This window comes from Pseudoxanthomonas sp. SE1, from assembly GCF_029542205.1.
GTDB lineage: Bacteria > Pseudomonadota > Gammaproteobacteria > Xanthomonadales > Xanthomonadaceae > Pseudoxanthomonas_A.
In genome coordinates this window covers 2,019,007-2,076,677 of sequence record NZ_CP113783.1, presented here as the reverse complement: position 1 = coordinate 2,076,677, position 57,671 = coordinate 2,019,007, and the positions used below count along the sequence as shown (strand labels likewise).

Genomic DNA, 57,671 nt, shown 5'->3' with positions numbered 1-57,671 from the left:
TGCGCCAGGATGCCGGCGACCAGCGCGCCGCCGACGCTGAGCCCGATCTTCAGGCCGCACAACATGGCGGAGAAGATGATGGCGGTGGCGCGACGATGGTTCTTCCACTCGGAATAGTCGGCAACGTCCGCGATCATCGCCCACAGCAGCGGGATGGTGATGCCGTAGCAGAAGCCATGCAGCATGAAGGCGCCGAATGCCAGCTCCACCGCGGTGGGAGGAAACACGTAGAACGCAAGCAGGAACAACGTCGACACGAACAGCGCCCCGCCGAACACATCGCGCTTGCCGAAGCGATCGGCCAGCCGGCGCGAGAATCCGATGCCCAGAATCATGCAGAGGATGCCGCTGCCGTTGAACAGGCTGAAGGCCGAGGTGGCCGGATCCTCGGGCCACTGGAACCCGGCCAGGCCCACCCCGGTCAGCGCGGCATTGAGACCGGCGATGAAGCCGTTGAATCCCGAGGCATCGAGGAACGACGCCAGCGCCGCCTCACTCATGTAGTACTGGAAGTAATAGATGTACGTGCCGCCCTTCAGGGCGAGGTTCATGAACACCAGCACCGTCAGCAGCAGCATCACCTGCCAGGGCCGGTTGCGTACCAGGTCCGCCAGGTCCTGCAGCACACCGCCGGATTGCTCCTTAGTCGGCACGATGCGTTCGCGCGTGGTGGCGAAGGTGATCAGGAAGAACACCGTGCCCACCACGGCGAATAGGGTCATCACCCGCTCGAAGCCCTGCACGCGGTCGCCGTCGCCCAGGATCAGCACCAGCGGCATCAGCAGCACCTGGATGATGAACTGCGCGATCATCACCGCCACGAAGCGATACGCCGACAGGCTGTTGCGCTGGGCCATGCTGCCGGTCAGCACGCCGCTGAGCGCGGAGTACGGCAGGTTGTTCGCCGCATAGACCAACACCAGCAGGCTGTAGGTCAGCAACGCATAGGCGACCTTGCCCCGCTCACTGAAGTCCGGCGTACTGAAAGCCAGCAACGACAACACGCCGAACGGGATCGCTGTCCACAGGATCCACGGCCTGAACCGGCCCCATCGTGTCGCCGTGCGGTCGGCGAGGATGCCGATCAGCGGCGTGAACACGAACGCACCCAGCAGGCCCACCACGAAAATGATGGTCGCCGCCGTCGCCGGTGGGAGCCGGTACACGTCGGTATAGAAGAACGCCAGATAGGTGATGAGCGTCTGGAAGATCAGGTTCGCCGCCAGATCACCCAGGCTGTAGCCCAGCTTTTCCCGGACCGACAAGGGTTGTTCAAGGTTGGACATGCGGTTCTTCCGAAGGTGTTCGATGGCGTGCGCGCGTGGCGTCGCGGGCACGATGGGAAAAGGATGTCATCGGCCGGCCGCCTTCACGTCGAACTGTCCACTGGCGCGCAGGTCGGCACTGGACGCACCCACGCGCACCTCGTAACGCCCGGGTGCCACGGCATAGGCCTTGCGGCTGTCGTCGTAGCGCCGCAATGCGGCATCGGCCGCGAGCACGAACGACACCGTGCGCCGCTCCCCTGGCTTCAGGTGGATGCGCTGGAAACCGCGCAGTTCCTGCTGCGCAGCGCCCGGCATGGCCTGCAGCGGACGCACGTACAGCTGCACGACCTCCTCGCCGGCGCGGGTGCCGGTGTTGGCCACCTGCACCTGCACCGTCATGCTCCCATCGGGCGCCACGACGCGCTTGTCCAGCTGCAGGTCGCTGTAGTCGAACCGCGTGTAGGACAGGCCGTGTCCGAACGGGTACAGCGGCGTGCCGCGGAAGTACCGGTACGTGCGGCCTTCCATCGCATAGTCGTCGAACGCGGGCATCACCTCGTCCGCCTTGTAGAACGTCACGGGCAGGCGACCGGCGGGATTGATGTCGCCGAACAGGGCATCCGCGACGGCGGTTCCGCCGCGCTGCCCCGGATACCAGCTCATCAGGATCGCGGGCAGATTCGCCTGCGACCAATCCACGGCCAGCGCGGAACCGCCCGTCAGCACCAGCACCACCGGCTTGCCGGTGGCGTGCAGCGCTTCCAGCAGTGCACGTTGCGGCGACGGCAGGCGCATGTCGGTGCGATCGCCTCCGGCGAAACCGGGATAGTTGACCGTCATCTCCTCGCCTTCCACATCGCCGGTCAGGCCGCCGACGAACACCACCACATCCGCATTGCGCGCGACATCGAGCGCTTCCTCAAACGGCGGCTTCGCACCCGGCATGCGCCAGGCCAGCCGCACGCCGGCATCGCGTTCGCCGTCGTAGTACTCCAGGCGCAGCTCGTAGGCGCGCCCGGCCTGCAGGTCGAGCTCCACACCCTCACTGCGCAGGCGGTCGCTCGCAGCCCAACGGTCGAGCACGCGCTTGCCATCCACGTACAGGCGGAAGCCGTCGTCCGCAGCCGCTTCGATCCGGTAGCGGCCCGATACCGGCGGCAGCAGCTGGCCGCTCCAGCGGATGCTGAAGCCATCGTTCGGGATGCCCTGCCCCGGCGCCGCTTCGCCGCGGGCCAGCAGGTTGTCGGTGGGCGAACCGCGATCCCAGCGGAAGCCGATCTGCGCATCGGTGCGCACCAGTGCCGGCGTGCCGGACAGATCCGGCGTGCGGAAGTACTCGCCGCGCAGGCCGCGTTCGGGGGAACCGGCCGCAGGCCGCAGGAAAGCGGCTTCGATCAGCGGCGTTGCGGCCGGATCGTCGCGCCCTTCCACCAGGTCCACGCCGCGCGCGTACGTCACCTCGATGCCTTTCGCCGCGTCGCGGATGCCCTGCAGCACCGTCACCGGCGCAGCCGGCGTGCCGTAGTAGTTGCCGAGCAGCGCCATGGTGTCGTCGGCGGTCGGGCCGATCACTGCGATGCGCTTCAGCGTGCGCGGCAGTGGCAGGGTGCCGTCGTTCTTCAGCAGCACCAGCGACGCCTGTGCCGCTTTCAGTGCCAGCGCATCGTGCGCTGGCGCCTGGTTGACTGCGTACGGAATGCGCGCCCAGCGCACGCGCTCCGGCGGGTCGAACATGCCCAGCCGCATGCGCGCCGCGAACAGCCGCGTCACCGCATCGTCGATCTCGGCTTCGCTGATCAGTCCCTGGCGCACCGCAGCGGGCAGCGTGGCGTATTCCTCGCCGCACTCCAGCTCGGTGCCATTCTTGACGGCCAGCGCTGCGGCTTCCTCGCGCGTGGCCACGATCTTGTGGTTCTTCCAGATGTCGACGATGGCCCAGCAGTCGGATACCACGTACCCCTTGAATCCCCAATCGCGACGCAGGACGTCGCGCAGCAGGAAACGGCTGGCGCTGGCCGATTCGCCGTAGACGCGGTTGTAGGCGCCCATCACCGCGTCCACGTCGCCTTCCTTCACCAGTGTCTCGAAGGCAGGCAGGTAGGTGTCATGCAGATCGCGCTGGCTCGGGCGCGCATCGAAGTGATGGCGGTCGGCCTCGGGGCCGCTGTGGACGGCGAAGTGCTTGGCGGTGGCATCCAGCTTGCGGTAGGTCGGGTCGTCGCCCTGCAGGCCGCGTACGAACGCCACCCCCATGCGCGCGGTCAGGTACGGATCCTCGCCGTAGGTTTCTTGGCCGCGACCCCAGCGCGGGTCGCGGAAGATGTTGATGTTCGGCGACCAGAAGGTGAGTCCCTGATAGCGGCCATGCGAGCCGTCGCGCACGAACTGGTGATGCTTGGCGCGCGCCTCGTCGCTGATGGTGGTGGCCACTTCGCCCATCAGCGGCACATCGAACGTCGCGGCCAGACCGATGGCCTGCGGGAACACCGTCGCCTGGCCCGCCCGCGCCACGCCATGCAGCGCTTCGTTCCACCAGTCGTAGGCGGGAACGCCCAGGCGTTCGATGGCAGGCGCGGCGTTCTGCATCTGCGCCGCTTTTTCTTCCAGCGTCATCTGCGAGACCAGCGCCGCGGCCCGCGCCTCGAAACTGCGCGAGGTATCCAGCCACGGCTTCGCATCGGCCGCCTGTGCAGACGGCGACGTCCATGCAGCGACGCACAGCGCCAGCGCGCACAGGCCGGGCGCGACGCGCCGGGCGATGGAAAAGCAAGGCATCGTCATCATCATTCGCTCCTCGGAGCGCGCTCGTCGCGCGCGAAAGGTCCCAGCAGGGCGCCGACGAAGCCGCCGGCACGATCGGTACTCAGCACGGTGCCATCGACCTGGCTGGCCAGTGTTTGCCATCCGCGTCCATCGCCCGCGTCATAGGCGAAACCGTAGTCGCCCTCGTCGCCTTCGATCTTCAGACGGAGTGCGTCGGTGGCGTCGACCTCGCGCGTGGCCAGCGTGCGGGTGGTGCCGCTGCCGTCGCGCCCTTCCAGGAACACCGCGACGCGGTCGCCCGGCAGACGGCGCACACCGAGGAAGTACCAGTACGCTTCGCTCTGGAAAGCGGCCAGTCCCGCGGCCACGCCCTCTGCCGGCGTGCTCATCGCGGTGCTTGCCTCGAAGCGCAGATGCTGCTGGCGGCGACCGAGGAATGCCGGGTTGCGCAGCGTTTCCAGGCCTTCCGGCAGCGGATGCACGGCGAGCGCGCCGGGGCGTACGGCCAGGTCTGCCCACGCCCTCTTGGGTACACGCACGCGCAACCATTCATGCGCCAGTGTCGTGCCATCGAACTCGTCGCGATGCACGAAATTGCCGGTGAAGGGCGCCTGCGTCGCATCCCCGCGCATCCATGCAGGCGCGGCGGCGATGTAGGGGATGGTCTGCCCCGCCGGCAGGATCACCGGCCAGCCATCGCGCCACTGCACCGGCAGCAGATAGGTTTCGCGCCCGGTGTTGTAATGGCGCTGCTGGTAGTTGCGGCTGGCCAGGAACACCGCCCACCACGTCCCGTCCGGGCCTTCGACCAGATCGGCATGCCCGGCATTGGTGATCGGCAGGCGCCGATCCGCCGGCAGGTCGCGCTGGGTCAGGATCGGATTGCCTGCATACGGCGCATACGGTCCCCAGACATCGCGGCTGCGCAGCACCACCTGCGAATGCTGCGGCCCGGTGCCGCCCTCGGCATCGGACAGGTAGTACCAGCCGTCGCGCTTGTAGATGTGCGGCCCCTCGATCCAGATCGGATTCTTCTCGGGTTCCACACCGCCATCGATCAGCACCTTGCGCGGGCCGATGGGCTGGAAGCGCGCGATGTCGATCTGCTGCATCCAGATGGCGCGATGGCCGTCGTAGCGCGCGGGTCCGGGCGGCTCGTCGTTGTTGAGCAGGTAGACCTTGCCATCGGTATCGAAGAACAGCGACGGATCGATGCCGCCGATGGTCGGCAGCCAGTGCGGATCCGACCAGGGCCCGGCGGGATCGCGCGCGGTGGCGATGAAGTTGCCGCCGCTGTCGGTAGCGGTTGTGACCACGTAGAAGAGGCCGTCATGGAATTCGATGGTCGGCGCGAAGATGCCGCGCGACACGCTCAGTCCATCGAAGTCGAGCTGCGAGGGCCGGTCGATGACGTTGCCGATCTGCTTCCAGTGCACCAGGTCCGTGCTCTCGAACACGGGGATGCCCGGGAAGAAGGTGAAGCTGGAATTGACCAGGTAGAACTTGCCGTTCGCGCTGACGATGCTGGGGTCGGCATGGAAACCGGCCAGGATGGGGTTGCGGTAGTGGCCGGCCGGCAGCGGCGGTTCGAATGCCGCATCGCGACCGGTGTATTCGAACCAGTCGAAGTAGACCGGCGGCGCCTGCTCCTTTGACTGGGCGTTGCCGGTGACCGTCAGCAACAGGAGCGCGGCGGCCAGGACGGTTCGCGCGGGGTTGCGGGTTGAACCCCGCCCATCGACGTGTCGGCGATCGTTCTGTTGGCGACGCAGGGAGAACAGCTTCATCGGGGCACCTCGACAGCAGGGACGGGAAGTTCGAAGGGACCTGCCGGCAAGCCGGCGGTGTCGCGCAGCGTGCATACCGGGCCATCCGCCCAGCAGTAGCGCACGTACATGGCATGGGCCGCACGCGGGCTGCGCAGCACGACGTATCGCCCCTCGAGGGCGGCATCCGCGTAGTCGCAGCGCTTGCCTGCATCGCAAAGTTCGAAGCCGATGGGGCCGTTCGCGCCGGTCGTCACCAGCGCACCGGTGACATCGTCGAACGCGACCCGCACGCCGTCCGTCATGCGCGCTGCCTCGCGTGCAGTCGGGCCGGACGGGGCGAGCCCGCGCTCACCGTAGACGACATGGCGTGCCACGCGCGCCAGGCGGCGACCGAGTTCCTGCTTGTTCGGCGGGTGGATGTCGTAGGCGTCACCGATGTCGATGGCGACCACCAGCCCGGCGTGCGGGTCTTCGGCGACAACCCGTCGCTGCGCCTCGCGCACCTGCGCCCAACCGCTTTCCACCGGTGCGGACGGTGGCATGCCATAGCCGGCCAGTTGCACCACCATCCACGGCACCTGCGCGCCGAAGCGCTGCCGCCAGTCCTCACGCAGCAGGCGCAGCCGCGCGGCATAGGCCGTGGCGTCGCCGGTATTGGACTCACCCTGGTACCACAGCATGCCGCGCAGACCGGCATGGCCGAGCGGCGCGATCATCCCGTTGTACAACGTCGACAGGCCCGCTGCCGCCTGCCACGGCGCACGCGGCGGCTCCCCGGCGCCGGGCTCGGGCCGGTAGCGCCAGCGGCTGTCCAGCACCACGCGGGTGCCATCGTCGAATGTCAGCGCGTGTGCACTGGCCGGGCCGGCGAGCCCGCCATCGCGATAGGTGTCCAGCACATTGACCACCACCGTGTTGATGCCCGCCTTCAACAGTCCGGACGGCAGCGGATAGCGACGCGGCTCACCGGCGCCGTAGCGGCTGCCCACGGCGGTCCCGTTCACCCAGGTCATGTCGGTCTCGTCGGCGGGCCCGAGTTCCAGCGTTGCGCCACGTGCCGCCTGCGCCGCCGTCAACGTCACCTGCGTGCGATACCACACCATGCCGTTGTAGTCGTCTAGCGCGGGCACGCCCCAACGCTCCCATGCACCCAGCGTTGCGGGCGCCGTGCGCCAGCCGGTGTCGGCGGCGCCTGCATGCCAGAGCGCGTCACCCGGCGTGGCGCCTTCGCGCGTGGTCCACCAGCGCTCCCAATGATGTCCCCATCGCGCAAGCGCGGCGGGTGTATCCGTGGCGTAAAGCGCAAGCACGTCGAGCGTTTCATCGCTTCCCCCACCGGCACGCAGTGCTGTGGCGCTGGTCCAGGCTTCGATCCGCGAACCGCCCCAGGCCGCCTGGATCAGGCCCATCGGCACGTCGACCGTCTTCTGCAGTTCCCGCGCGAAGTAGAAGCAGGCCGCGGAGAAATCCCGCACGGACGCCGGCGACGCCACCTGCCAGCGGGGATCGCCCTGGAAACGGGACTGTGGCGCGACGGCGCTTGCCTGCGGCACCGTGAACAACCGGATCCGCGGATGCGCCGAGGATGCGATCTCCGAACTCGCATCCAGTGCGCGCCAGACCGGCAACTCCATGTTCGACTGCCCGGCGCAAAGCCAGACGTCGCCCAGGTACACATCGCGCACCGTCTGCACGGCCGCGCCGGCATTCACCACCAGATCGTAGGGTCCGCCCGCGGCGCGTGCCCGCAGCGTCGCTTCCCAGGTGCCATCGGCAGCAGCACGCGCACGCGCCTTCGTGCCGGCCAGTACCACGCTGACCGCTTCACCTGGCGTGGCATGACCCCAGATCCGGATGGCGGCGTCGCGCTGCAGCACCATGTGATCCTGGAACAGCGCATGCAGCAGCCTGCCTTCGGTTTCTCCGGCATGGGCGACGGGTGCACCCATCACCAGCATCGCAACCGCCAGCACAAACCCGGTGATGCAAGGCGCCTTCATCGGCCGTCCCCCGGGGCATACGGGAACTGCAGTGCTTCGTAGTACGCCAGCGGATGCGGCGGCGGCGCCTGGCCTTCCGGCAGCGGGCGGCGCGCGAATGTCTGGAAGTACGCGATGCTGGCGTCGCGCCACCACTGTGCTTCCTTCTGCTGGATGCCCAGGAAGGCCGCGACCTGCGCATGCCGCGACGCATCGACATGCGATGCCAGGCCGCCCCAGGTGGACCGCATGCCGCGTACGTAGTCCACACCGCGCGAGTAACGCATCACCAGTTCGTCCCACAGCGGCCGACCCGACGCCATCGGGTGATCCCAGGGCACGTGGTGGAACCACAGAAGGAACTTTTCCGGCACGCGCCCGACATCGCCGAACTGCCGCGCCACCGGCGGAAAATACTGCGCCACCGCGTTGCTCCCGGTCGCCGAGCGATCAAAGCCGATGCCGTCCCGGTCGGCCCGGTGGTAGTACACCGATGTCCAGTCCGCCCGCGGTCCGCCCTGCACCCAGGGTCCGGGGCCGTAGTGATGGCCGCGCGCCATCAGGTGATGCAGGCCCAGCGGCGTCATGTAGTCCACGGCTGCCTCGCGCGACCCCATCATCATCTCCACGACGGGTGTCACCAGGCGGTCGTCGCCGGAGAAGGTCATGCGCACCCATTCCTCCGCGATGTCGCGCGAAGACAGCGACGGATTCCAGGCAAGCCGGCCGTACACGTACCAGTTGGCCTGGTCGAAGTGCGACCCGCTCCAGTTGCGGTCCGCGCCGATGTTCGCCACACCGGCCATGCCGGTGAGCGCGTGCCCCTCCAGCGTGCCGTCGATGACTTTCCTGACCGTGGAGCCCGTGCCGCGCGCATGCGTATCCGCGGCGAGCATTTCTTCGTACATCGGCCCCAGATAGACCAGATGCGTCGCGAACCCCAGGTACTCCTTGGTGATCTGCAATTCCAGCATCAACGGCGTACGCGGCATGGCACCGAACAAGGGATGGAACGGCTCGCGCGGCTGGAAATCGACGGCACCGTTCTTCACCTGGACCAGGACGTTGTCGCGGAACCTGCCGTCATGAGGGACGAATTCCGTATACGCCTGCTTGGCCCGATCATCGGGTTCTTCGTGCGAGTAGACGAACGCGCGCCACATCACCGTGCCGCCGTGGGGTGCCAGTGCGTCGGCGAGCATGTTCGCCCCGTCCACGTGGGATCTTCCGTAGTCCTGTGGACCCGGCTGGCCTTCGGAGTTCGCCTTCACCAGAAAGCCGCCGAAGTCCGGAATGAGGCGGTAGATTTCGTCGGCCTTTTCCTTCCACCAGCGCCGCACCGCCGGGTCCAGCGGGTCGGCCGTCTGCAGTCCGCCTATCTCCATCGGCGCACTGAAACGGGCGCTCAGATGGACGCGGATGCCGTACGGACGGAACACGGACGCCAGCGCCCGGGTCTTCTCCAGGTACATGGGCGTCAGGCTCAGTGCATTGGCGTTGACGTTGTTGAGCACCGTGCCGTTGATGCCCAGCGATGCGTTGGCACGCGCGTAGTCGGTGTAACGCGGATCCAGGTAGTCCGGCAACGTATGCCAGTCCCAGATCGACGCACCCGCATAGCCGCGCTCCACGTACCCGTCGAGATTGTCCCAATGGTTCAGCACGCGCAGCTTCACCCGCGGCGATTCGCGCACATCCAATGCACCAACCGCCTGCCCTGTCTGCAGCAGGCGAAGGAAGTGGAAGCTGCCGTAGAGCACGCCGACATCCGTGTTGGCCGCGATCACGGTGGCAGCATGCCCACCCACGCGCACGCTGCGGATCAGGTAGCCCTCATTGCCCAGCGGGCGCGTGTCCAATCGCAGGCCGGCGACAAGGGGGGAAGAAGCGACCGTGCCCGCCACCACCGCGCCATCGCGCGTGACTGCCGCCACGACATCCGGCGCCTGCCCGGTCACACCGGCAAGGCCACGCAGCAGCTCCGCATGCGCGGCGGCCAACGTGGCCGACGGCACCGGCATCACCAGCTGCGTGGTACGCGACCGGTAATGCTCCACCGTTGCCGGCGCAGCGGGTGCATAGCGCAGCCACAGGTCGTAGCCGTCCTCCGCCCGCGCACCGGTCGCTTGCGCGCACATCAGAAAGCCCAGCACCACCGTGTGGAGGCCGCGCAGGAAGGCACGCCCCTCGTCGCCCCGCCGCGTTGGCGATACCATGAGGCACGACAGCAAAACTGGCCAATGCGCGGATTTCATGGCCGTCACCGCGTTGGTTGCCGTCGCGCAGAGCGGCCATGGGTCGACCGCCTTCCGTCCCCTGAAAGGAACGCGTTTTGGAAAAACCGACGAGAGCCGTGCGACGCAAGAGCCGCGGCATCACCATCGACGAAGTGGCCGCACTCGCGGGCGTTTCCCCGATGACCGTGTCGCGCGTGATCAACGGCAAGACCAAGGTCAAGGACGCGACGCGCGAACGCGTCATGCGGGCCGTCCGCAAGCTCGACTACACGCCCAACCTGGCGGCCAGCTCGCTGGCGGCCGCCCAGCACACCCGCATCGCCCTGATCTATACCAATCCCAGCGGCGCCTACCTGCGCGAACTGCTGCTTGGCCTGCTGCGCGTCGCCTCGCGGACGACCATCCAGCTGGTGAGCGAATACTGGGAAGACGTGGATGCCGAGTCCGAGCGCAAGGCGGCGCGCGAACTGGCCAAGCGCGTCGATGGCGTCATCCTGCCGCCGCCCCTGTGCGAATCCCGCGCGGCGGTCAGCGAACTGGTGCGCGCCGGCGTGCCGGTGGTCGCCATCGCGTCGGGACGATTCAGCGACGAGATCTCCTGCGTGCGCATCGACGACTTCCGCGCGGGCAAGGAAATGGCCGAACACCTCATCGAGCACGGCCATACCCACATCGGATTCATCAAGGGCCGGTCCGACCTCAGCGCCAGTGCGCGACGCTTCGAAGGCTTCCAGGCGGCCCTGCATGAAGCCGGCCTGGCGCTGGAACCCGGCCTGGTGCAGCCCGGCGACTACACGTATCGCGCGGGGCTGAAGGCCGCGGAGAAGCTGCTGTCGCTGCGCCGGATGCCCAGCGCCATCATCGCCAGCAACGACGACATGGCCGCGGCCGTCATCTCGGTGGCACACCGGCGCGGGCTGGATGTGCCACGCGACCTGTCGGTGGTGGGCTTCGATGACACGTCGGCCGCCACGACGGTGTGGCCGGAACTGACCACCATCCACCAGCCCATCGCGTCGATGGCCAACGACGCCATCGATGTCCTGCTGCGCAGCATCCGCCGCCAGGACGGCACGACCCGCGTGCTCGCCGACCACGTCGCGGCACACCGTCTGGTCGTGCGCGACTCGGTCTCGGTACCGCCCAAAGCCAAGCGTCGCTGAATCTCCACGAAGCCGCAGCGCGGATCGCGCGATCGGACAACCGGGGTAGCGTGCCGCGGCAGGCATGCTCCGCTCCTAGCCTTCCATCTGCTCGAGTTCCCTGCCCTTCGTTTCGTGGACGAACCTCAGCACGAAGAAGACGGAGATGATGGCGGCCAGCGTGTACAGACCATAGGTGGCGGCCAGCCCGATGCCAGCCAGCAGCATGGGGAAGGTCATCGTGACCAGGAAGTTCGCGCTCCACTGGAACAGGCCCGCCACCGCCAGTCCCGAACCGCGGATCTGGTTGGGGAACATCTCGCCCAGCATCACCCACATCACCGGGCCCCAGGACAGGTTGAAGAACACCACGTACAGGTTCGCGGCCACCAGCGCCAGCACCCCCATGCTGCCGGACAACTGCAGCTTGCCAGCCGCATCCAGCGAACCACTGGCGAATGCCACCACCACCGCAGCCAGCGAAACCGCCATGCCAACCGAGCCTGTCCACAGCAGCGGCTTGCGGCCGATCCGGTCGATCAGCAGCACGGTGACGATGCAGGCGCCGATGCTCAGTGCGCCGGACAGCACGTTGATCAGCAACGCGTCGTTCTCGGAGAAGCCCACGGCCTGCCACAGCACCGCGCCGTAGTAGAACACCACGTTGATGCCGACCAACTGCTGGAACGTGGCCAGGCCGATGCCGACCCACACGATGGGACGCACCTTGCGCGTCGTCTTGCTGATGAGATCCGACAGGCGTGGGCGATGGTGGTCCGACGCCAGGCTGCCCTGGATTTCCGTGAGCTTCCGCCGTCCTTCGTCGCTGCCATAGAGCTTCTGCAGTACCGCCAGCGCTTCCTCGTGCCTGCCCTTCACCACCAGATAGCGCGGACTCTCGGGAATGAACAGCAGCGCCACCAGGAACAACCCCGCCGGCAGGATTTCCACCCAGAACATCCAACGCCAGGCTTCGTAGCCCAGCCAGTACGGCGTCACCGATCCGCCGGCCACCTTGGCCAGCAGATAGTTGCTGAGGAAGGCGGCGAACAGCCCGCCGATGATCGCGATCTGCTGCACCGTGGCCAGCCGCCCGCGATAGCGTGCCGAGGAGACTTCGCTGATGTAGGCCGGCGACATCACGCTGGCCGCACCCACGGCGAACCCGCCCAACACGCGATAGATCACGAACTCCAGCGACCCGGTGGCGATGCCCGAGCCCCACGCAGAGACGATGAAGAACACCGCCGACACGATCAGCACGTTGCGCCGACCGTACGAATCCGCCAGACGGCCAGCGAAGAAGGCGCCGATCGCGCAACCCAGCAGCATCGAAGCAACGTTGAATCCCGTGCCGACCGAATCCGAATCGAAAGCGGCCTGCAACCCGTCGACGGTGCCATTGATCACGCCGCTGTCGAAGCCGAACAGGAAGCCACCAATGGTGGCCACACAGCTGATCAGGATGATGAAGCGGGTGTTCTCCCCACTGGCGACATTGCCGCCTTCAAGCGTGGTGCTGTTCATTCGTTGCGCCCCTCCAGGCTTCGAATCGCTCTGCCGCCAATGCCGCCGCCCGAACCCCGCGGGCGGAAGCCGTCATCACGCACTCAGCGCAGCAGATACTGGTTGAGCAGGTTCTCGTACCGCTCCTGCTTGCCGCTGGTCTGCTTCGGTTCGCCCTGCGTAGCCGCCAGCGCGGCCAGATCGGCCAGCCCCAGCGTGCCATTCTCGAAGTCCTTGCCCTTGCCGCTGTCGAAGCTGGCATAGCGTTCCTTGCGCCACTGCTCCCACGGCGACTCGGTCAGCAGCGCATGCGCCACTTCCAGCCCGCGCGCGAACGCATCCATGCCGCCGATGTGGGCGATGAACAGGTCTTCCAGGTCGGTCGATTCGCGGCGCACCTTGGCATCGAAGTTCAGACCGCCCTCCAGCCCACCCTGGCGCAGCACCACCAGCATCGCGCCCACGGTGTCGTACAGATCGGTGGGGAACTGGTCGGTATCCCAGCCGTTCTGCGCGTTGCCGCGGTTGGCATCGATGCTGCCCAGCAGGCCATGGTCGCTGGCCACCTGCAGGTCGTGCTCGAACGTGTGGCCCGAGAGCGTGGCGTGGTTGGCTTCGATGTTCAGCTTGAAGTCCTTCGCCAGCCCATGCTCCTTCAGGAAACCGGCCACCGTGGCGCTGTCGAAGTCGTACTGGTGCTTCATCGGCTCCATCGGCTTGGGCTCGATCAGGAAGTTGCCCTTCAACCCGATGCTGCGCCCGTAGTCGCGCGCCATGGTCAGGAAACGGGCGAAGTGCTCCACCTCGCGCTTCATCTGCGTGTTGACCAGCGAGGCGTAGCCTTCGCGGCCGCCCCAGAACACGTAGTGCTCGCCACCCAGTTCCACCGTGGCTTCCAGCGCCGCCTTCACCTGCACCGCCGCGCGGGCGACGACGGCGAAATCCGGATTGGTCGAGGCGCCGTTCATGTAGCGCGGATGCGAGAACAGGTTGGCCGTGCCCCAGAGCAGCTTCATACCCGTCGCGTTCTGGCGCTCTTTCGCCAAGGCAACCATGTGTTTCAGGTTCTTCTCGTACTCTCCGATGTCGTCCGCATCCGGCGCCAGGTCGATGTCGTGGAAGCACCAGTACGGCACGCCCAGCTTGGTGAAGAACTCGAACGCGGCATCGACCTTGGCCTCGGCCGTGGCCATCGGTGTGCCGGCCTCCCACGGGAAGTGGCGCGTGCCCGGGCCGAAGGGATCATGGCCGGCGTTGCAGAAGGTGTGCCAGTAGCAGACGGCGAAGCGCAGGTGCTCCTGCATGGTCTTGCCACCGACCTTCTTCTGCGCGTCGTAGACCTTGAACGCCAGCGGGTTGTCCGAGCCGCGGCCTTCGAAGGGAATGCGGCCGATGCCGGGGAAGTATTCCTTGGCGCCGATGAAGGGCTGGGTGTTCATGCTGCGGTGATCCTGTGGTTGTGCGAGGTGTCGCGGGGGGGACGTCAGCCGCGTTGCAGCGGGGTGACGGCATCGAGGTGCTGGAGGAAGCGGGTGTAGGCCGTCGCATAGGCCTGCGCGCGGGACGCATCGGGCGTGGCGGACAAGGCCGCATCGAAGGCGATGTGCTCGTGCGTGATGTCGGCAATGGACGCGCCCTCGCCTTCTGCACGACCCAGCGCCCACAGCGCCTGCAGGGCCGCACCGAAGGCCGCACCCTCGGACTGCACGGGCACCTCCACCGGCAGGCCGAACACATCGGCCACCATCTGCCGCCACGCCGCGCTGTTGCTGCCGCCGCCGGTCAGCACGATGCGATCGAAGCACATGCCCGCGCGCACGAAGGCATCGAAGCCGTACTTCAGGCTGTAGGTCGCCCCTTCCATCGCGGCGCGGTAGACGTGCGCGGCGGTCAGGTTGTTCGTGTCCATCCCGGCCAGCACGCCCTTGCCCCGCGGCAGGTCCGGCGTGCGCTCACCGTTGAGGAAGGGCAGCATCACCAGCCCGTCCGCGCCGGGCGGCGTGGCATGCAGGTGCGCATCGCCCTCGCGCGTGCTGAAGCCGAAGGCCTTGGCCACCTGTTCGGTTGCCACCGTGCAGTTCATCGTGCAGATCAGCGGCAGCCAGCCGCCGGTGGAGGAGCAGAACGCGGCCCAGGCGCCATCGGGATCGACCACGGGCGTGTCCGAATAGGCGAACAGCGTGCCCGAGGTGCCCAGGCTCATCGCCAGCCGGCCCTCTTCCACGCAGCCGGTGCCGATGGCCGCCATCATGTTGTCGCCGCCCCCGACGGCGACCTTCGCCGTCGCCGGAAGGCCCAGTCGCGCGGCTGCGGTGGGATTGATGTCGAACAGCGCATCCGGGGCCGCGATCGGCGGCAGGCACTCAGCGAGATCGCGCTCCGCATCCGTCGCATGCAGCAGCTCGGCCGACCAGGTGCGCGTGCGGACATCGAGCCAGCCGGTGCCGGAGGCATCGCCGTACTCGCAGAAGCGCTGGCCGGTCAGCACGAAGTTGAGGTAGTCGTGCGGCAGCAGGATGGTCGCCAGCCGTGCGTAGGCATCGGGACGATGCGTCTTCGTCCACGGCAGCTTCGAGGCGGTGTAACCGGCCAGGATCGGATTGCCCGCAAGCGCAATCGTCGCTGTCGAACCGCCCACGGCATCCATGATCTGCGCGCACTCGGCGGTCGTGCTGGTGTCGCACCACAGTTTGGCCGGGGCCAGCACATTGCCTTCCGCATCGAGCGGCACGAAGCCGTGCTGCTGGCCCGATACCGACAACGCCACGATGCGCGCACGCACGGCCGGATCAATGCGGTCGAAGCAGGCCTGCATCGCGGCCACCCAGTCGGCGGGGTGCTGCTCGCGGCGGCCGTCGTCGCCGCCCATCAAGTCGAGCGGCGCGCTGGCCGTGGCCACGAGGGCGCGCGCGGCAGCGTCGTAGACCACCACCTTCAGGCTTTGCGTGCCTGCATCGATTCCGGCAGTAAAAGCCATCGACCACGACCTCCAACACACGAAAAGTTAGCGCTACCATTTTGTCCGGTAAAAAAAGGGAACCGCTCAACCGCTCCCTCTTCCCGCACGGCAACGTCGCCCTCTGCCGTGACGGCGACACTGTAACCAGCACCTGCCAAAAAAGCGTGCTGCACCGCAGAATCCCATGCAGAACAACGATTTGGACCCGAGGCAGCAGCCTCGCTCAGGTCACCACATCGATGAACGCGTTGATCGACAGCCGCCCCTGCATCGGGTCCGACGGCAGCACCCGGTCGTTGCCGATCCTGCCCGAGTGCAGCGCGTTCCTCCGGTACACGATGAGCCGGTTGAACACGCCCTCCACGCTGGCGACCCGCTCGAACAACGGCGTGTCCCCGTCGATGTAGCCAACCCTTGGCATGGCGTCCTTATCACTTTCCTGCGCCAGTCGCTCGAAGTACGCCGCATGGCGGCTTTCGTCGACATACTCGAACCCGGTATGGCGATGCCGGTAGAAATCCGTACCGCCCCACGCGCCGCGGAACAGGTAGTGCACTGTCGCAAGACCTCCGCTGCTCACCGAATCGATGTGCGGCACGCGCTGCAGGAAGTGCAACGTGGCCGGCGGCTGCGTGACCAGCGAGAAATGACACATCGGAAACACGAAGCGACCCGGCGCCAGATCGAAGCACTCGCGCAGCAGCGGGTTGAGCGTCGCCTCCAGGAACGATTGGTAGGAAACCGGCGCGGGCGCGCGGATGCCGGGAAACATCGACGACTGCTTCACGTAGTGCCGCGTGGCCGCTTTCCGCAGCATCCGCTCCGGATCGGCCAGCAGGTTGTCGATGACCAGCAGTGGCGCGCCCTCGCGCCCGACCAGCTGGCGGGTTATCCGGATATCCGGATGGCGGGCCAACAGCATCGCCGTCCCTGCGTCCGGCTAGCGCGGCACGGGCCGGTTTCCCCACACCTCGGGGCCGGCCTTGCAGTAGCGGTCGATGAAGGCTTGCTGCGATGGCATGCCGGCGACCGCACGCTCGATGGGCTGGCGGATGGAATCCAGCAGTTTGCGCAGGTCGTCGTCCGCGAGCGCGCGCGCCAACGGATGCGGCGGCCCCGGCTGGATGCCCTGCCCCAGCAGTACGTGGGTCCACGAATCGACCCGGAACAGTTCGTCAGGATCCTGCCAGGCATGCGCGCGCTCGCGCCATGCGCGCAGGCGGATTTCCAGCGAGTCCGGCAGCGGCATCTCACGGCACGCCTTCCACATCGGCTCGTCGCGCTGCGTGGCGTGGTAATGGAGGATGATGAAGTCGCGCACGTGCTCCATCTCCGCGCGGCTCACCTCGTTGTACAGCTCGACCAGCGACGAGGCGATGCCGTCGAACGGGAACAGCTGGACCAGCCGCACCACCGCGCTGATGGCCAGGTGGATGCTGGTCGATTCGAGCGGCTCGATGAAACCGCTGGCCAGGCCCAGTGCGACCACGTTCTTGTTCCATGCCTTCAACCGGCGTCCGGTACGGAACGGCACCAGCCAGGGATCGCGGATCGCCGGCGCGCCGGCATCGCGCAGCAGCTTGGCGCGCGCCTCGTCGTCGGACATGTGGCGACTGGAGAACACGAGGCCACACCCCACGCGATGCTGCAGCGGGATATGCCAACGCCAGCCGGCCTCGTGCGCGATGGCGCGGGTGTATGGCACGGGCGGCCCGACGGACTCGGTCTGCACGGCGACCGCCCGGTCGCTGGGCAGCCATGCGTTCCAGTCTTCGTAGCCGGTACCCAGCGTCTGCTCGATCAGCAGTCCCCGGAACCCAGTGCAATCGATGAACAGATCGCCTTCGATGACCTGCCCGTCTTCCAGCACCAGCGCCTGCACTCCACCATCGTGCGCGTGCTGCCGCACCTCGCGGATCTTGCCCTCCACGCGCCGGAGCCCGTAGCCCTCGGCGATGCGGCGCAGGAATTTCGCGTAGAGGCCGGCATCGAAGTGGTACGCGTAGTTGACCTGCGGTTGGGTCTGCAGCGAGAACTGGTCGCCTCGCGAGGCCAGCGTCTCAAGGCAGAAGTCGCCGAGGTCCGACGGCATGTCACGACGCAGGCTGTCCAGCCAGAAATGGTGGAACGCCGCCGCCCACGTGCCTTGTCCGGTGATGCCGAAGGGATGGATGTAGCGCTCGCCTGGACGGCGCCAGTTCTCGAACGAGATCGAGAGCTTGAACGTGCCGGCCACTGCACGCAGGAACTCCTGCTCGTCGATCTGCAGGAAGCGATGGAACGTGCGGATGGGCGGTACCGTGGATTCTCCCACGCCTACAGTGCCGATCTGCTCGGATTCCACCAGGGTGATGTCCAGCCGGTCGCGGAACTGGTGCGACAGTGCGCAGGCGGCCAGCCAGCCTGCGGTACCGCCACCGGCGATGACCACCTTGCGGATCTGACCTTCCGGCATGTTGGGAGAGTCCACTGTGGTTGCTCCAGGTGTCAGCGATTGAGGCGACCGATCAGCATGGCGCGGATACGCCGCGCCTGCGTCTCGTCGATGGGTCCCAGCATGTCGCGCGCCTGCGCAGGCAGGTGTTCCCCTGCCTGCCCGGCGGGACCGAACACGTAGTACGCGAAGACCTTCGCCCACGCCTGCTTCTCGCGTTCCGGGAGGTCGCGCAGCGTCCACAGCGCATGGTGCAGCGCCGGCAAGGGTGAAGACAGGAACGCCGGCGAACGGCGCCACCAGTAGTTCACCAGCACGTTGAAGGGCCCGAGGCTGCGCACGTGGTGCCACCACATGCTGGGGATGAAGATGGCGTCGCCGGGTTCCAGCAACGCGGTCTGCGCGGCGGCCAGCGCCCGACTGAATCGCGGATGGCGCTCAGGGTCGGGATGATCGAAATCGACCACGCTGACGACCTGGCCGCCGGGCGTGGGCTCGAACGGGCCCGGGTAGAGATTCTCGATCTGCTCGGGCGGGAACAGGGTGAACTGCCTCCGCCCCACCGCACAGCAGGCAAGGTTGTCGGGTGCGTCGAAATGGCAGGACGCCACCACCCGGTTGCCTATCCAGATGCCGGGTGGCGCATCGATCCCGTATCCAGCCAACCCCAGATCGTTGTCCTGCGTGAAACCCGGAAGCGCGCGATCGACCAGCAGCGATGCCACGTAGTAGGTCGGTGGTCGCGCATCCTCCAGATGTCGGCCGATCTCGTCCAGCACCTGCGCGAGCAGGCCGCGCCGGACTTCGACGTTGAGCCGCGTGAAGTCCTCGTTGTAGAAGGGACGCCCTGCGATGTCCGGGCCACCGAACGAATACTGCACGGGGACACCGGCATCGAAGCCGCGCAGATAGTCCATCGCCTCGCGCGTGGACCGCAACCCCGCCTGCACCAGCCCCCACGCGCGCGCGATGCCCTTCAGCACCACGGGCTGGCCTTCGGCCATCAATGCGTCCAGCGGCAGCGCATCGGCGCTGAGGTTCTCCAGCGTGCGCATCGCCGTGCCGTCGGCCATGGCGTCAGTTCTTGCCGGCTGGAACGGCGGCATCCTGCGCGCGCAGGCGACGCTGCTTTTCGGCCATCAGGCGACGCACGTTGTGCAGCGATGCCAGCATCAGGTACGCACCTTCCAGATAGCCCGCACGGTTCAGTTCCAGCAGCGCTTGCCCGTCCAGCATGGCCAGGCGTTCCCGGTCGATGCCGTGCAGCCCATTGACGGACACACGATGCCGCTCGTCCAGCTGTACGTCGAGGTTGACGGGCTGTATCAGGCCTTTTTCTTCCAGCGCGGCGAACATCGCCGCGCCGTAGGCGCTGCCGTCGCGGATCCCGCGCAGGACGTTGGCGACGTGTTCGAGATAGGGTGTGTTGCCACCCTGCGGCAGGAAGACCGGCTCGCCCGCGGCGAAGTTGACGCGGGGATGGTCAAGGTCCACGTGCATCACCGCTTCCTGCATGAGTTCGCCATCGATGCGCTGTTCCTGGAAACCGATCAGGAACGGCCCCCTGGCGGCGGCACCCGGGAGATAGGACGCATTCCACCGGCCATCCTGCAGGAACAGGTTCTCGCGCTGCTCGAAGCCCAGCAGCACGACGGATTGCCACTCACCCGTACCCGGGTCTTTCCGCAGGAAGATCGGATATTCCCGCTGCAGTTCCGCGAATTCGCTCGGGAACGCCGGCACCATGCCCACGTCATCGCCGTACTCGGGGCCGAAGCCGGTGGCGATACGCATGTCCCGGTGTGAAACGTTGTTGAGGAGTTCGTAGCGGGCCATCTTCTCGCTCGGTTCGGTCGGGAGCTATCCCACAATACAGCGCTGGCGGAACTTCTTCGAGACACCCTCCGGGGTTGCGCGCCTCGATAAAAGGGACCGCTGCTCACGCAGCGGTCCCGCTCGGCGACATCCGGAGAGGGCGGCTATCGCCAAGGTCAGAACTTGTAGCGGACGCCCACCATGTAGCGCGGACTCTGGTCGGCCAGCTTGACGATCATCTGGTCGGTACGTGCGCGCCAGCGCACGTCCTCGCCGGTCAGGTTGATCGCCTCCAACCCGAACGACCAGTGGTCGTTGAGCGTGTAGTTCACGCTCAGGTCCCACTGTTCGTACTCTTCCACGTAGTAGGGATTGCGGCTCGCGCCCTGGTTGGCGAGGATCAGGTACTCGTCGCGCCAGTTCCACGCCAGACGCACCGACCAACCATGTTTTTCGTACATGAACATGGCGTTGGCCGTATCGCTGAGACCGGTCAGCGCGAACTGGTCGATGGCCGGATCGCCGCCATCGTCGTAGCCCACGTCACCCCGCACGACGGTGTAGTTGGCCAGGATGCCGAAGCCACTGTCGCCGAAGAAGTACTGGCCACCGAGTTCCCAGCCATGCAGCTTGGACTGGTTCTGGTTGATTGGCCGATTGACGTTGAACATGTACAGCGGATCGTCGGCTTCGCCATACAGGTTGTAGGCGGCTTCGGTCGCCAGCGTCTGCGCACCGGTACCGTCGAACGCGGCCAACCCGGCCGGATCATTGCGCAGCAGCGCAAGGGCGGTGAACAGCGACGTGTCGTTGGCGGAACACGCGGCCGCGTTGGCGGCCCCCACCTGGGTCACGCACGCGGCACTGGTGAGGAAGTCCAGTGCGGCCTGCGCATCCGGGCCCGAGGTGGGATCCCTCAAACCGTACAGGGATTCCTGGCCGACGGTATTGCCGATGAAGTTGTCGACCGACTTGTTCCAGTAGGTCAGCGACACGTAGCTCGCATCGGCGAAGTACCACTCCAGCGCCAGGTCGAGGTTGTCCGATTCCAGCGGCTTCAGGCTCGGATTCTGCGCGTTCCCGCTTGCGCGGACGGAGGGATCGAGCAGCACCGAACCGAAGGGCTGCTGCGCGCCGGGGCCGGCGTACAGGTTGCCGTAGGGGGCACGCGCGATGCTCTTGCCGAATGACGCCCGCCCCTTCAGTTCATCGGTGAAATCGATGCTGAAGTCCAGGTTCGGCAGGATGTAGCTGTAGCTGGCCTTCTCGCTGAAGGGCTGCTGTTCGTCGGACAGCACGATGCGGAAGTCGTTGTTGGCCTGCCACTCGATGGCCTCGGGAATGGCGATCACGGAGGTCGACACGACGTCCGTCGTCTCGTACCTCACGCCAAGCCGGGTATTGGTACGCATGCCACCCAACTCGCCCTCCAGTTCCACCTGGAAGTACGCCGAATGGGTCTTCTCCTCCACCCGGTTGTCGGCCGCGCGTTGCGGACTCACGCCCAACCCCACGCCATACTGGTCCGCCGCCCACTGCGCGAGCTCGGCCGCGTTGCCGCGCCACGCCGGCCAGCTGGTGGCGTTGTAATCATCGAACAGTCCGACGAGGTTGACCGGTCGGAGAAGGTCCACCAGTCCAGCCGCCGTGTCCGAATCCACGTTGGCCACGCCCCAGTCGCCCAGCGTGGAATATGCTTCCGCCGCCTGGATGCGATGCGTCGTGGACTTGTTCGTGTCCACGCCGAACTGGAACCGGCCCTGGTCGAAGCTCCACTCGCCGTCGATGCGCGCCTGCTTGATCTCGCTGACCTGGGTCTGCGCATTGACGCGAAGCACCTGCGAGCCGATCTCGCCCTCCACGAATCCGGGATTGACCACGCCGTTGGTCCCGGCGATCGCGTCGTCGGTGGTCGGGTACCAGGTCTGCGTGCCGATCGGCAGGCCGTTGTTGAACACCAGCTCCTGCACCCACGAGCCGCCGCAATGCGGGCCGGTGGTGCAATTGTTGGTGCCGGCGATGCTCATGAAGATCGAGCCGCCGCCGGTGAGCGGGTCGTTGGGCCGGCTTTCGTTCTTCGAATTGTGGGCATCGAAGCTCAGGCGGAACCTGTCGCTGACATCCCATGTCGCATTCAGGCCCAGCGACCCGAGCTTGTACTTCTGCATGCTGCGTTGCTGTTCGAGGCCGAAATCCTTGGTGCCGGCGATCTCGCGGATGTAGATGGGCGTGGCGACGGCCCCGCTGGTGTCGAACTCGATGTCCGTGTAGTTGCTGTTCTGCAGCCACATCGCCTGTTCGCCGCGATTCTCGGTGATCTCGTTGGTCGAATAGGTGTAGTCCAGCGTCAGGGTCAGGCTGTCGGTCGGCGCGAACTGCACCACGGCCTGGCCATTCACGCGCTCGCGCTCGAAGTCGGAGAACGCATAGCGCAGATCATTGGGGCGTGCGTACAGATCGCCGATGGCCGGCGCATTGACCACCGTCGGATCGCCCGGCATCGTCCCGGTCCACGGCTGCACGTTCCAGTAGTTCTCGGTCGCCTGCACCGAGCCACCCTTGCGCTTCTGGTGGCTCGCACTCAGGCTCACGCCGAACGTCTTGTCCGGGTTGGTGTAGCTGAAAATGCCCGACAGTTCCGGCGTGAAGTCGTTGTCGAACGGCTGGCTCTGGTCGGAAACCACCTTGGCGCCGGCGCTGGCCACCACGCCGTCGTAGTTGAACGGTCGTGCGGTCAGGATGTTGATGGTGGCGCCGATGCCGCCACTGGGCACCTGCGCCTGGCTGGTCTTGTAGACCTCGATGCCGTTGATCGCTTCGGCCGCGAGCTGCGCGAAGTTGAATGCGCGCGTGCCGCCGTCCACGCCACCGATGGCGACCTGTCCGGAAGCACCGAACGCGTCCGCACCCGGCATCTGCCGGCCGTTGAGCGTGACCATGTTGAACTGGGGACCGAAGCCGCGCGCCGTGACCTGCGCGCCTTCGCCATCGCGACGCTCGATCGAGATGCCGGTGATGCGCTGCAGGGATTCAGCGAGGTTCGTGTCCGGGAATTTGCCGATGTCTTCCGCACTGATCGCATCCACGACGCCTGCGGAATCGCGCTTGATGTCCATCGCCTGGCTGAGGCTGTTGCGCAGGCCCGTGACCACGACGGTGTCCAGCGTTGTCGCGTCGGGCGCGGTCTGCTCTTGTGCCTGTTGGGCGGCTTGCGCCTGCGTTTCCTGCCCGAAGGCGGGGTTGATGACCAGTACGCCACCCACGAAGGTGAACATGGCCGTTGACTTGAACCTCGCCAACTTGCGACTCATCAGCATGTCCTCAGGTCTGGAATTGAAGGGCCAACGGCAACGCGGAATTCATGTGCCCGCGCTTCCGCAACGGCTTGGGCCTCGCTCGGTGCGCGGCATCGGAACCTGCACTCTTTCATGTGGTCTCCCCTCTCTCGTTCGATCAATGGATGTGTCGCCCTCCCCAAGGGCCCCTCGCGGGCGCAGACCCGCGCTTCCTGCCGGGCGCGGTGGCTGCGCCCGTTACTGCATTGCCGTTGGAAACGCCCTTCCAGGCGTGTTCCAGAGTCGCAAGGCGACAAAGCGTTCAATCGACTTCCAGGACAGGATCGATGGCGGATCGAGCAAATGTGGTAGCGCTACCATCGAGTTCGGCGCAGACTAATCACGCGCCCCCGTGCTTGTCACCATGCACCGCAGCAATCCCGGACGCGCCACGGTGCGCGTTACGCGATGCGGGCATTGCGGCGAGTCGGTGGAAGCGATTTCATCTGCGATCGAGGGGCGCTGCCATGTAATCGCGATTCCGGCGCAGCGTGTTGGCTGGCACATCGCAGGTGCTTTGTTTGCCCCTGCATGCGACGCTCGGCGCGCATGCGGTAGCCACACAGCCCGGCCGTTGGGGATCGGAGGAGACAGGACGGAATGGATAAAGCCAGCAGGTCGTTCCGGCGAAAAGGCGGCGCGATCACGATAGACGAGGTCGCGGCCCGCGCAGGTGTTTCGCCGATGACGGTATCGCGCGTGATCAATGGGCATGGCGGGGTACGCGACGCTACCCGCGAGCGCGTCATGCTGACAGTGCGCGAACTCGGGTACAGGCCCAATCTGGCGGCGAGTTCGCTTGCCGCGGCACAGCACACGTGCATTGCACTTATCTACACCAATCCAAGCTCAAGCTACCTGCGCGAACTGCTGGTGGGTGCCCTGCGCGGTTCGGCGCGTGCGGCGGCACAATTGGTCATCGCGACCTGGGACACGCTGGATGCGGACAGCCAGCGCAGCGCGGCGCGCGAGCTGACGAAGAGCGTGGCGGGCGTGATCCTGCCACCACCGTTATGCGAGTCCAAGGCGATTGTCATGGAATTCATCCACGCCGGCGTGCCCGTTGTCTCGATCGCCTCGGGCCGCTTCAGCGAAATGATCTCCTGCGTCCGCATCGACGACCATCGTGCCAGCCACGACATCACGGCACATCTGATCACCCACGGACATGTGCGGATCGGCTATATCAAGGGCGATCCAAACCAGACCGCCAGCGCCCATCGCCTCCAGGGATACCGGGATGCCCTGGCAGAGGCCGGCCTCGCATACGACGAAACGCTCGTCCAGCCAGGCTACTTCACCTACCGCTCGGGCCTGGATGCGGCAGAGAACCTGCTGGCGTTGCCCCAGCCGCCTACCGCGATTTTCGCCAGCAATGACGACATGGCCTCAGCCGTGGTCTCGGTCGCGCATCGCCGCGGCCTCGACGTGCCGCGGGACCTGTCTGTTGTCGGCTTCGACGATACGTCAGCGGCCACCATGGTCTGGCCGGAGCTCACCACCGTCCACCAGCCGATCGCGTCCATGGCTGATGCCGCGATCGACATCCTGCAGCGGGAAATCCGGCGTCCACACGCGTCCGCGCGGGACATCGTCAACCATGTTGTCCCGCACAAGCTGGTGACACGCGCCTCGGTCGCGGTCAAACGGCCGGGCAGGTCCAAACGCCGGTAGCGCGAGCGTCCGCCCAGGATGGATGCCGGAACCCTGCACCGCCAGCACGGGCGACTGCTCGCGAAGCGGGACGGCATGCACCGACCGACCACGGCCGACGCACACGCACCGTTCGCGCTCGTTCAACAGGCTTTGGCTCGTCCCGACGGAAAACTTCCTTGAATCACGCCTTTGGAAGTTCAGGTTGGCGGCAGTTGGCTCAAGCTGGCTCAAGCCGCCACGGATGGCTGTAGACCACGTGCCTGCTGCCACGAAGAAAGCCCACCAATGTCAGGCCGCACCTTCCTGCCAGATCCACCGCCAACGCAGTGGGCGCCGACATCGCCGCCAACAGCGGCATTCCCGCGACCGCAGCCTTCGCCGCCATCTCGTAACTCGCACGGCTGGTGATCAGTGCGAAGCCCGATCCTGTATCGGTGCCTTCGCGTTGCATCACGCCGATCAGCTTGTCTAGCGCGTTGTGGCGTCCGACATCCTCTCGCACCAGCATCACCTTCCCGTCCGCCCCCGCCCATGCCGCCGCGTGTATCGCGCCGGTAGCCGCATTCAGTGGCTGCCGCTGTTCGAGTTCGAACAATGCGGCATGCAAGGCGGACGAGGCGATGGGGCCTCCATGCCCGACGGACGCTGGCTGCCTGATGACGTCTTCCAGACTCCGGTTGCCGCAGATGCCACATCCACTTCGCCCCGGCAGCCAGCGTTGATGCCCCGTGGCACGCGCAGGCAAAGGATGGCGCGTGCGAAGGTCGAGCTGGATGCCTTCCAGCAATGTCTGCGCGGCTATCGACACAAGATCGTCGGCGGCAAGGCCCAGCTCGGTCAGCGCAAATCCATACGCGAAGTCGTCCAGGTCGCGCGGCGACACCATCATCACCGCCAACGGTTCGCCGTTGCAGTGGACCGCCAGGGGGACTTCCTCCGCCAGCTGGTCCTGCCGGACCGTCGACACGCCACCGGCAACATCGACGATCTCGCGCTCCGCCAATCCATCGATGCGTTCAGCCGGCATGGGGGTCCGGATCGCACAGCTTCCGCACGACGACGGGAATCGACTTGTAGGCCGGCGTCCCCGACTGCGGATCGTGGCTGTCCAGCGGCACCAGCCGGTTGCCTTCCGGGTAGTACATGGCGGCCGAACCGCGCGGCAGGTCGTACTCGACCGCGATGAAGCCTGAGACCGTGCGCGTCGCGGCGCCCTCGCCATGCATCCGCGATGCCACCTCGATCCTGTCGCCCTGCTCCAGCCCACGCGATCGCATGTCCTCGCGATTCAGGAACACCACATCGCGCCGGCCACTGATGCCCCGGTAGCGATCGTCGAGACCGTAGATCGTGGTGTTGTATTGATCGTGGGAACGGATCGTCGTCAGCGTCAGCAGTTCGCGCCGGTCGATGCCCGGATCTTCGTCGAGGCCGGGGGCGACCAGGAAGCGCGCCTTCCTGCCGGGGCCCCAGTCGCGCTCGGATGCACCGATGTACAGGCGGAATCCGCCCGGCTCGCGCACGCGGCGGTTGAAATCCCTGAAGATGGGGAGCACCGCTTCGATATCGTCGCGGATGCGGTCGTAGTCGCCGACCAGTCCGTCCCAGTCCACCCTGGTCTGCGGCAACGTGGCCTTGGCGATGCCGGCGACGATGGCCGGTTCGGAGAGCAGATGTTCCGACGCCGGCGTCAGGCCGCCCTGCGAGGCATGCACCATCGACATCGAGTCCTCCACCGTCACCGACTGCAGCCCGCTGGCCTGCACATCGCGTTCGGTGCGGCCGAGACAGGGCAGCAGGAAGGCCTGCTTTGCCGGAATGAGGTGCGAGCGGTTCAACTTGGTGGCGATGTGCACGGCCAGGTCGAGGTTGCGCATCGCGGGGATCGTCGTGTCCGGATCGGGCATGGCCACAGCGAGGTTGCCGCCCATGCAGACGAGCGCCCGCGAACGGCCGTCGCGAATGGCCCGCACCGCTTCCACCGCATCGTGTCCGTGTGTGAGCGGGAACTCGAAGCCGTAGGTCCGCTTGATCGCATCGACCAGCGCCTGCGTCGGCTTCTCGGTGATGCCCACCGTGCGGTCGCCCTGCACGTTGGAGTGGCCGCGGATCGGCGCGATGCCGGCGCCAGGCTTGCCGATGTTCCCGCGCAGCAGCATCAGGTTGGCCATCTGCTGCACGTTCTGGGTACCGCGCCGATGCTGGGTCATGCCCATGCCGTAGCAGAGGATCACGCGCTCGGCCTTGGCATAGAGGCGCGCGGCGTCGGCGATGTCATCGCGCGACAGGCCGGAGTGTTCGACGATCTCGTCCCACGTCGTGCGCGCCAGGTCCTCGCGCAAGGCATCCAGCCCCTCGGTGTGCCCAGCGATGAAGGCATGGTCGAGTACACCCTGCCCGCCTGCAGCAAGATCCGTGGCATCGGCGTCCAGCAGCCACTTCATCATGCCTTTCAGCAACGCCAGGTCACCGCCGATCCTGACCTGGTAGTAGGTCTGCGCAATCGGCGTGGCGGTGTTGGTCAACATCTCCGCCGGATGCTGTGGCGAGGTGAACCGCTCCAGCCCGCGTTCGCGCAGCGGATTCACCGCCACGATGGGCACGCCACGTTTCGAGACCTCGCGCAGCGTGGACAGCATGCGCGGATGGTTGGTACCCGGATTGTGGCCGAAACTGAAAAGCGCATCGCACAGCGCGAAGTCGTCCAGCGTGACCGTCCCCTTGCCCACGCCGATGGATGCGGGCAAACCGACGCTGGTCGCCTCGTGGCACATGTTGGCCAATCTTACCCAACGCCCAGAAATGTAAAGTTAGCAATTTCCGCGGGGAAAATGGCCGTTCACTGATCGAAAAGCTCACCTTCCAGGTTCGATTCGACGACACCCCACAGCTGCGGGTTTCCGACGATGGACGCAATCGCTGAGAGGTCCACGTCCACCTCCGAATCGCTGAAGTCAAACGCACCAAACAGGTTGACGTTCTGCCAGGCCACTGGCGATACCTTCGTCAATCGTGCGATCGCCTCCGCGTTTCCGGCAGCGAGCATGGTTTCGTAGATGATCGACAGCAGCGCGGTGTTGTAGTAGATCACAGCGTTCGCGATGAGACGCGCGCAGTCGTTCCAGATCTTCTGTTGCTCTTCGGTGGTGACCCGGAACTTGCCATTGTTGACGTAGGCGATCACCCGCCGCAACCGGTGGTAAGCCTCGCCACGGTTGAGCGCACGCTGCACGCACTGGCGCAGTTCGACGTCGTCAATATAGTCCAGGATATAGAGCGATCGAAGGATCCCCTCCATTTCCCAGAGAGCCTCCTTGGTTTTGTTCTGGAGCTCGTAGCTGCTCAGTTTACGAACGATCGTCGCCTGCGTCACATGCTTCTGGCCGAGCGAGGCCATGATGCGCTGAATGTTCGGCCATTCGGAGACAATGAGCGCCTCCCTCACCTTGCGGGACGGCTTGATGAGCATGTCCCCATAGTCGCGGGGTGCCCGGAAGCCAACGAGCATCCGATCGGTTTTCGAACGAACATCCTTATAGCGAGGCGCGAAGCGGTAGCCGTAGGTATCGAGCGCAAAGAAGTTGATCTGATTGGTCCCGTGCGTGTCGGTGGAATGTTGCTCCGGACGAACCTCGCTGGTGTTGTTGAAGAGCAAGTCGAAGACGTAGTGGCTTTCATGCTCATGGGCTCCGATCACCGTGCCCGCAATTGGGATGTGGTTAGCCACTGCCGTCACCACGCTGATGCCTTTCTTCAGCCCAAAGTACTTCGGCGAATGCCGTGCCTTGTAGGTGTCTACCTGTGTCTCAAAGCGCTGGCCGTCGCTCGACGAGTGCAGGCGCTCCTGTATGTGGAACAGCTTGAAGGCCGGCAGTTTGGCGGTGGCGTTAGCGATGGCGTCGTTGGCCGCGCGCAGCGTTTCCTGGCGAATGAAATTGCGAGCCGTCGTGGACAGGCCGGAGTACTTCATATCGGCGACTTCGGCCATCTTCAACAGGCCCATATTCGTTCCGAGCGCGACGATGGCGGCATCGAGCTGCGGTGCGTCGAGCGGCTGCTTGGCGAAGCGTTCAAGCACATGGGTAAAGTGCTGGCGAAACCCTGTCTGGGCGGCGACGAATTTCAGCAGCTCGGAGATGCCGATCATCGGCAACTGGGCGTAGAAGCCACCCACCCCGGGCGACTCGTCCTTCGGATACTCGAGCTTCCACCGCGTGGTTTTCTTGCCGCGCAGCTGGAAATGTGCGTTGTTCTTGTTCCGGATACGCTCGTTGACGCTGGCGTATTTCGCCTCCAGCTCCTCGCGAAGTGACGCCAGAGTTTCCTCGATCGGCCTCTCCAGGACAGGTGCGTCCAACGACTTGAGGATGGCGTTTTTGTCATTCTCCCAACGTTCGGCGTCGATCAAGTCATCTTCCAGGCCGCGGTTTTCGTTGCTGTCGCGAATGAACACGTTGCCCGCCGCAATCGCGTCGCACAGTTCGCTGTAGAGCGCAAACTCGTAGCGGTCGACGTCCAGCTCCCGCTTGCCCTTGGCGTCAGGTACGAACACATAGCGGCGAATGCGCTTGGAGATGAACTGCGTCGGAAAGTCTTTCGGAGGGACTTGCCTGGGCGAGCGGCCATCCCGAAGGAGCTTCTTAAAGAAAGCCACCGCCTCCAGGAGCGCCTCGTTGGTATGCGGGCCGTCGAAGTCCAGCTCGGCGAACAGGTGCCGCAGGTTCTTCTTGATCGCTTGCGAGAGCTCGCCGTACGCCTTCCATTGATAGGCCGTCTTGTCGAACGCAATGTCTCGAAGATAGTCAGCCACCGGCGCAAAACGGTCCTTCGGGAGTAGCTGGTAGGCCTTGTCCTTCACCGCGGCGAACCGCGTCTTGTCCTGAATGTTGGAGTCGATGAACAACTCAAGCACATTGCCCGCGCCATGGAGGCCCTGGACGCTCTTTTCCATCGTCTCCAGCAGGGCTTGCTCGCTCGCCGCTCGCGCGTCTCGAGTGTAGAGCTCCACGCGGGTGATGAACGCTTCCACCAGGTGGTCGTTGATCTGGCGGTAGCGGTGGAACGCAAAGCACAGCAGATAGAGGTGGACGACCTGCGGGTCCATGCGCTGGAGCTTGAACAACGTGTAGAAAATCACCATGGAGGCGTAGTACTTGCTGCTCTCCGGGGAGATGTTCACCTGCTTGAGGAATACTTTGGCGAAGGCGTACAACGGAGCGAAGGTTTGGCGGCGTGAAACTTCTTCGCGCAGCGCGGTGTAGCTGAAGTCTCGAAGGTCCTGCTTGAGCAAGCCGAGGCTGTTCACCGACCCGTCGTTCGCAAGCAGGCTATTGAGCAGCTTGCGCACCGGGGGCTTGAGTGCCTTGCGCAGGCTCGTCGTCAGACGATCGCGTTCGGTGTTCATCACCTCGCCCACAAGGTCCTGCAGCGCGGAGTACGCCGGCCGGACGACCCGCTCGCGGTCGACGAATTTGAGGGCCTCTCGGAGAAGGTAGTTGGGCTGCGTGGACCGCATCGCCAACTCGTTCAGACGCGCCAACAGCGCAGGGCGCATGCCCGTCCACCGCCGATATCCCAGCAGTTCCAGGATCTGCTCTTGGATCGACTGCATCGTTGGGCGCGAAGGCGGTTCTGGAAGCGGCAGATGGCGACGGTCGGGAAAATAGCGGCCGACGATGTGCTCAATATCGTCGCGGGCCGACTCCCCGGTGGGGTCGAAGAACATGCGCCGGGCATGGAAGTAGCCCAGCTGCAGGACAAAATGGATCCCGACCGCATTACGCCGCTGGACCACGACCTCCAACTCCTGCGGTGTGAGGTCGAAGTACAAGTCGCGGTCCCGGGCATCGAAGCGCGGCTGGCCCCACAGCTCATCGATCTCCTCCTGACGCAGGATGGAGAGACGATGCGAGCGCTCAGTCATGCAAAGGCCCCTTGTTTATCGAAACAAATCAATCTATTGGAACAAGAAACGCTCAGTCGCCCAAAAATGTAAAGTTCTGAAGGGTACCGAGAGCATTCAGGCGTCAGACCTGGCCACACCGCCATCAAATTGGGCCGGATTCTGCGCATTCCGAGCCGCGCTGCACCGCCTCCCTTGCAGAAAAACGTGAGCAATAACAGACGCGTGCAACTAGAAGCCGTCATTCGCCCGAAAATGTAAAGTTATGGGCAACGACCCGCCAAAGCGGCCTAGGTGTGGAAAGGGCGGTCACCGTTTGGCTTTGGCTGCCACCTTCCTTCTAGGCGGTTTCGCGGCGTCCGGCGGGTGGCCCTCCGACGTCCGGCGCGCGGCTTCCTCGAGCGCCTGGCGCAGCTGCGCCTCCCGGTCGAGCCCGGCGCGGACGGCGTCCTGGGCGCTGCGCAGCGCATCGCCCAAGCCATCCAGACGAGCCAGCTGCTCATCGAGCGCACGGACCCGCGCCGCGTGCTCCCCGACCGTGCGTTCCGCCTGCCCGAGTCGCTGGCGCAGCTCGGATTCTCGCTCGTGCGACTCGCGCATTTCCTGCTGGTGCGCCCGTTCCGCGCGCTCCACTTCGGTGCGCAGGAGCTTCGCTTCTTGCCTGGCCCGATCCACCTCGGCGTGACTGCGGTCCTCGATTGCCCGTAAGTGTTGGGCCGCCGCCTCGCGCTCCTGGGCTGCCGCCGCCTCCCGCGCTGACACGTGCTCCTGCAACGCGCGCCGATCGCACTCTGCGGCTTGCAGCTGCGATTCCAAGGCCTTTTGGCGCTCGCCGCCCTCGACGGCTTGGTGCTCGAGCTGTGTCGTGAGGCGCTGCAGATCCTCCAACCGTTCGGTGGCCTGGCTGCGCGCCGTGTCGGCCTCGACCCTCGCCTGGGCGGCCTGGGCGATCTGCTGGTCCCAGACGCTCCGGTCCGCTTGAAACTGCGCGCGCTCCGCCTCGACAGCCGCACGCTGCTCCTCGAGCTCGCGCTCTGCCACGGCACGCGCCTCGTTCATGGCCACGCGCCACAGGTCTGTGAACGCGGCCGAGGCGGCCGAGGGCAGCGCCGGCAGCCGGGTCTCGCCGGCGAGCCGTTTCGCCAACGCATCCCACCACGCCTCGAGCAGTTGGCCGACGCGCGCCGGACTCCCGCGTCCGAGCTCCAGGCGCACGCGCTCGACGGTAGGGCGTTCGCCGCGCTCGAGCACGCGATCAGCGGCGGCGAAAACGTCAGCTTCTGGGACCCCGACGGCCATCTCCCCTTCTCCTATGCTAAGGTCTGATAAGCAACCAGTTATCCGACTAATGGACACTCATAAGGCAGTTTTGCTATGTCGGACGTAACAAATACTACGCTCGTTCCGGTCCCCTGTGTCGACCCAGCGACTTCCGCTCTGTTGGATCCGAGGGCGCTCGACGCCGCCACTCAACGCGCGACCGAAGAATTCCTCGCGGAAGGCACGCCCGCGAACACGGCACGCAGCTACGCCTCCGCCATGCGCTACTGGGCGGCCTGGTACGCGCTGCGCTACGGCGGCGCCTTCCACGCGCAGCCCGTGCCCGTCCCGGTGGTGAACCAGTTCGTCATCGACCATCTGGAGCGCCGCGTGGGCGCCGGACTGCGCCACGATCTGCCGCCGGCCGTGGACGCGCAGCTCGTGGCGCTGGGCGCGAAGAAAGCGCTCGGCCCCTTGTCCTCGGCTACGGTCGGACACCGACTGGCGGTGCTCGCCAAATGGCATCGTCTGCAGCAGTGGGAGTCGCCGACCGACGACCACCGAATCAAGACGCTGGTCGCCAAGGCGCGCCGAGCCCAAGCGAAGCGCGGCATCGTCACGCGCAAGAAAACGGCGGCCGTCGCCGAGCCGCTGCAGGCCATGCTGGATACCTGCACCGATGGCCTTCGGGGCGTGCGCGATCGCGCGCTGCTGCTGCTCGCCTGGAGCGGTGGCGGACGCCGCCGGTCGGAAGTCGTCGAACTGCAGGTCGGCGACCTGCGCCGCCTGCGGGATGACACCTGGACCTATGCCCTGGGACGCACCAAGACGAACGCGAGCGGCCCGCGCCGGGACAAGCCGCTGCGCGGCGATGCGGCGCGGGCGGTGGCGGCGTGGCTGCAGGCGGCAAACCTCACCGAAGGCCCGCTTTTCCGGCGGATGTATCGTCACGACAAGGTCGGTTCGCGCGCCCTGTCCAGTGACCAGATCGCCCGCATCGTGCAGCGACGCGCGAAACTGGCGGGCCTCGAAGGCGATTGGGCCGCGCACAGCTTGCGCTCCGGCTTCGTGACCGAAGCGGGCCGCCAGGGCGTGGCGCTGGGCGAAGTCATGGCGATGACCGAGCACCGCAGCGTGGGGACCGTGATGGGTTACTTCCAAGCAGGCGCCTTGCTCTCGAGCCGCGTGAGCGCGCTGACGCTGCCCGGGGCCGCGCTCGCAGTGCCAGCCGAGGACGCGTCGCCGTCGCCCAACCATGCGTCATCGGCCGAAAGTCCCTGACCGCGCGTGATCGCGCGTAAGCGCCTCCGTGGACGCAGTCAAGGCTCGTGCTGCCGATCACCCATGGGGCCAACATCCTGTGCCCGTCTACCCGTGCAACTGAACTTTCGCCTCGCGTCTTGGTCGTAGATCGGAGTCAGCACGCGGTGCTTGCGGGGAGTGAACCTCTCCCCCGCGTTGGCGCACAGCGGGTGACCGCGCATCAAGGCACGCGTCAGATCCGTTCCCACGTGGGCGGAACGGCGGTATCCAGTACAACCTTCAAGTGGATTGTAGGCGTTGCAATGAGTCGGCATTATGCACTTGGATAACGCGGGTCGGATCAGTTGTCTGCTCATCATCACGCTGCTGTGCGGCTTCCTGCTGCCGAAGTACTGGACGCCGTTGCCCATGCCGGACAGGGATAGTCCGTGCCCTACGGTCACGCCAGCGGCTGCAGCATGCGAGGGGCCCGGCGCTGAGGATGCGGGAGGAAGGAGCAAGCTGCGCTGCTCGGTCCCCTGCGCTGTGGTGCCAGACGAGTTACGTTTTCACCTGAAGATCCGGGTCGCCGAACGGCCAGAAGCCAACTTTCCAGCATTACGCTCACACGACGAGCGTCCGCCGCTCCCGCCGCCCAAGGCCTGAGCCGCTTTCCCCAGATTCCGAACGCCTTAGTCAAACGCGACAAGGTGGAGCTTGACCCTGCACGTAGGTGCGAGGGTCGTCAGAGGAGACGACTTATGGAATTTCGCGGCATAACCCGTGAATGCGACCGACTGTGGTCCGAAGGCGCCATGGCGCTGGTCGGTATCAGCCCCTTCAACAGCTATTTCAGTACCGAGCGCATTCAATCAATCATCGACTTCTGCGAGGACGGCGGGCGCGCTGTTGCCTTGTTCGTCCCGGACGACGTCACGCGGTTCACCTTGCAAGCCCGCGGCTACACGAAAGACGAAGCAGTCAGGAAAACCAGCCGGCAAATGCGCTACCTGCGCAACAAGATGAACCAAGCGATGGGTGCCAGGCGCCTTGCGATCCTCGGGTGCGAGTCCTTGGCGACCAATGCGGCCTACCAAAACCGGCTCGCAGAAGCGCTCGATCGGTTCGAGACTGACGACGTTTTTCGTCGGAGGTGCCTCGACACGACACGTTGGGTTCTGTCTGCTAAGGATGGTGAGCCGGTTGGCCTCGATGCGGCAATGCTTGGCGTTCAATACCTCCTCGCCGAGCTGCCCCTGTTCTTCCATGCCTCGGAGATGATCGGATCTGACGTGGTATTCGTGTACCACCAGTGCCCGCTGCTGATCTCGGAAACATATCAGGGCGAACTGGCAGGCAAGGTGTCCCGAGGCCAAGGATTTGGCGTGCTGCGTCCGCACGAACTTGCAGGTGAGGCGGCCGAGCAGTTGCAGACGCACGCGCTGCAAGTCCCGTGCCCGAACCGTTGCCGCTGAGCGCTTGATGCATCAGGCGGCACCACCGTTGCCGTGGTGCCGCCTGCGGAACCGATCGGATTTAGCTGCGTGACGCGGCCATTACGTGCACAGCAGGTGTTCGCGCCGCGAGTGGCGGCGTCGAGGCAGCGGTCCAGACCGCTGCGCGTGCGGACTCAATGCAACGCGGCGATCAGCGGGCACGACACTTGGCCGTGATGCGTATGGCAAGCGACCACCAGTTGGGACAGCGCCTGTTCCATGCGCCGCAGATCCGCCAGGCGCGCGCGCACGTCGGCCAGCCGCAGCGCCGCAAGTTCGGCCGCCTCGTGGCAGTGGGTGCCGTCGTCCAGCTTGAGCAATTGCGCGACCTCGTCGAGGCTGAAGCCCAACCGCTGGGCCGATTTCACGAACTTGACCCGCGCCACTTCCGTCGGCCCGTAGCGACGGATGCCGCCGTAGGGCTTCACTGGTTCGAGCAACAGCCCCTTGCGCTGGTAGAACCGGATCGTCTCGACATTGACGCCGGCCGCCTTGGCGAAGGCGCCGATGGTCAGGTTTTCCGGAGTGTGATCCATCCGCTTGATCCCGTACTTGACTACGGAGGTAGCTTACGACCGTTCGACCCGCCCGGAGAAGCCCATGCCCATCGCCCCCATTGGTTTCTACTCTGCTGCATTGGTGTGCGCAGCCGTCCCGCAGATCGGCTGTGGGTGCCTCGCCAAGCCCGTGCTGGCTCAGCTGGAGGATCAACCGGCCATCGCGCGCGCGTGGCTGCACCGTCGCGGCGACCTGATCGCGATCGAGTGGCGATGCGAACTCGACGTCGATCAGCAGGTCCGCCTGCTGCACGTCGCACTTGGTGGCGGCCGTGAGTTCGCATGCACTCCAGCGGCGGCTGGCGATTTGCTCGCGACCTTTCCCGACCCGTCGCAGTGGTACCGGTGCGAAACCGTCGATCAGCTCAGCGAGGAAGAGGCGCACACCATTGCCGCCCGGATCGTGCTGCGCCTGTCGCAACGGGGCGTGCCGCTGCCTGACGGCGCGGCGCTGCAATGCGATCTGGCGTGTGCGCTGCGGGACGTACTCATCGCGGACGAGAACATCCGCATCGAAGCCCGCCTGGCGCGACTGCTCGCGGCCGCGCGAGACGTGCTGCAACAGCACGTCGGGGTGCCCTGGGAGACCGTCTTGACCCTCGCCACGCTGCTGCCCGCCGATGCAGCGCCCTGTGAGCATGGCGCTTGACTCCGTACCCAAGTACGGCAGTAAGGTGCAGGCGTCAACCCAGATGGATCCACGGCATCGCGATGAAAAACACCAATAAAACGGGCGCCACGGCGCTGCTCGCCGGCGGCGTCACGGCGGTTCTGGCCTCGGCGTGCTGCCTCGGCCCCCTGGTGCTGGTGACCTTGGGATTCAGCGGGGCGTGGCTGGGCAACCTCGCGGCGCTCGAACCCTACCGCCCGCTCTTCATCGGCGCCGCCCTGGTCGCCATGTTCTTCGCCTGGCGCCGTATTTACCGGCCGGCCGCGGCGTGCGCGCCGGGCGAAGTCTGCGCGGTACCGCAGGTCAAGGCCGCATACAAGATTCTCTTCTGGATCGTCGCGGTCTTGATTCTGCTGGCACTGACCTTCCCCTACCTCGCACCGTGGTTCTACTGACACTTCCCGGAGGATCCGCACATGAAGAAACTCGCCACCGTTCTCGTCCTGGCCCTCGCGTTCACCGCACCGGCCTGGGCGGCCCTCAAGACCGTAACGCTCACCGTGGACGGCATGTACTGCGCCAGCTGCCCGATCACCGTCAAGCGGGGGCTGAGCAAGGTCGAAGGCGTGACCAAGATCGAGGTCAACTACGAAGCGAAGGAAGTCGTTGTGACCTTCGATGACGCCAAGACCACGCTCAAGGCGCTCACCGACGCGACGGCCAACGCCGGTTATCCGTCCACTGTCAAGAAGTGAGCGAGTCATGACCACTCCGATCGGCTGGTTTGCCCGTCTCGGTGACAAGGCCGGCTCGGTCGGTGCCCTGGTGTCCGCGATGGGCTGCGCGGGCTGCTTTCCCGCGCTCGGCAGCTTGGGCGCCGCCATCGGCTTGGGCTTCCTGAGTCAATACGAAGGAGTCTTTATCCGTTACTTGCTACCACTGTTCGCCGGCATTGCGCTCCTGGCCAACGTGATCAGTGGGCGTCGTCACGGGCAATGGTTCCGGGGTGCGTTGGGAGTGACTGGCCCGCTCCTCGTGTTGGCCGCGGTGTTCGTGATGGTGGTCTTGGATCAGCGCAGCGGCTTTCTGCTGTATCCCGGTTTGGTGCTGATGGTTGCGGTGGCGATCTGGGATTTGATTTCCCGGCCACGCAAGGCCGGCACCACGACCGATGACAAGACAGACTGTTGTTAACCCGACCACAAGGCGTTGCAATACATGAAGGCGTGGCTGCGCTCGAAGAAAGACGATCTCTATGCGATCGGGATCATCGTCGGCATTGCGCTATTGCTGATCGTGGCCGCGCCGTATTGCTGCTGAGACAAGGGCGCCTCCCGCGCCACGACAAACGGCTTCTCCCGTTGCAGCGGAGGGCAGACACACTGCCTCCGCCCCATTGGAAATTGGAAACACCCATGAACGAACGCATCTTGAACGTGACCGGCATGACCTGCGCGGACTGCGCCCATCACATCGAGAAGGCGCTGCAAGCCGTGCCGGAACTCGCGAAGGTCGCGGTCAGCTATCCCAAAAGGGAAGTCCGTGTCCGCAGCGCGCATCCGCTGACACTGGCGCAGTTGAACGAGGCCTTGCCCCGCAACTACCGGCTGGTGGAGCCAGCAGTAGCCGAGGCCGCGCCAACCGCAACCACGAAACCCTCAGCTGTGGACAAAGTTCTGGGCGCCTTGGGCGGCCTGCTCAAGCAGCCGCGCAGCACCTCGAACGACGCTTCGGGAGCGTCACCAGCACCCCTGCGGATCGCCGTCATCGGCAGCGGCGGCGCCGCCATGGCAGGGGCGATCAAGGCGGCGGAATCCGGGGCGCAGGTCACGCTCATCGAGCGTGGCACGATTGGCGGCACCTGCGTCAACGTCGGCTGCGTGCCCTCGAAGATCATGATCCGCGCCGCGCACGTTGCGCATGTGCGGCGGACCAGCCCCTTCGACGACGGTATCGCCGCGTGCGCGCCCGCCGTCGACCGCACGCGCTTGTTGGCCCAACAGCAGGCCCGCGTCGACGAACTGCGCCACGAGAAGTACGAAGCCATTCTGGAAGCGAATCCGAACATCGAACTGGTCCGGGGCGAAGCGCGCTTCAAGGACAGCCACCGCTTGAGCGTGAACTTGACTGACGGCGGGGAACGCGAAGTCGCCTTCGACCGCTGCCTGATCGCCACCGGCGCCAGCGCGGCGGTGCCGCCGATCACAGGGCTCAAAGACACGCCGTATTGGACTTCGACCGAGGCGTTGGTCACCGACGCCATCCCCGAACGACTGGCTGTCATCGGTTCCTCGGTGGTGGCGGTGGAACTGGCGCAGGCCTTCGCCCGCCTGGGCAGCCAGGTCACGATCCTGGCGCGCAGCACGCTGTTCTTCCACGAAGATCCGGCCATCGGCGAAGCCGTGACCGCGGCCTTCCGTGCCGAGGGCATCGAGGTGTGGGAGCAAACCCAGGCCACTCAGGCGTCCTACCAAGAGGGTGCGTTCGTCCTCGCCACCAACCACGGCGAACTGCGTGCTGATCGCTTGCTCATCGCCACCGGGCGCTCCCCCAACACCCGCAGCCTGGCGCTGGGGAATGCCGGTGTGTCGCTGGATGAGCGCGGCGCCATCGTGGTCGACCAGGCCATGCGCACCAGTGCAGCGGACATCTACGCTGCCGGCGACTGCACGAGCCAACCGCAGTTCGTTTACGTGGCCGCCGCCGCCGGCACCCGTGCGGCAGTCAACATGACCGGTGGTGACGCGACCTTGGATCTCGACACCGTACCGGCGGTGGTATTCACCGATCCGCAGGTGGCGACCATCGGCTACAGCGAGGCGGAGGCGCATCACGACGGCATCGAGACCGACAGCCGCACGCTCACGCTCGACAACGTGCCGCGGGCGCTGGTCAACTTCGACACGCACGGCTTCATCAAGCTGGTCGCCGAGGCCAGCACCGGCCGGCTCATCGGCGTGCAGGCCGTCGCCCCGGAAGCCGGCGAGATCATCCAGACCGCGGCGCTCGCGATCCGCGCCGGCATGACCGTGCGGGACTTGGCCGACCAGTTGTTCCCCTATCTGACGATGGTCGAGGGACTCAAGCTCGCGGCGCAGACCTTCCACAAGGACGTCAAACAGCTGTCGTGCTGCGCAGGTTAGCTGCCAGGCACCGATTGAGATGAACGCCTACACGATATCCAGACTGGCTGAAGACGCAGGCGTGAGCGTCCACGTGGTGCGCGATCACGTGCTCCGCGGTCTGGTGCATCCGGCACGGCGCACGGAAAGCGGATACGGCATTTTCGACGAGCAGTCGCTGGCCCGGCTGCGGTTCGTTCGGGCCGCTTTCGAGGCGGGAATCGGCTTGGACGTACTGGCACGGCTGTGCCGGGCGCTGGATGCGGCGGACGGCGCGGATGCAGTTGCGCAACTCGCCGGGCTGCGTCAGCAACTCGAGCGCCGACGCGAGTCACTGGCCGACCTGGAAGCGCAGTTGGCGGCCATGCCAGCTGAGCCGGCATACCCAGCGGAAAGCGTGCCGTGATGAACCGCCTCCAGCGTACATCGTCCCAAGGGCGCCGGCCGATCGCCGGTTACCTGTGGGGCGCGCTGGCCGTGCTGTCCTGCCCCTGCCATCTACCGATTCTCGCCGTCGTGCTCGCCGGCACTACCGCCGGCGCCTTTCTCGGTGAGTACTGGGGTGTTGCAGCACTTGCGTTGATCGGCTTGTTCGTCCTTTCAGTGGCGCGGATGCTGCGGGCCTTCGGTCGCCGGACCTGACCGCTTCTCATGACCGATTTCACTCACCAGCCTCTCATCGCTTCCGTGCTGCAACAGGCTTGGGAGCGCCGGGAGTTCTTGCTCCATTACCAGCCGCAGATTGATCTGCGCACCGGCGCCATCGTAGGTGTTGAAGCGCTGTTGCGATGGCAGCGCCCGGGATATGGCTTGCGCCTGCCGCAGGACTTCGTGGGCTTGGCCGAATCGACGGGATTGATCGTCGAACTCGGCCAATGGATCTTGCGCGAGGCCTGTCGTCAGAATCGCGAATGGCAAGGGCAGGGGCTGCCGTGGGTCCGCGTCGCGGTGAATGCCTCAGCCTTGCAGTTGAGTGCGGCATTGGAACAGACGGTTCGTCGCACACTTGAAGAAACGGGACTGCCTCCGAAATATCTGGAGCTTGAACTCACCGAGTCGGTCGCGTTTAGCGATCCGCTTGCGATGGCGATGCTGGGTGAAATCGCCCGCCTGGGAGTCAGCGTCGGAGTCGACGACTTCGGCACCGGCTACGCTTGCCTGGCGCATCTGCAATGTTGCCCGGTGACTGCGTTGAAGATCGATCGCCGTTTCGTCGATCGCGTTTCTGACGATCCCAAGAGCCACGCGATCGTGCAGGCCGTCATTGCGTTGGGCCATGCCTTGGATATGCGGGTCGTTGCCGAAGGTGTTGAGCACGCCGACGACTTGGACGTGCTGCGACTGTTGAACTGCGACGAAGCCCAAGGCTTCCTGTTTGCCCAGGCGATGCCCGCCAACGCACTGGCCGCACTTCTCGCGCAACGGACCACATTCGCCGTCAGTACACGCGATACCGGTCTCATCAGTTGCAGTGTCTGCTGCCAGGATATTCCGCTGAGCGCCGCGCTGACACCGGAAGGCGCCGGCTACGTTGAACACTTTTGCGGTCTGGAGTGCTTTCAGCGCTTCGCAATGCGCGACGAGTCCAAAGCCGTCTCGACGCCGTCATTCCGAGAGGACGCCACCAAGGACCCACCGTGAACCCGACCTCGTCCGCGAAGTTCGCCGCACCCCTGGCGCCACGAGACCCCGCTTCCGCGGCTTTATTCTCGGTACTGACCCTGGATGGCGGCGGTGCGCGCGGCTACCTGACACTCAAGATTCTCGAACAGGTCGAGGCGTACTTGAATGGGCTGACCGGCGCGGCGCTTCCGCTCGGCGCCCACTTCGACCTTGTCTGCGGCACCTCGACCGGCGGGATCATTGCACTGGCGCTCGCCCTCGGACGGCCGGTCAGCGAGGTGTCGGCGCTTTACGAGGCGCATCTGCCACGCATCTTCGGGCCGGCCATGCGCCGTTGGGCCGGGGTCGACAATTTTCGCCCTCGCTACTGCAGCGATGCGCTGCGCGAGGCCATGCGGGCCCTCTTCGGCGACCTCACCTTGGGCGATGTGCAGACGGATGTCTGTATTACTGCGCTCTCGCTGGCCAATGCACGGCCCCAACTGTTCCGGAGCGACTACGCCCATCGGGGCGCATCGCGCATCGACGGACGTCTCGTCGATCTGGCGCTGGCCGCCTCCGCCGCCCCCACCTTCTTTGCCGCGCATTCGACCGAACATTGGACGGATCTGGTCGATGGGGGCTTGTACGCCAACAACCCCGCGTTGCTCGGCGTGGTGGAGTCCTTCCGCTTCTCGCGCAAGAGTCGCCGTGGCGTGGCGCCACCTTACGACCTCGGCACCACCTGCCTGGAGCAGCTGGCCGTGCTGTCGGTGGGCACGGGCGAACAATGCGCCATGCCTTTCGACCCCGATCGCCTGCGCACCGGCGGTCAGCTGGCTTGGGGACGGCACTTTCACAGCGTCTCCAGCGAAAGCCAATCACAGTACGTCAACCTGCTGGCCGAAGGCCTGCTCGGTGCGGCGTATCACCGCATCAATCCACGCCTGGATTTTCCGATGGGCATGGATGAATTGCGCCGCCTGCCGGCGCTCAAGAACCTAGCCGACCTGGCCGAACACGACGAGGCGTTTCTGCGTACCCGCATCGCCGCGACCGTTGACGCGTGAAGCATCGGAGCGGCCAAGCGCAGAGCCCTGCCGACCCGCGTGACAGCGCGACCAAGGCGCGAGGGGCGGCTCAACACCGATGACAAGGGAGATCCAAACTATGGCTACCGCTACTGACAAACTCGACGACTCGATTTTCAATGGCTTTCGAGCGGGTCGAACGTTCATAGACTTCTGGCTACCGCGCATTTTGGCGCTTGGGGCGAGTGTGATCGGGCCTCTTCCCCTGGTCCTCGACCTGAAGTGGAGCGTGTCGATGTCGATCATCGGACCTATCTTCTGGCTGGCTTCGATCCTGCTCACCGTCGCCTCGGTCGCGTTGGCCAGACGGGCCGGTGACAAGCGCTTCGTCTGGCTGGTCATCGTGGCCTTCCTAGCGGGTTACATGGCAACCGCTACGTACGACTCCAGCAGGGTGGCGGGGATCAGTGCCGGAGTTGTCGCGATGGACGAAGCGCTCGACTTTGGGCGGCGCCTCAGAGGGCAAGTCGCGCCGGGGGGGCATGGGTCCATGCATGCCGACGAACACGAAGTCGGTCCCGAGCGCGAACAAGCGCCGCCTGCTCCGAGCCCGGCTGATGCACACGGCTCGGCAGCCTCGTCTGAGGAACATCAGCCAGAGGCGGAACACGCCGCAGAGCATGAGCCGGTTTCCTCTCTCAGCTCAGGGGCCACCGTCGCTCTGGGTTACGCTTGGCATTATTGGAGCGGGATCATGTTCAGCCTGTCGTTCCTCGTGCTGTTTGGCGCACGGGGATGGAAATGGGCGATACCCTACCTGGTGCTGGTGATCTATCCGGGCATGGTCTTCGCAATGGGGAGCCACACCATTGCGAATTTCATCTGGGAGGCCGTCGGACACGCGGGCTTCGGTCTAACCTTAGGCATTGCCAGCAGCGCGCTGCTGGCGTCTGACGCTGGGCAACGCTCTGGCTCACGTCCAGGCGTGGAAGTTCCAACGGACGCTTCGAGAAAGGAACAATAGATAAGAAGATTGTTTCATCGCCGCATGTGCGGTGACTAGCCTCGTGTAGACGACGAACAACTTTGCCGAGGAGATCTTGTTCCAAGTGCCGTGGCAGTGTCCGGCGGCTTGGGCGATCCATAATGGAAAGCGTCGGACTGGCCCTTGCAACTCTGCTCGGGAGATTCCAATGACCAAGACATCCACGGAACAGTACGACCTCATCGTGATCGGTGGCGGAATGGCAGGGCCCCCGTTAGCGCAGAAAGCGGCATTGAAGGGTCGGAAGACAGCCCTGGTCGAGAAAGAACTTCTCGGCGGCACCTGCCTCAGTCGCGGCTGCATTCCGACCAAGACCATGATTCACTCGGCAAGAATCATGCACCACGTTCGGCGCGCCGCCGAATTTGGCATTGTCGTCGGGGAGCCCAAGGCGGATCTCCAGGCGATCATCCGGCGAAAGGACGAGGTGGTGAAGCCGATCCGGGATGGTGCGTACCGCGGGGTCGGAAAAATCAAAAATCTTCACTTGATCGAGGGCAATGCGCGCCTCGAGGGGGCCGGGTCGCCTAGTCCAACGTGCCGAGCGTCTCTTGCCGAAAGAGGAGCCGGACATTATTAGCGCCGTGTTGCGGGAGATACTTCAGCGTGAGGGCATTGAAGTGGTGACCGGTGCTGAGGTTACGAGCGTCGAACTGTCTGGCGGCGCCGGAGCATACCCAGTCTGGCCAGGTCGCCTACGCAGAGGGCGCGTTCGTGCTGACCACGGCACACGGCGAATTGCGCGCCGACCGACCGCTGGATGCGATTGTGTCGGTCACTGGATGCATCGAAGGCCGATAAGGTGGTGACGTGCCGTGCAGAGTCAGGCGCAATTGTTGATGAGCGGCGGCAGGGATTGCTGGGGTTGGAGGCACAATTGAGCGCGCTGCGGGCAGAGGTTGGTCGACACGGAAAGGCAGGCGATGAACGGTCACGAGCGCAGATCCGTCACGGGTTACTCGTGGGCCGCGATGGCTGTGCTGAAGTGCCCGTGTCACCTCCCGCTCCTGGCCCCGCACTCGGCGGGTAAGGCGGCCGGCGCCGTTTTCAGGGCGCACTGGGTCATCGCGGCACTGGGATTGATCAGGTTGTTCGGGCTATCCGTGTGGCGGGCGACGCGTACGTTTGGAGGACGCGCATGAGCGGTTTGATGCCCGGTCAGCTTGAATTCGTCGACGGCCGATCGACGCATCCGCACGCCCTTGAGCGCCAACTGGAAACCATCGCCATGAATTCGCGCGAATTGAACTCACCGGAGGCCATTGCCGACTGCGTGGACGCGTTTTACGCAAAAGTAATCATTGATGCCGCGCTTGGTCCGATCTTCAAAGAAGTTGACCTGCAGCAACATAAACCAACGATTCGCGCGTATTGGCGCAAGATGCTGCTCGGCGAGCATGAGGGCTATCGGCGCAACATGATTGCCCAGCACATTGCACTGCACACGCGCCATTCCTTGCAACACCATCATTTTCAGCGGTGGTTGGAACTATTTGTGGAGACCGTGGATGAGCAATTCTGCGGGCACGCCGCCGTCCGGGCCAAGCGCCTTGCGACCACGATCGCTATCAACCTCGAAGCGCTGCTCGATGTCCGTCGGATGTAATGGAGCATGGCATGCAGCCGCCACAGCTATGCGACCGGATCCTGATCGGCGCCGGTACCGGTGCCGGCGTTAGGGCGTCGCCGGCATGGCTGCGGCGGCAGGCTGCAAGGTCGCCGTGATCGATAGCTTGCGTTATGGCGACACGTGCGCCTTGCGCGGGTGCGACGCCAAAACAATGCTCCTCGAAGTGACGTCGAGTGTCGACCGGGCCCGCAACGTGAACGCGCGCTCGCCAAACCGACACAGATCGCTCATGTCCGCGGCGGCCAATTCACCGCGTCGGTGCCCGCCGCTGGCGAACGCGGACAGCAGCAGCGCGCGCTCGTGCACCCCGGTAAGCGTGGCATCGCAGGTGGCGAGCAGTGCGGCCAGTTCGGGCTGGGTGATCGCGGTCCTCCTAGTGGACCGGTCGCCGCGTCTGACCACGGCGCGACGGGCGCGGGCCAGCGCCGACGCCGCCTTCGCGAGAGCGCGCGGCTCGCTTGAGCTTGAAGTGCAGCCGCTACCTGGCCCGGCTGAACAGAGCTCGCTTCCCAGGCGATGAGGTAGATGCCCGCTTCGCCGGACGGATCGCTACCGCGGCTGCGGGGACAGCGGCGACTGGCAAATGCCCCGGCGCGGCTTGGCCGTTTTCAGCCGAACTGGGGTGCCAACGACACACTCAACGGATCGAGCGCGAGCGTTAGCACCACTTGTCAACAGGGAAAGGTTACTTGACGCGCGACGGGTAACCCGCATCCGCGGTGGCTTTGATGAGCGCTGAAACCGTAGTCTTGGCATCGTCGAACGACACTTGGACTTCCTTGGCTTCTACGCGAAAGTCGATCTTTTGTACGCCGGCAATCCGGTTTAGAACCTTCTTGATCGTGACGGGGCACGTTGAGCACGTCATGTCATCAACGACCAAGGTCGTGGTCCGGGTGGCAGCCCAACCCGGCGAGGAGAGAGCGAGAGTCATTGACAGCACGGCAACGTACTTTTTCATGGGGACGATCCTCAGGGACGTGTGAGCAGTCGAGCAGAAGGTTCAAGCGGCGTCGGAATCAGGACTACTCTTCACCTTTGAGCGGTCGGGTGCCAAGTTTGAGTGCATCCGCGAACGCACGCAGTTCATTCTCATCGAGCAAGGGGCTGACGGCGCCGATCAATCGCTCACTGCGAGTGCCAACAGATTGCCCAACGAGGTCCTGGCGAAGTTGCGGCTCGATCGCATCCACTACAGTGGCGGCCTTCGACGCGGCGGAAGGGGCGTGGGCAACCAGACGTCGCGTGAGGCGCTGGGCGATAAAGCGCGCCTCATCGTTGCTGAGTTCGTCGGCCGTCATTTTATTGTACCAACCGTCGCGTGTCTGGAAACTCTCCTGAAGCGCACGGGCGCGCGAACCACCAAGCCGCCGGAATCGCAGGTCATGAATCGAGGCAACTTCCTCAACCGCGGCGTCGCGCTGCACACTATCGCTGCCGCTCTTCCAGACCGCGGCCACGATGGTCCCTGTGCGATCAACCCATGCCTCCGCTACCGAAGGCTGGTTCTCGAGCGCTCTCAGAACGGGCTTCACCTTCCCGCCGCAAGCGATCTGTGGCGCCGACGGGCACCGCAGGGGTACTTCATAGAACGCGTTTGCGGCAGCCCTTGGCATCTCGCCTGCCATCGCGGTTGAAGCGCTGCCGAGCGCACTCAGCGCCATGCTGACGCACGCGGCCTGAAGCGTGGATCGGAACATCATCATTGTTGGGTGCCTCGAATGGGATTTAGATGTGGAAAGCTGCTGGTCGACGCCCCAACGCCATTCGGAATACGGGGTCGAACGCCTTTGTAACCCCGTACCCGAGTACGGAGTCAATCCCGCCGAGAAAGCCGGGCTCTGCTTGTCCCACGTTCGTGGGCAACAGCGCGATAGTACTCAGGAAGGGTTCGCACATTCGGAAGCTGGGTGCATCGAGATGTTTGCGAAGTACGCCCCGTGCGGATTCGAGCAAGCGCTGCAGTCGGACGCCGAGAGGAATATCGTCTTGTGTAACGAGCACATCCCGGAGGACTGCCTCAAGGTCCGAGCGGAGGGCGGCTCCATCAGGCGTCGGGATACGCGCGTCGACCAAGTGCTCGACCAGCCGCGAGGCGAGCACGCCCGCCTCTTCCTCGCTCAATCGGTCCACTGTGCAGCGGCTGTACCACTGCCCGGAATCCCCGAGTGTTCCCAGCAGAGCCGACGTGGCTTCGGGGGGCATCCCCGTGGCTGTGCCGTCGCCAAGTGCTTGCGCAACCGGAGCCAGTTGCTGACCAAGCGGGACCGGCTGGCGCCACTGCACGGCGATCAAGCCACCCGTGCGGTGTATCCATGTGGTGTCGACATCCGGGTCGTCCTCCAAGCGCTGGAGCAACGGCTTGGAAAGGCAACCGCAAGCGATCTCCGGTACGGCCGCGCAAGTCAGAGGAACCCGATACAAGCCAATCCAAGCGGTCACGTCCACCTCGTGCGAGAAAGCCGGCTAGCATGCTAGTACCGTATGCGCATACGGAGTCAAGGTCCCCATGGGGGACTCGGCTCATCGCCGTTCAGCGGAAGGACCGGAACGCGTCGCCGCGGTGATCGTTGAAGCGGCTGTTTCTGATCCGCCAGGCTGAAGGGTTGCCTATGCAGAATTCACTCTACGCCGGTAGTAGATGTTAAGCCTGGACAGGACCACGGCATCTGCGCCAACACCCGCATCGAGCTTGCGCCGCACCACGCGCAGCACGATTCCCAGAATGGTGCGCTGACGCTTCACCACGCGCCGCAAGCGCTTGTACAGCTTGGCGTGCGCGTAGCCCCCAGCCTTGCGCCGGAGCGACTTGCCCTCTTTGGCGAAAGTTTGTTTAAGCTCGATCCCGGCTCGTTTCGCTGCCTTCACCACCTGATAGCGCGCCACCTCCAACAACCGCGAGTCGGTCGGATGCGCAATCGCCTTTTCTTGTACCGTAGTGTCCACGATCACCCGCTCGAACTCCGCCGGCTTCACCGCCTTCACCCGCCACCGCCGTGTCGATCGTCGCCTTCAGCACACCGAAACCGCGCTGCACGACGAAAGGACAGCGCACGCTGCCACCCGGCAGGCGCTAGCGGAGCGGGTCACCGAGATCGCCCAGCTCGGCGAGCGCATCACTGGGCTGACCGCGCGCCTGGCCGAGCACGAAGCCCATGTGCAATCGCTGGAAGAAAAGCACGCCCACGCCCGCGAGGCGCTGGAGCATTACCGGACCTTGGTGAAAGAGCAGCGCGAGCAGGAGCAGCGTCGACACGAGCACCAGGTGCAGGAACTGTCGAGGGGCTGAAGCTTGCCGCACAAACCTTCGTCAAGGACATCAAGCAGCTTTCTTGCTGTGCGGGCTGAAGGGAGATCGACATGCGCGACCGGTTGCGGCGAAAGCCTCTTTCCGTATACGCCCTACTCGCCATTGGGCTTATCCTCATCATCGAACCTGCGCTGCCGCAGTATCACTTCTCGGTGTTTTGGTTCTCGCTCGGCGTGGGCAGCACGATCATCGCCATCTACGACCTGCTCCGGAGAGCGCCTTAGCGCCCCGAACGACGCAAGGTGCTGAAGCCAATCTGATGTGTGTCGTGCAGCGCATCGGGTTCGTGGCAAGCAAGCAAGGCCACGCGCCATCCGCGGCGGTGAGTGCTTGGGCAGTGGCCGCGTCCGTCCGTTGCCCCCTTCGCTCCGGTGACATCGTCATCTCCCCGGCGATGACCTCTCCAGCGGAGAGTGTCGCTGAAGTTGATGTTGCCGAACGGAACCGGCCGCGGATGTGTGCCAGCAGCTCCGGGGTCAGGCGGCCCGGGTGCTCCTTTTCCGAGCGATCGACCAACCGCCTGCAGACGCTATGTCGTCCACGCCATAGCGATATTGGTCAACTGCGTCGGGGTGGGCGGCGAAAGCCTGATTCTCCGGCGGGCTTTGCGAACTTTACATTTTTGGGCGTTGGGCAAACCTGGCCATGTTCGAACAATCGGGGAAGTTGTTGGTGCCGTATTCGCGCACCATCAGCTGGTAGAGGAAGGCGGCTTCGTTCGACGTGCGGCCGGAGGTGTAGAACTCGGCCATGTCGGGATGCGGCAGCGCTTGCAGCGCCTGGCCGATGCGCGCGAATGCCTCGTCCCAGCGGATCGGCACATAGCGGTCCGCATCCGCATCGTAGGCCATCGGCTGCGTCAGCCGGCCTTCGTCTTCCAGCGCGTGGTCGCTCCATTCCCACAGTTCGGACAGGGTGTGCCGTGCGAAGAACTCCGGTGTCGCGCGCTTGCCCGTGGCCTCCCACGACACCGCCTTGGCACCGTTCTCGCAGAACTCGAAGGACGACGTGTGGCGCGGATCGGGCCAGGCGCAGCCGGGACAGTCGAAGCCAGTGGGCTGGTTGACGCGGCGCAGGGCCGAGGTCTCTCGACCGATCGCCATCTGCCCTTTCACCGCGCGCGCCACGGCGGCGAGTGCCCCCCAGCCACCGGCGGCGCCGTCGTAGTCGTCGATGCCCGGGACCTTGCGTTCACTCATCGAAGAACCTGCCCATGTCGTGCCGCAGACGGTACCTGGGCAGGATACCCGATGGCATCGCGCGACATGGACATGACGCCCGCAGCGCGGGATGCAGGCGTGTGAAACGGACGCTCAGCATCGGGTTGCTAGCATGCAGGGCACCACCTCCCCGGTACCGCGCGCGTCCTGTGTTCCGCATCCTGCTTCCCCTTACCGCCCTGCTCGCCAGCGTCGCGTTGCTGCTGGGCGGCAACGGACTGTTGGGCACGCTGCTGGCCGTGCGCAGCCAGGTGGAAGGTTGGGGCGAGCGCACGACCGGGCTGGTGATGTCGGGGTATTTCGCCGGCTTCTTCCTGGGCACGTTCACGGCGCCGCCACTGATCCGGCGCGTGGGCCACATCCGTGCGTTCGCCTTCCACGCCGCGCTCGCGGCAGCCGCAGTGCTCGTCTATCCGCTTTGGGTGGAACCGGTGGGCTGGATGCTGTTGCGCGTGGTCACCGGCATGGCGCTGGTCGGGTTGTGCACGGTGATCGAGAGCTGGTTGAACGCACAGGCCGCGCCGGAACATCGCAGCCGCGTGTTCGGGGTGTACATGGTGGTGTCCCTGCTGGCATTGGCCGCGGGCCAGTTGCTGCTGGACCTGCAGCCGCCGCGCAGCCCGGTACTGTTCAGCGTGGTGGCGATCCTGTTCGCGCTAGCCATCCTCCCCGTCAGCGCCACGCGGCTGACGCCGCCGGTGATGACCGTGGCACCGAAGGTCCATCTGCTGCAGATCTGCCGCGCCGCACCAAGCGCCGCGGCGGGCGCGCTGCTCGCGGGCCTCGCGCTGGGGGCCTTCTGGGGCATGGGCGCGGTATATGCCGCATCGCTCGGGCTGGATCGCGCGGGCATCGGCACATTCATGGCGGCGACCATCGTCGGCGGTGCCGCGCTGCAGTTGCCGATTGGCCGTCTCTCAGACCGGGGCGACAGGCGCAGCACGCTGGCACTGGTGGCGGCATGCGGCGCCGCGACGGCACTGGTGGCGCTGCGCTTCGACACGCAGGCACACGCCGGCGCGCATGCGCTGTTCTTCCTGTTCGGCGGCCTGGCATTCGCGCTGTATCCGCTGGCGGTCGCGCACCTGCTGGACCGGCTGCCGGCCGACCAACTGCTGGCCGGATGCAGCGCGTTGCTCCTGCTCAACGGTGTCGGTGCCGCCATCGGGCCTGCCGCGGCGGGCGTACTGATGCAGGCGTTCGGCCCGGTGGCGCTGCCGCTGTTCTTCGCGGCCACGCTGGCGCTGCTGGCCCTGGTGGCGGGCGGACGGCGGCTGTTCAAGGCGCATCGGCTGCTGCACCCGGCGCGCTTCCACCCCATGCTGCGCACCACGCCTGCAGCGCTGGAAATGCTGCCGGAGATTCCGGATGCGCCGGAGGCAGCAGGCCACGATCCTCGGGGCAATTGATCCCGATCAATGCGGCGCCGGCCTGTGGACCCTAGCCTGTGCGCCATGGGCATCGTCTCCCCTTCCCCGCTGTTCGATGCGGACCTGCTGCGGCGCTACGACACGCCGGGGCCGCGCTATACCTCGTACCCGACGGCGCCCCAGTTCAGCGCCCGCTTCGGCGCAGAGCAGCTTCGCGAGCACGCCAGTGCGACCAACCTGCAGGACCACGCGCGGCCGCTGTCGCTGTACGTGCATGTCCCGTTCTGCACCAGCCCGTGTTTCTACTGCGGCTGCAACCGGGTGATCACGCGCGACAAGGCGCGTGGCGAACTGTACCTGGACTATCTGTACCGCGAGATCGCGCGCATGGCGCCGCTTTTCGACAGCGGACGCCCGGTGGTGCAACTGCATTTCGGCGGCGGCACGCCGAACTTCCTGTCCCCGTCGCAGATCGCCGACTGCGTGGCGGAGTTGCGCAGCCAGTTCAGCTTCGCCGCGGCCGGCACGATGGACTTCTCCATCGAACTGGATCCGCGCTTCGTCACCCCGCAGGACATCGGCGAACTGGCGCGGGTGGGTTTCAACCGCGCGAGCCTGGGGGTACAGGACTTCGACCCCAAGGTGCAGAAGGCGGTCAACCGCGTGCAGGGCGTCGAGGAAACGCTGGCCATCGTCGCAGCGTGCCGCGAGCACGGCATGCGGTCGGTCAACATTGATCTGATCTACGGCCTGCCGAAGCAGACACGTGAAGGTTTCGAGCGCACGCTGGACATCGTGATCGATGCGCGCCCGGACCGCATCGCGGTGTACAGCTATGCCCACCTGCCGCAGCTGTTCAAGCCGCAGCAGCGCATCGCAGAGGACGACCTGCCGGACCGCGAAACCAAACTGGCGCTGCTGCAATGCGCGATCGAACGCCTGGTTGCGGCGGGCTACGTCTACATCGGCATGGACCATTTCGCCCTGCCTGGCGACGAGCTGGCGCTCGCACAGGCGCGCGGCGACCTGCACCGGAACTTCATGGGGTACACCACGCATGCGGAAAGCGACCTGATCGGCCTGGGCGTCAGTGCGATCAGCCATATCGGCGACAGCTTCAGCCAGAACCCGCGCGACATCGCCAGTTGGGAGCGTGCGATCGACGATGGCCGGATGCCGGTCTGGCGCGGCATGCCGCTGGACCGCGATGACGTGCTGCGGGCCGAGGTCATCCAGGAGCTGATGTGCCATGGACGACTGGACTACGCACGCATCGGAAAACGCTTCGGCATCGACTTCACCGACTATTTCGCCGATGCCCTGCCCCGTCTGCAGGCCCTCGCCGACGATGGCCTGCTGGCCTTCACGCGGGTCGGTTTCCAGGCCACGCCGAAGGGCCGGTTGCTGTTGCGGGTGATCGCGATGTGCTTCGACCGCTACCTGCCGGCGGCACCTGCCGCGGACGCACCCCGCTTTTCGCGCACGATCTGAGGGCCCACTCTCAGCGGCAGGCATCGTTGACACGGTCGTCCAGTTTGCGGCTCGCCGCAAAGTCGCGCTTCAGTCCCAGCCGCGCGTAGGCCTGGTCACGGGCCTTCTTCGCACGCTCGCAGGCGGCGGCATCGCGATGCATCGAGATGACCGTGCCCTGCGCCGAGGCCTTCTGACGGCGTGCTCCCGTACGTGCGCGCGGACGGGAACTGTCCGTCGCCGGCACTGCGGATGCGGCGGACGCGGCGGGAGCCGGGGGATCCGGCGGATAGTCGCGTACCCATTCCGTGCGTTGCGTCGATGGACAGGGCGTGGCCTGGTAATGCGGCTGTCCGTCCGCGCCCCGGCACTTGTGGATGGGGTCACTGCCCCAGGTGGACGAGCCACCGGCGACAAGGATGCAGGCCAGCACGATGCGCCATGCGCACGACGAAGACCGGGACATGGCAGGCTCCTGCGGATGGGGACCTGCAGCATCCGCCGGTGCGCAATGCCGTGGGATCGGCCCATGTCGCGTCGTTCCGTCGGATTTTCCCCATGTTCACCGCGCCATAACCGGCCACCCTGCAAGAACGACATTCCACGACCCGGAGATGCGCGATGACCTCGGTCTATCTTTACCTCAATGCGATGGCCTACCTGTTGCTCGCGGCTTGGTGCACGCTGGCGCCGGCGCGCACCGCCGCGGCGGTGGGCTACGCCACGCTCACCCGGTCCGGGCAGACGGAATACCTGACGATCTACGGCGGCCTGCAGTTGGGCCTGGCGTTCCTGTTCGCGTGGTTCGCCTGGACCCAGCAGATGCGCACGGGGCTGGTACTGGCGATGGCGCTGTACGTGCCCATCGTACTTTACCGCAGCCTCGCGCTGCTGCGCTGGTGGCCGGTGGAAACCACCACACTCGCACTGGCGCTCACCGAGTGGCTGATGCTGGCGGCGGCCGTGTGGCTGTGGTGGCAGGGCCGCGCCGGCTGACGCGGGGTGATCAGAAGTTGATCGGCAGGCGCGCCGTGAAGGTCACGTCCGGCGTGTCGCGGGTGACGCCCACGCCCAGCGCGACGTTCAGCGACATACGGTCGCTGAAGCGGTAGGTCCCCCCCAGCAGCAGGGTCCCCAGTGTCGTGCGCACCGCACCGGCGACCTCTTCCCCATCCTGCTCGGTCTTGTCGACGATGCTCTGGTCGTAGCCGATGCTGATGGCCGCCTTCTCGTTGAGCGCCAGGCCCATGCCGAGGTTGAAGCCCAGGATGTCTCCGGCCTTGATATCGCCCAGGAATTCGGTCTGCCCGCCCAGCACGCGACGTGAGACGTCACTGCGCTTGAAGTTGTGCAGGTAGCTGAGGCTGCCGAAGAACACGACAGGATCCGAAGGGTACAGCCAGGTGACGCCGGGTTGCAGCGAATTGAAACCGCTGCCGGTGGGCAGGTCGAGCGGCAGGCCGGTACCGGTGGTATTGGCCACGCAGCGCGTCACGCAGTCGGTGACGACCTCGAACAGGTCGCGGCCCGTGCGGCTCTTGTAGCGCAGCCATGCGATGTAGAACGGCTTGTCGGCCGCACCCCGGTTGAGCTGGTAGCGGCCGGTAACTTCCACGTCACCGATTCCGCTGCCGCGCGCATTGAACACGCGGTCCTGGGCGGAACCGGTGAAGATCTCGCGGCTGACCGTATCGCTATGGATGTAGACGTAGGGCAGCTTTGCTTCGACTTCCATGCGTCGGCTGAGGCCATAGCGCCCGGTGAGCGTGGCCACAGCGGTGGTGGTCTTCACCTGCCGCACATCGATCAGGCCGATCAGGATGGCGGGAATGATGGTGTAGCCCACCAGCGCGACACGATCGTTGGCCGAGTAGCCGTACTGCAGCGACGGCTCAAGCACCATCTTGCCCTTGGGTGTCAGCACGCCGGGCTGATCGAATATCTGCGCGACCTCGGGTGGCCGCGAATCGCTTTCCGGTGCCTGTCCCACCCGTTGCGGCGCCTGCGTGTCTGCCTGCTGGCTCGCAGGCGGTGAGGTGCCCTGTGCGGAACCTGACTGCGCGACCTGCGTGCCCGTGCGCGCGCCGTCGGTACCCGACGGCACCTGCGGGGTTGCCTGAGGTGCCGGACCGGTCACGATGTAGGTCTGCGCCGGCGGCGGGGAATCGCGGAAGGTCGGCGCCTGGTTCAGCGCGGGCACGATCACCGGTGCAGGCGCGCCACGCGCGCGCGCATTGGCGAGGATTTCTTCGTTGAGCGCATTCTGCAGATTGAAGATCTGCTGCTCCTGCGCCTGCATGGCGTCACGCATGGCCTGCAGCCGCTGCGTCTGCTCATTGAGTTGGCGCTGCAACGCATCCAGCCGCGCATCGGCCGTGATCTCGTAAGGCTGCGCCGGCAACGGCGGCGGTTGAGGCGCCGGCATCATCGGCTCCTGTGCTCTCGCCTGGCCCGCATGCACGCCCAGGCCGACTGCAAGTGCCAGCGGCGCAACTTCTATCAGAGACGTCCCTTTCATGATGTTCCCCTTGTTCTGGTGCGTGTGTCGCGGTAATCCCGGCCTTGTACCTGCGTCACGGGCCGCCGGGCGCGCGGATGAGCGCATCCGTGAGCGCGCCATTGGCGTTGAGGGCCTGGTAGGCCCCCAGCGTGTCGACGCCCACGTCGATACGGGTGACCGTGCGGATATCCTGGTCATCCAGCGTGTTCTGGATCACCAGCCCGCCGCCGGCCTGCGCGGGGTCGAAGTGATTGCCGGTGCCGATCTGCACCACCAGTCCGCGATTGAAATCGGCCAGCGCCTGCGCCTGGTCCGGTGTGATGCGCGCCACGTCCGGAACCTGCACGGCGATGCGCGCCGTCAGCTCGCCGTTGAGGAAGACGACGCGCTCGATGCCGAACGACAGCATCATGCCCGAGGGCATCTGGAAGCCACCGCGCATCTCGGCGAGACGCGCGGGATCGACGGGCTGCCAGTCAGTGCCCAACTCTCCACCCTGCCCCCGCGCGCCAACAGGCACCAGCAGCACGGCCAGCATGACCGTGCCGCGGCAGACGCCCTGCCTGATCCTGTCCATGTCAGATGTCTCCCGGACCGCGCCTGGGCACGGTGACGTTGCGCAGGCCGTCGCGCTGGATTCCCATGTCGAGTGGCGCCGGAGGTGCGGTCTGCCAGTCGCGGGCCTGGTTGAAGCGGGCGCGTTCCCGCTGGTTGTGCACGACGAACATCACCCGGTTGTCCCACAACGCCTCGAAGCGCGAGCGCGGCATCGCGCGCGTGCCGCGCGCGGGATCGCCCAGCAGCACGCGACCATCGCGCAGGCCCTTGACGACGACGAAGTGCCGGTAGCCGCGATCGTTGAGCAGTACGATCGCGGGTACGTTCTCCTGCTGCAGCTTGTCCAGCGGCAGTTCGAAGCCATCGGCTTCGTACCCTTTGGAGCGCAGGTAGCGACGCATGTCCAGCAGCGAGAAGCCTTCCTTGCGGATACGCGCCTGGTCGCCGTTGTTGTACATCTGCACGAACACATCCACTTCGCTGACCGGATGCCCGTACTGATGGGTCAGCAGCGTGGCCGTGGCCGCGGAGCCGCAACTGAAATCGTACTGCTGCGGCAGCGTCGTCTTGAACCGTGCTTCCTTCAGGCTGGTCACGCGGACGCTGTAGTTGCTGCCCGGCACGCGGACGTCGCTGGTAGCCGCCGACGCACCGCCGAGCACGGCGAACGCACAAGCGACCGCGGCACATCGCGGCCATCGATGCTGCCACCCGTGGTGTTTCATTGCGGTCCGCCGGCGAAATCGACGGTCACGATCATCGCGTTCTGGATCAGCACGTTGCTGCCCGTGTTCTGGATGACCGTGTTGATGCCGCTGGCGTTGCCGAATGCGCCGTCAGCGATGCTGTTGGTTCCACTGGTGATGTGGTGCGCCGTGTTGCCATCCACGGAGCCGTCCACATCGATGAGGTTCTCGGTCTGGCTGCTGTCGCCGCCTCGCAGGGCGGACAGCCGGTCCACCGCGACCGCGCGTCCCAGTTCGCTGACGGCCACGACCGGGACGTCCGGAACCGATGTCTCGAACGTGATGGCGGGCGTCCATCCGGCGCGCGCAACGGCGTTGTCTTCCGCTGCGGCACCGAAGGCGAGAATGAGCAGTCCCCAGGTTGCGATGCGCAACCCGGCCTGTTGGTGCGTGTGCATGGTCAGTCTCCCTTGCCATGCGTCCATCGCGCAGCCGTGGGGCGTCCCGCCGTGAAGCGGGACGCCTGCGTCCACGCGGCGTGCCTGGCCCGGCCGGGCCAGGACACTGCGGAACGCTTATGGGCCTACGGTCAGGTTGGCTTGAACGGTGATGCCCTGCTGGATCAGCGAGGCCATGCCACTGTTCTGCGCCGCCACCATGATGCCGGCCGCCGACTGCCCGACGCTCGTCATGTTGTTCGACATGTCGAACGCACCCGCATCGACTGCGACGGAACCGCCCGCGCCGCCGGCACCACCGGTTGCGCCGTTGCCGACGCCACCATTGCCGTCACCGCCATTGCCGTCGCCTCCGTTGCCGACGCCACCGGCACCCCCGGTCGCACCGACCGCGCCGCTTGCGCCGTTGCCGGCTGTCGCATCGCCATTGCTGGCGGTGGAGGACGCGCTGCCGTTGCTGGCATCGCCATTGCTGGCATCGCCACCATCGCCGCCGTCGCCTGCGGTCGCCGTCAGCGTGCCGCCCGCGCCGCCCATGCCGGAGCCTGCGCCGCCGGTGCCGGTCGCATCGCCGCCCGCGCCGTCGCCCGCACCGCCAGTGCCGGAGCCTGAACCGCCCGTACCGGTGCCATCACCGCTGGTGCCCGCGCCCGCGGTGGCCGAACTGGCGCCGCCGGTCGACGTCGCGTCGCCCGAGGTGCCCGCGCCGCCTGTTGCGGTGCCGTCGCCGCTGGAACCGTTGCCTGCGCCACGTTCGCGCGAGTCACCGCTGCCGGCACCTGCATCACCGCCGGATGCGCCCGCGATGGAGCCCGTATCGCCGCTGGCACTGCCGGCATCGCCGCCGGACGCGCCGCTGGCGCCACCACCGTGCCCACCGTCGCCGTCACCATCGCCGCCATAGCCCTTGCCGTCACCGGCATAGCCCTTGCCATCGCCGCCCCAGCCCTGGCCGTCGCCGCCGTTGGCGCCGCGGGTATCGTCGGTGTTGCCGCCACGGCCGCCGTTGCCGGCCGTCGCGTCGCCGATGCTGGCGCTGCCATTGGACGAATCGCCCGCGGTCGCGCTGCCGTTGTTGGCGCTCCCACCGCTACCGCCATTGCCGCCGTCGCCGCCATCGCCGCCGCCGCCGCCGTTGCCGGTGCCGCCCGCAGCGCTGCCGCCGTAGCCCTTGCCACCATAGCCCGCGCCACCCTCGCCACCGTCACCACCGTTCGCGTCGCCCCAGTTCTTGGCGACGTTGCCGATGTCGTGCACGGTCACGCCCGAAACGGCGCCGATCAGCTTCGTTTCGGCCACGGCCTTGCTGTGGTTGAATGAGTTGGAGAATGTTGAAGTCGCTGTGCTGCCATTGTTGGCGGCTGTCGAGCCAAAGCCTTCCGCAGTCGCCCTGCCGCGATTGTCGCGGTTGTCGCCGTCGTGAGTGCTGTTGTCGCTGTGGTCGGAATTGTCAGAGTTGTCCGAATTGTCAGAGTTGTCGCTGTTGTCCGTGTTGGTGCTGTTGTTGCTCATGTCCGCGGCGAGGTTGACCAGAATGTCGTCCCCACGTCCGCTCTCGTTGTTGGTCTGTTGCGCGAATGCCTGTCCCGTCGTGCCGAGCGCCAGCAGTACCGCCGATGCGATCAGTGTCTTGCGAATGCACATGTTGAGTCTCCTTGTGGTCGCTCCGGGACCCAGGGGAAGCCCCTAAAAAGCGACGCGGGTCACATTTGCATGGCAATCGTTAGTCCTGTCCGCTG

General features: G+C 65.8%; 48 protein-coding genes and 3 pseudogenes (1 of these 51 running past the window's edge). 22 read left to right on the top strand and 29 right to left on the bottom strand.

Going from position 1 to position 57,671, the window contains the following annotated elements; genetic code table 11:
• The 5 genes from OY559_RS09765 to OY559_RS09745 form a co-directional block, all read right to left on the bottom strand.
• Window positions 1-1,286, bottom strand: the 5' portion of a protein-coding gene (locus OY559_RS09765; protein WP_277729829.1) for an MFS transporter. It extends 199 nt beyond the left edge of the window; only the first 1,286 of its 1,485 coding nucleotides appear in the window; it begins with the start codon at window positions 1,284-1,286; its stop codon lies off the left edge, out of view.
• Window positions 1,287-1,352: 66 nt separating this feature from the next.
• Window positions 1,353-4,043, bottom strand: a complete 2,691-nt coding sequence (locus OY559_RS09760) for a glycoside hydrolase family 3 protein (protein WP_277729972.1) — start codon at window positions 4,041-4,043, stop codon at window positions 1,353-1,355.
• An 8-nt stretch (window positions 4,044-4,051) separates the two neighbouring features.
• Window positions 4,052-5,818 carry a glycoside hydrolase family 43 protein gene (locus OY559_RS09755; RefSeq protein WP_277729828.1) on the bottom strand — a complete coding sequence of 589 codons (1,767 nt, stop codon included), beginning with the start codon at window positions 5,816-5,818 and terminating at the stop codon, window positions 4,052-4,054.
• Window positions 5,815-7,758: a sialate O-acetylesterase gene (locus tag OY559_RS09750; protein ID WP_277729971.1), complete on the bottom strand. Its 1,944-nt coding sequence runs from the start codon at window positions 7,756-7,758 to the stop codon at window positions 5,815-5,817. Before OY559_RS09750 ends, OY559_RS09755 begins: the two co-directional genes overlap by 4 nt.
• 38 nt (window positions 7,759-7,796) lie before the next feature.
• The gene (locus OY559_RS09745; RefSeq protein WP_277729970.1) at window positions 7,797-9,917 is read right to left on the bottom strand and encodes an alpha-glucuronidase family glycosyl hydrolase; all 2,121 of its coding nucleotides are present in this window, start codon (window positions 9,915-9,917) and stop codon (window positions 7,797-7,799) included.
• 194 nt (window positions 9,918-10,111) lie between these two features.
• On the opposite strand from OY559_RS09745, the gene OY559_RS09740 reads away from it, so the two are divergent.
• Window positions 10,112-11,179, top strand: a complete 1,068-nt coding sequence (locus OY559_RS09740) for a LacI family DNA-binding transcriptional regulator (RefSeq protein WP_277729827.1) — start codon at window positions 10,112-10,114, stop codon at window positions 11,177-11,179.
• A gap of 75 nt (window positions 11,180-11,254) precedes the next feature.
• Here OY559_RS09740 and OY559_RS09735 read toward each other — a convergent pair whose 3' ends face one another.
• The 8 genes from OY559_RS09735 to OY559_RS09700 all read right to left on the bottom strand — a co-directional run bounded on the left by OY559_RS09735 (window position 11,255) and on the right by OY559_RS09700 (window position 23,183).
• Window positions 11,255-12,685, bottom strand: a complete 1,431-nt coding sequence (locus tag OY559_RS09735) for a sugar porter family MFS transporter (protein ID WP_277729826.1) — start codon at window positions 12,683-12,685, stop codon at window positions 11,255-11,257.
• 83 nt (window positions 12,686-12,768) lie between these two features.
• Window positions 12,769-14,103 carry a xylose isomerase gene (xylA, locus tag OY559_RS09730; RefSeq protein WP_277727613.1) on the bottom strand — a complete coding sequence of 445 codons (1,335 nt, stop codon included), beginning with the start codon at window positions 14,101-14,103 and terminating at the stop codon, window positions 12,769-12,771.
• A 44-nt stretch (window positions 14,104-14,147) separates the two neighbouring features.
• Window positions 14,148-15,641, bottom strand: coding sequence for a xylulokinase (gene xylB / locus OY559_RS09725; protein ID WP_277729825.1), 1,494 nt, complete (start codon window positions 15,639-15,641; stop codon window positions 14,148-14,150).
• A 205-nt stretch (window positions 15,642-15,846) separates the two neighbouring features.
• Entirely contained in the window at window positions 15,847-16,545 is a 699-nt protein-coding gene (locus OY559_RS09720; protein WP_277729824.1) for a DUF6445 family protein, read from the bottom strand.
• An 18-nt stretch (window positions 16,546-16,563) separates the two neighbouring features.
• A complete protein-coding gene (locus OY559_RS09715; protein ID WP_277729969.1) occupies window positions 16,564-18,078 on the bottom strand; it encodes a tryptophan halogenase family protein in 1,515 nt (504 codons plus the stop codon).
• 32 nt (window positions 18,079-18,110) lie between these two features.
• Window positions 18,111-19,130, bottom strand: a complete 1,020-nt coding sequence (locus tag OY559_RS09710; RefSeq protein ID WP_277729823.1) for a cupin-like domain-containing protein — start codon at window positions 19,128-19,130, stop codon at window positions 18,111-18,113.
• 4 nt (window positions 19,131-19,134) lie between these two features.
• A complete protein-coding gene (locus OY559_RS09705; protein ID WP_277729822.1) occupies window positions 19,135-19,893 on the bottom strand; it encodes a SapC family protein in 759 nt (252 codons plus the stop codon).
• Window positions 19,894-20,048: 155 nt separating this feature from the next.
• On the bottom strand, window positions 20,049-23,183 hold the full coding sequence (locus OY559_RS09700; RefSeq protein ID WP_277729821.1) for a TonB-dependent receptor: 3,135 nt from the start codon (window positions 23,181-23,183) through the stop codon (window positions 20,049-20,051).
• Between the two features lie 624 nt (window positions 23,184-23,807).
• Here OY559_RS09700 and OY559_RS09695 point away from each other — a divergent pair.
• A complete protein-coding gene (locus tag OY559_RS09695; RefSeq protein ID WP_277729820.1) occupies window positions 23,808-24,881 on the top strand; it encodes a LacI family DNA-binding transcriptional regulator in 1,074 nt (357 codons plus the stop codon).
• A 199-nt stretch (window positions 24,882-25,080) separates the two neighbouring features.
• Here the strand turns inward: OY559_RS09695 and fdhD are convergent, their stop codons facing one another.
• The 4 genes from fdhD to OY559_RS09675 all read right to left on the bottom strand — a co-directional run bounded on the left by fdhD (window position 25,081) and on the right by OY559_RS09675 (window position 32,064).
• A complete protein-coding gene (gene fdhD / locus OY559_RS09690; protein WP_277729819.1) occupies window positions 25,081-25,890 on the bottom strand; it encodes a formate dehydrogenase accessory sulfurtransferase FdhD in 810 nt (269 codons plus the stop codon).
• Window positions 25,880-27,637 carry an FdhF/YdeP family oxidoreductase gene (locus OY559_RS09685; protein WP_277729818.1) on the bottom strand — a complete coding sequence of 586 codons (1,758 nt, stop codon included), beginning with the start codon at window positions 27,635-27,637 and terminating at the stop codon, window positions 25,880-25,882. The genes fdhD and OY559_RS09685 overlap by 11 nt, the downstream gene beginning before the upstream one ends.
• 65 nt (window positions 27,638-27,702) lie before the next feature.
• Window positions 27,703-30,786: a Tn3 family transposase gene (locus OY559_RS09680; protein ID WP_277726211.1), complete on the bottom strand. Its 3,084-nt coding sequence runs from the start codon at window positions 30,784-30,786 to the stop codon at window positions 27,703-27,705.
• Between the two features lie 288 nt (window positions 30,787-31,074).
• Complete coding sequence (locus OY559_RS09675; protein WP_277726212.1) at window positions 31,075-32,064, bottom strand: DNA-binding protein; 990 nt, start codon at window positions 32,062-32,064, stop codon at window positions 31,075-31,077.
• A gap of 141 nt (window positions 32,065-32,205) precedes the next feature.
• Between OY559_RS09675 and OY559_RS09670 the strand changes: the two genes are divergently transcribed.
• Together OY559_RS09670 and OY559_RS09665 are read left to right on the top strand one after the other, a co-directional pair.
• Complete coding sequence (locus tag OY559_RS09670) at window positions 32,206-33,306, top strand: site-specific integrase (protein WP_277726213.1); 1,101 nt, start codon at window positions 32,206-32,208, stop codon at window positions 33,304-33,306.
• Between the two features lie 722 nt (window positions 33,307-34,028).
• Window positions 34,029-34,742, top strand: a complete 714-nt coding sequence (locus tag OY559_RS09665) for a tRNA-dependent cyclodipeptide synthase (RefSeq protein ID WP_277726214.1) — start codon at window positions 34,029-34,031, stop codon at window positions 34,740-34,742.
• 155 nt (window positions 34,743-34,897) lie between these two features.
• Here the strand turns inward: OY559_RS09665 and merR are convergent, their stop codons facing one another.
• Entirely contained in the window at window positions 34,898-35,299 is a 402-nt protein-coding gene (merR, locus tag OY559_RS09660) for a mercury resistance transcriptional regulator MerR (RefSeq protein WP_277726215.1), read from the bottom strand.
• Window positions 35,300-35,363: 64 nt separating this feature from the next.
• Between merR and OY559_RS09655 the strand changes: the two genes are divergently transcribed.
• The 13 genes from OY559_RS09655 to OY559_RS09595 all read left to right on the top strand — a co-directional run bounded on the left by OY559_RS09655 (window position 35,364) and on the right by OY559_RS09595 (window position 44,336).
• Window positions 35,364-35,969 (top strand): hypothetical protein, encoded by a 606-nt coding sequence (locus tag OY559_RS09655; protein ID WP_277726216.1) that lies wholly within the window; start codon window positions 35,364-35,366, stop codon window positions 35,967-35,969.
• A gap of 62 nt (window positions 35,970-36,031) precedes the next feature.
• Window positions 36,032-36,385: a mercuric ion transporter MerT gene (gene merT / locus OY559_RS09650; protein WP_277726217.1), complete on the top strand. Its 354-nt coding sequence runs from the start codon at window positions 36,032-36,034 to the stop codon at window positions 36,383-36,385.
• A 21-nt stretch (window positions 36,386-36,406) separates the two neighbouring features.
• The gene (merP, locus tag OY559_RS09645) at window positions 36,407-36,685 is read left to right on the top strand and encodes a mercury resistance system periplasmic binding protein MerP (protein WP_277726218.1); all 279 of its coding nucleotides are present in this window, start codon (window positions 36,407-36,409) and stop codon (window positions 36,683-36,685) included.
• A gap of 19 nt (window positions 36,686-36,704) precedes the next feature.
• Window positions 36,705-37,124 carry an organomercurial transporter MerC gene (gene merC, locus OY559_RS09640; protein ID WP_277729968.1) on the top strand — a complete coding sequence of 140 codons (420 nt, stop codon included), beginning with the start codon at window positions 36,705-36,707 and terminating at the stop codon, window positions 37,122-37,124.
• 221 nt (window positions 37,125-37,345) lie between these two features.
• Window positions 37,346-39,073: a mercury(II) reductase gene (gene merA / locus OY559_RS09635; RefSeq protein ID WP_277729967.1), complete on the top strand. Its 1,728-nt coding sequence runs from the start codon at window positions 37,346-37,348 to the stop codon at window positions 39,071-39,073.
• 19 nt (window positions 39,074-39,092) lie between these two features.
• Window positions 39,093-39,458, top strand: a complete 366-nt coding sequence (merD, locus tag OY559_RS09630) for a mercuric resistance transcriptional repressor MerD (RefSeq protein WP_277726219.1) — start codon at window positions 39,093-39,095, stop codon at window positions 39,456-39,458.
• Window positions 39,458-39,694, top strand: a complete 237-nt coding sequence (gene merE / locus OY559_RS09625; RefSeq protein WP_277726220.1) for a broad-spectrum mercury transporter MerE — start codon at window positions 39,458-39,460, stop codon at window positions 39,692-39,694. Before merD ends, merE (OY559_RS09625) begins: the two co-directional genes overlap by 1 nt.
• Window positions 39,695-39,703: 9 nt before the next feature.
• Window positions 39,704-40,693 carry a DUF3330 domain-containing protein gene (locus OY559_RS09620; RefSeq protein WP_277726221.1) on the top strand — a complete coding sequence of 330 codons (990 nt, stop codon included), beginning with the start codon at window positions 39,704-39,706 and terminating at the stop codon, window positions 40,691-40,693.
• Entirely contained in the window at window positions 40,690-41,724 is a 1,035-nt protein-coding gene (locus tag OY559_RS09615; RefSeq protein ID WP_277726222.1) for a CBASS cGAMP-activated phospholipase, read from the top strand. The genes OY559_RS09620 and OY559_RS09615 overlap by 4 nt, the downstream gene beginning before the upstream one ends.
• Window positions 41,725-41,824: 100 nt before the next feature.
• Window positions 41,825-42,709 carry a hypothetical protein gene (locus OY559_RS09610; RefSeq protein WP_277726223.1) on the top strand — a complete coding sequence of 295 codons (885 nt, stop codon included), beginning with the start codon at window positions 41,825-41,827 and terminating at the stop codon, window positions 42,707-42,709.
• Between the two features lie 169 nt (window positions 42,710-42,878).
• Window positions 42,879-43,310 carry an FAD-dependent oxidoreductase gene (locus OY559_RS09605; RefSeq protein WP_277726224.1) on the top strand — a complete coding sequence of 144 codons (432 nt, stop codon included), beginning with the start codon at window positions 42,879-42,881 and terminating at the stop codon, window positions 43,308-43,310.
• Window positions 43,311-43,653: 343 nt separating this feature from the next.
• Window positions 43,654-43,872 carry a broad-spectrum mercury transporter MerE gene (merE, locus tag OY559_RS09600; RefSeq protein WP_277726225.1) on the top strand — a complete coding sequence of 73 codons (219 nt, stop codon included), beginning with the start codon at window positions 43,654-43,656 and terminating at the stop codon, window positions 43,870-43,872.
• Window positions 43,869-44,336 (top strand): group III truncated hemoglobin, encoded by a 468-nt coding sequence (locus tag OY559_RS09595; protein ID WP_277726226.1) that lies wholly within the window; start codon window positions 43,869-43,871, stop codon window positions 44,334-44,336. The genes merE (OY559_RS09600) and OY559_RS09595 overlap by 4 nt, the downstream gene beginning before the upstream one ends.
• 132 nt (window positions 44,337-44,468) lie before the next feature.
• Here the strand turns inward: OY559_RS09595 and OY559_RS09590 are convergent, their stop codons facing one another.
• From OY559_RS09590 to OY559_RS09575, 4 genes and pseudogenes are all read right to left on the bottom strand, one after another.
• Window positions 44,469-44,762, bottom strand: a complete 294-nt coding sequence (locus OY559_RS09590; protein ID WP_343228715.1) for a site-specific integrase — start codon at window positions 44,760-44,762, stop codon at window positions 44,469-44,471.
• A 283-nt stretch (window positions 44,763-45,045) separates the two neighbouring features.
• Window positions 45,046-45,321 (bottom strand): mercury resistance system periplasmic binding protein MerP, encoded by a 276-nt coding sequence (gene merP, locus OY559_RS09585; protein WP_277726227.1) that lies wholly within the window; start codon window positions 45,319-45,321, stop codon window positions 45,046-45,048.
• A 64-nt stretch (window positions 45,322-45,385) separates the two neighbouring features.
• On the bottom strand, window positions 45,386-46,060 hold the full coding sequence (locus OY559_RS09580) for a hypothetical protein (RefSeq protein WP_277726228.1): 675 nt from the start codon (window positions 46,058-46,060) through the stop codon (window positions 45,386-45,388).
• 988 nt (window positions 46,061-47,048) lie between these two features.
• Window positions 47,049-47,345: pseudogene (locus tag OY559_RS09575) on the bottom strand (IS5/IS1182 family transposase); the annotation flags it as partial.
• A gap of 22 nt (window positions 47,346-47,367) precedes the next feature.
• Here OY559_RS09575 and OY559_RS09570 point away from each other — a divergent pair.
• Both OY559_RS09570 and OY559_RS09565 read left to right on the top strand, forming a co-directional pair.
• Window positions 47,368-47,637: pseudogene (locus OY559_RS09570) on the top strand (transposase); the annotation flags it as partial.
• Window positions 47,638-47,720: 83 nt separating this feature from the next.
• A complete protein-coding gene (locus OY559_RS09565; protein WP_277726229.1) occupies window positions 47,721-47,894 on the top strand; it encodes a hypothetical protein in 174 nt (57 codons plus the stop codon).
• A 420-nt stretch (window positions 47,895-48,314) separates the two neighbouring features.
• Here OY559_RS09565 and OY559_RS09560 read toward each other — a convergent pair.
• Window positions 48,315-48,869 (bottom strand): annotated as a pseudogene (locus OY559_RS09560) (molybdopterin-dependent oxidoreductase); the annotation flags it as partial.
• 182 nt (window positions 48,870-49,051) lie between these two features.
• Between OY559_RS09560 and OY559_RS09555 the strand changes: the two are divergent.
• Complete coding sequence (locus OY559_RS09555) at window positions 49,052-50,299, top strand: MFS transporter (protein WP_277729966.1); 1,248 nt, start codon at window positions 49,052-49,054, stop codon at window positions 50,297-50,299.
• 45 nt (window positions 50,300-50,344) lie between these two features.
• Window positions 50,345-51,751 (top strand): oxygen-independent coproporphyrinogen III oxidase, encoded by a 1,407-nt coding sequence (gene hemN / locus OY559_RS09550; protein WP_277729817.1) that lies wholly within the window; start codon window positions 50,345-50,347, stop codon window positions 51,749-51,751.
• A gap of 10 nt (window positions 51,752-51,761) precedes the next feature.
• On the opposite strand, the gene OY559_RS09545 is transcribed toward hemN, so the two are convergent.
• Window positions 51,762-52,196 (bottom strand): DUF4124 domain-containing protein, encoded by a 435-nt coding sequence (locus tag OY559_RS09545; protein ID WP_277729816.1) that lies wholly within the window; start codon window positions 52,194-52,196, stop codon window positions 51,762-51,764.
• Between the two features lie 155 nt (window positions 52,197-52,351).
• Between OY559_RS09545 and OY559_RS09540 the strand changes: the two genes are divergently transcribed.
• Window positions 52,352-52,726, top strand: a complete 375-nt coding sequence (locus OY559_RS09540) for a DUF4345 domain-containing protein (RefSeq protein ID WP_277729815.1) — start codon at window positions 52,352-52,354, stop codon at window positions 52,724-52,726.
• 10 nt (window positions 52,727-52,736) lie between these two features.
• On the opposite strand, the gene OY559_RS09535 is transcribed toward OY559_RS09540, so the two are convergent.
• The 5 genes from OY559_RS09535 to OY559_RS09515 form a co-directional block, all read right to left on the bottom strand.
• On the bottom strand, window positions 52,737-54,248 hold the full coding sequence (locus OY559_RS09535; RefSeq protein WP_277729814.1) for a transporter: 1,512 nt from the start codon (window positions 54,246-54,248) through the stop codon (window positions 52,737-52,739).
• 55 nt (window positions 54,249-54,303) lie between these two features.
• Window positions 54,304-54,807: a hypothetical protein gene (locus tag OY559_RS09530; RefSeq protein ID WP_277729813.1), complete on the bottom strand. Its 504-nt coding sequence runs from the start codon at window positions 54,805-54,807 to the stop codon at window positions 54,304-54,306.
• Window position 54,808: 1 nt separating this feature from the next.
• Window positions 54,809-55,513, bottom strand: a complete 705-nt coding sequence (locus OY559_RS09525) for a C39 family peptidase (protein WP_277729811.1) — start codon at window positions 55,511-55,513, stop codon at window positions 54,809-54,811.
• A complete protein-coding gene (locus OY559_RS09520; protein ID WP_277729810.1) occupies window positions 55,510-55,932 on the bottom strand; it encodes a hypothetical protein in 423 nt (140 codons plus the stop codon). The genes OY559_RS09525 and OY559_RS09520 overlap by 4 nt, the downstream gene beginning before the upstream one ends.
• Before the next feature lie 117 nt (window positions 55,933-56,049).
• Entirely contained in the window at window positions 56,050-57,576 is a 1,527-nt protein-coding gene (locus OY559_RS09515; RefSeq protein WP_277729809.1) for a hypothetical protein, read from the bottom strand.
• Window positions 57,577-57,671: the final 95 nt, after the last annotated feature.

Bases quoted from the DNA above. Each gene is read 5' to 3' on its own strand.
- OY559_RS09525 (WP_277729811.1), bottom strand. From the start codon at position 55,513: ATGAAACACCACGGGTGGCAGCATCGATGGCCGCGATGTGCCGCGGTC.
- xylB (WP_277729825.1), bottom strand. From the start codon at position 15,641: ATGGCTTTTACTGCCGGAATCGATGCAGGCACGCAAAGCCTGAAGGTG.
- OY559_RS09620 (WP_277726221.1), top strand. From the start codon at position 39,704: ATGACCGATTTCACTCACCAGCCTCTCATCGCTTCCGTGCTGCAACAG.
- OY559_RS09565 (WP_277726229.1), top strand. From the start codon at position 47,721: ATGCGCGACCGGTTGCGGCGAAAGCCTCTTTCCGTATACGCCCTACTC.
- OY559_RS09535 (WP_277729814.1), bottom strand. From the start codon at position 54,248: ATGAAAGGGACGTCTCTGATAGAAGTTGCGCCGCTGGCACTTGCAGTC.
- merE (WP_277726220.1), top strand. From the start codon at position 39,458: ATGAACCGCCTCCAGCGTACATCGTCCCAAGGGCGCCGGCCGATCGCC.
- OY559_RS09685 (WP_277729818.1), bottom strand. From the start codon at position 27,637: ATGTGCCACGAGGCGACCAGCGTCGGTTTGCCCGCATCCATCGGCGTG.
- merR (WP_277726215.1), bottom strand. From the start codon at position 35,299: ATGGATCACACTCCGGAAAACCTGACCATCGGCGCCTTCGCCAAGGCG.
- OY559_RS09545 (WP_277729816.1), bottom strand. From the start codon at position 52,196: ATGTCCCGGTCTTCGTCGTGCGCATGGCGCATCGTGCTGGCCTGCATC.
- hemN (WP_277729817.1), top strand. From the start codon at position 50,345: ATGGGCATCGTCTCCCCTTCCCCGCTGTTCGATGCGGACCTGCTGCGG.
- merA (WP_277729967.1), top strand. From the start codon at position 37,346: ATGAACGAACGCATCTTGAACGTGACCGGCATGACCTGCGCGGACTGC.
- OY559_RS09705 (WP_277729822.1), bottom strand. From the start codon at position 19,893: ATGGCCCGCTACGAACTCCTCAACAACGTTTCACACCGGGACATGCGT.
- merP (WP_277726227.1), bottom strand. From the start codon at position 45,321: ATGAAAAAGTACGTTGCCGTGCTGTCAATGACTCTCGCTCTCTCCTCG.
- OY559_RS09695 (WP_277729820.1), top strand. From the start codon at position 23,808: ATGGATAAAGCCAGCAGGTCGTTCCGGCGAAAAGGCGGCGCGATCACG.
- OY559_RS09675 (WP_277726212.1), bottom strand. From the start codon at position 32,064: ATGGCCGTCGGGGTCCCAGAAGCTGACGTTTTCGCCGCCGCTGATCGC.
- OY559_RS09655 (WP_277726216.1), top strand. From the start codon at position 35,364: ATGCCCATCGCCCCCATTGGTTTCTACTCTGCTGCATTGGTGTGCGCA.
- OY559_RS09745 (WP_277729970.1), bottom strand. From the start codon at position 9,917: ATGTGCGCGCAAGCGACCGGTGCGCGGGCGGAGGACGGCTACGACCTG.
- OY559_RS09540 (WP_277729815.1), top strand. From the start codon at position 52,352: ATGACCTCGGTCTATCTTTACCTCAATGCGATGGCCTACCTGTTGCTC.
- xylA (WP_277727613.1), bottom strand. From the start codon at position 14,103: ATGAACACCCAGCCCTTCATCGGCGCCAAGGAATACTTCCCCGGCATC.
- OY559_RS09530 (WP_277729813.1), bottom strand. From the start codon at position 54,807: ATGGACAGGATCAGGCAGGGCGTCTGCCGCGGCACGGTCATGCTGGCC.
- merE (WP_277726225.1), top strand. From the start codon at position 43,654: ATGAACGGTCACGAGCGCAGATCCGTCACGGGTTACTCGTGGGCCGCG.
- OY559_RS09760 (WP_277729972.1), bottom strand. From the start codon at position 4,043: ATGCCTTGCTTTTCCATCGCCCGGCGCGTCGCGCCCGGCCTGTGCGCG.
- merD (WP_277726219.1), top strand. From the start codon at position 39,093: ATGAACGCCTACACGATATCCAGACTGGCTGAAGACGCAGGCGTGAGC.
- OY559_RS09580 (WP_277726228.1), bottom strand. From the start codon at position 46,060: ATGTTCCGATCCACGCTTCAGGCCGCGTGCGTCAGCATGGCGCTGAGT.
- OY559_RS09750 (WP_277729971.1), bottom strand. From the start codon at position 7,758: ATGCTGGTGATGGGTGCACCCGTCGCCCATGCCGGAGAAACCGAAGGC.
- OY559_RS09605 (WP_277726224.1), top strand. From the start codon at position 42,879: ATGACCAAGACATCCACGGAACAGTACGACCTCATCGTGATCGGTGGC.
- OY559_RS09595 (WP_277726226.1), top strand. From the start codon at position 43,869: ATGAGCGGTTTGATGCCCGGTCAGCTTGAATTCGTCGACGGCCGATCG.
- fdhD (WP_277729819.1), bottom strand. From the start codon at position 25,890: ATGCCGGCTGAACGCATCGATGGATTGGCGGAGCGCGAGATCGTCGAT.
- OY559_RS09610 (WP_277726223.1), top strand. From the start codon at position 41,825: ATGGCTACCGCTACTGACAAACTCGACGACTCGATTTTCAATGGCTTT.
- merP (WP_277726218.1), top strand. From the start codon at position 36,407: ATGAAGAAACTCGCCACCGTTCTCGTCCTGGCCCTCGCGTTCACCGCA.
- OY559_RS09700 (WP_277729821.1), bottom strand. From the start codon at position 23,183: ATGAGTCGCAAGTTGGCGAGGTTCAAGTCAACGGCCATGTTCACCTTC.
- OY559_RS09735 (WP_277729826.1), bottom strand. From the start codon at position 12,685: ATGAACAGCACCACGCTTGAAGGCGGCAATGTCGCCAGTGGGGAGAAC.
- merT (WP_277726217.1), top strand. From the start codon at position 36,032: ATGAAAAACACCAATAAAACGGGCGCCACGGCGCTGCTCGCCGGCGGC.
- OY559_RS09715 (WP_277729969.1), bottom strand. From the start codon at position 18,078: ATGCCGGAAGGTCAGATCCGCAAGGTGGTCATCGCCGGTGGCGGTACC.
- OY559_RS09720 (WP_277729824.1), bottom strand. From the start codon at position 16,545: ATGCTGTTGGCCCGCCATCCGGATATCCGGATAACCCGCCAGCTGGTC.
- OY559_RS09680 (WP_277726211.1), bottom strand. From the start codon at position 30,786: ATGACTGAGCGCTCGCATCGTCTCTCCATCCTGCGTCAGGAGGAGATC.
- OY559_RS09665 (WP_277726214.1), top strand. From the start codon at position 34,029: ATGGAATTTCGCGGCATAACCCGTGAATGCGACCGACTGTGGTCCGAA.
- OY559_RS09520 (WP_277729810.1), bottom strand. From the start codon at position 55,932: ATGCACACGCACCAACAGGCCGGGTTGCGCATCGCAACCTGGGGACTG.
- OY559_RS09710 (WP_277729823.1), bottom strand. From the start codon at position 19,130: ATGGCCGACGGCACGGCGATGCGCACGCTGGAGAACCTCAGCGCCGAT.
- OY559_RS09755 (WP_277729828.1), bottom strand. From the start codon at position 5,818: ATGAAGCTGTTCTCCCTGCGTCGCCAACAGAACGATCGCCGACACGTC.
- OY559_RS09515 (WP_277729809.1), bottom strand. From the start codon at position 57,576: ATGTGCATTCGCAAGACACTGATCGCATCGGCGGTACTGCTGGCGCTC.